Source organism: Pantoea sp. Fr-CA_6 (assembly GCF_024520895.1).
Taxonomy (GTDB): Bacteria; Pseudomonadota; Gammaproteobacteria; order Enterobacterales; family Enterobacteriaceae; genus Pantoea; species Pantoea agglomerans.
This window is the reverse complement of record NZ_JALNPO010000004.1, coordinates 57,672-115,342: the sequence shown is the minus strand read 5'-3', so window position 1 is coordinate 115,342 and position 57,671 is coordinate 57,672. Positions and strand designations below refer to the sequence as shown.

Annotated in this window: 52 protein-coding genes and 1 other annotated feature (2 of these 53 cut by a window edge); of the genes, 22 read left to right on the top strand and 30 right to left on the bottom strand. The window is 51.6% G+C overall.

Going from position 1 to position 57,671, the window contains the following annotated elements; all coding sequences use genetic code 11:
• The 3 genes in view from puuD to NR201_RS09105 are tightly spaced (at most 19 nt apart) and all read left to right on the top strand, a layout consistent with a single transcriptional unit that may run on beyond the window.
• Positions 1–607: the 3' portion of a gamma-glutamyl-gamma-aminobutyrate hydrolase gene (puuD, locus tag NR201_RS09115; RefSeq protein ID WP_172608008.1), read on the top strand. The gene continues 161 nt to the left of window position 1, outside the view; only the last 607 of its 768 coding nucleotides appear in the window; the start codon falls outside the window, past its left edge; it ends in the stop codon at positions 605–607.
• Positions 600–1,157, top strand: a complete 558-nt coding sequence (puuR, locus tag NR201_RS09110; protein WP_010670955.1) for an HTH-type transcriptional regulator PuuR — start codon at positions 600–602, stop codon at positions 1,155–1,157. Before puuD ends, puuR begins: the two co-directional genes overlap by 8 nt.
• A 19-nt stretch (positions 1,158–1,176) precedes the next feature.
• A complete protein-coding gene (locus NR201_RS09105) occupies positions 1,177–2,454 on the top strand; it encodes an FAD-binding oxidoreductase (protein ID WP_111534022.1) in 1,278 nt (425 codons plus the stop codon).
• A 168-nt stretch (positions 2,455–2,622) separates the two neighbouring features.
• On the opposite strand, the gene NR201_RS09100 is transcribed toward NR201_RS09105, so the two are convergent.
• Entirely contained in the window at positions 2,623–3,450 is an 828-nt protein-coding gene (locus NR201_RS09100) for an SDR family oxidoreductase (protein WP_033788300.1), read from the bottom strand.
• Between the two features lie 179 nt (positions 3,451–3,629).
• Between NR201_RS09100 and hisL the strand changes: the two genes are divergently transcribed.
• The 12 genes from hisL (at position 3,630) to NR201_RS09040 (ending at position 13,710) form a co-directional block, all read left to right on the top strand.
• Positions 3,630–3,677, top strand: a complete 48-nt coding sequence (hisL, locus tag NR201_RS09095; protein WP_100396937.1) for a his operon leader peptide — start codon at positions 3,630–3,632, stop codon at positions 3,675–3,677.
• Positions 3,653–3,773: a sequence feature (His leader region), on the top strand. Its footprint overlaps the gene before it by 25 nt.
• 48 nt (positions 3,774–3,821) lie before the next feature.
• Positions 3,822–4,721: an ATP phosphoribosyltransferase gene (gene hisG, locus NR201_RS09090; protein ID WP_004571317.1), complete on the top strand. Its 900-nt coding sequence runs from the start codon at positions 3,822–3,824 to the stop codon at positions 4,719–4,721.
• A 3-nt stretch (positions 4,722–4,724) separates the two neighbouring features.
• The gene (gene hisD, locus NR201_RS09085) at positions 4,725–6,029 is read left to right on the top strand and encodes a histidinol dehydrogenase (RefSeq protein ID WP_172608007.1); all 1,305 of its coding nucleotides are present in this window, start codon (positions 4,725–4,727) and stop codon (positions 6,027–6,029) included.
• Positions 6,026–7,102, top strand: a complete 1,077-nt coding sequence (gene hisC, locus NR201_RS09080) for a histidinol-phosphate transaminase (RefSeq protein ID WP_010248060.1) — start codon at positions 6,026–6,028, stop codon at positions 7,100–7,102. Before hisD ends, hisC begins: the two co-directional genes overlap by 4 nt.
• Positions 7,099–8,166 carry a bifunctional histidinol-phosphatase/imidazoleglycerol-phosphate dehydratase HisB gene (gene hisB / locus NR201_RS09075; RefSeq protein ID WP_010670960.1) on the top strand — a complete coding sequence of 356 codons (1,068 nt, stop codon included), beginning with the start codon at positions 7,099–7,101 and terminating at the stop codon, positions 8,164–8,166. The genes hisC and hisB overlap by 4 nt, the downstream gene beginning before the upstream one ends.
• Positions 8,166–8,756 carry an imidazole glycerol phosphate synthase subunit HisH gene (hisH, locus tag NR201_RS09070; RefSeq protein WP_157352565.1) on the top strand — a complete coding sequence of 197 codons (591 nt, stop codon included), beginning with the start codon at positions 8,166–8,168 and terminating at the stop codon, positions 8,754–8,756. The genes hisB and hisH overlap by 1 nt, the downstream gene beginning before the upstream one ends.
• A complete protein-coding gene (gene hisA, locus NR201_RS09065; protein ID WP_010248066.1) occupies positions 8,756–9,493 on the top strand; it encodes a 1-(5-phosphoribosyl)-5-[(5-phosphoribosylamino)methylideneamino]imidazole-4-carboxamide isomerase in 738 nt (245 codons plus the stop codon). The genes hisH and hisA overlap by 1 nt, the downstream gene beginning before the upstream one ends.
• Entirely contained in the window at positions 9,475–10,251 is a 777-nt protein-coding gene (gene hisF, locus NR201_RS09060) for an imidazole glycerol phosphate synthase subunit HisF (RefSeq protein WP_061703780.1), read from the top strand. The genes hisA and hisF overlap by 19 nt, the downstream gene beginning before the upstream one ends.
• Positions 10,245–10,856 carry a bifunctional phosphoribosyl-AMP cyclohydrolase/phosphoribosyl-ATP diphosphatase HisIE gene (gene hisIE / locus NR201_RS09055; RefSeq protein ID WP_010670963.1) on the top strand — a complete coding sequence of 204 codons (612 nt, stop codon included), beginning with the start codon at positions 10,245–10,247 and terminating at the stop codon, positions 10,854–10,856. Before hisF ends, hisIE begins: the two co-directional genes overlap by 7 nt.
• A 114-nt stretch (positions 10,857–10,970) precedes the next feature.
• Entirely contained in the window at positions 10,971–11,447 is a 477-nt protein-coding gene (locus NR201_RS09050) for a YbaK/prolyl-tRNA synthetase associated domain-containing protein (RefSeq protein WP_089414013.1), read from the top strand.
• A 66-nt stretch (positions 11,448–11,513) separates the two neighbouring features.
• Complete coding sequence (locus NR201_RS09045; RefSeq protein ID WP_172608005.1) at positions 11,514–12,305, top strand: ABC transporter substrate-binding protein; 792 nt, start codon at positions 11,514–11,516, stop codon at positions 12,303–12,305.
• Between the two features lie 106 nt (positions 12,306–12,411).
• Positions 12,412–13,710 carry a succinylglutamate desuccinylase/aspartoacylase family protein gene (locus NR201_RS09040; protein WP_033758378.1) on the top strand — a complete coding sequence of 433 codons (1,299 nt, stop codon included), beginning with the start codon at positions 12,412–12,414 and terminating at the stop codon, positions 13,708–13,710.
• 35 nt (positions 13,711–13,745) lie between these two features.
• Here NR201_RS09040 and gndA read toward each other — a convergent pair whose 3' ends face one another.
• From gndA to NR201_RS08980, 12 genes are all read right to left on the bottom strand, one after another.
• A complete protein-coding gene (gene gndA / locus NR201_RS09035; RefSeq protein ID WP_256849683.1) occupies positions 13,746–15,155 on the bottom strand; it encodes an NADP-dependent phosphogluconate dehydrogenase in 1,410 nt (469 codons plus the stop codon).
• A 154-nt stretch (positions 15,156–15,309) separates the two neighbouring features.
• Positions 15,310–16,371, bottom strand: a complete 1,062-nt coding sequence (locus NR201_RS09030) for a nuclear transport factor 2 family protein (RefSeq protein ID WP_033788289.1) — start codon at positions 16,369–16,371, stop codon at positions 15,310–15,312.
• 4 nt (positions 16,372–16,375) lie between these two features.
• Positions 16,376–17,011, bottom strand: a complete 636-nt coding sequence (locus NR201_RS09025) for an HAD family phosphatase (protein ID WP_033758382.1) — start codon at positions 17,009–17,011, stop codon at positions 16,376–16,378.
• Complete coding sequence (locus NR201_RS09020) at positions 17,001–17,642, bottom strand: hypothetical protein (RefSeq protein ID WP_033758384.1); 642 nt, start codon at positions 17,640–17,642, stop codon at positions 17,001–17,003. The genes NR201_RS09025 and NR201_RS09020 overlap by 11 nt, the downstream gene beginning before the upstream one ends.
• 12 nt (positions 17,643–17,654) lie before the next feature.
• Positions 17,655–18,380, bottom strand: a complete 726-nt coding sequence (locus NR201_RS09015) for an ABC transporter ATP-binding protein (protein WP_187510649.1) — start codon at positions 18,378–18,380, stop codon at positions 17,655–17,657.
• Positions 18,377–19,195 carry an ABC transporter permease gene (locus NR201_RS09010; RefSeq protein ID WP_256849682.1) on the bottom strand — a complete coding sequence of 273 codons (819 nt, stop codon included), beginning with the start codon at positions 19,193–19,195 and terminating at the stop codon, positions 18,377–18,379. The genes NR201_RS09015 and NR201_RS09010 overlap by 4 nt, the downstream gene beginning before the upstream one ends.
• A complete protein-coding gene (locus tag NR201_RS09005; RefSeq protein WP_256849681.1) occupies positions 19,195–20,250 on the bottom strand; it encodes a WavE lipopolysaccharide synthesis family protein in 1,056 nt (351 codons plus the stop codon). The genes NR201_RS09010 and NR201_RS09005 overlap by 1 nt, the downstream gene beginning before the upstream one ends.
• Positions 20,251–20,281: 31 nt before the next feature.
• Entirely contained in the window at positions 20,282–21,214 is a 933-nt protein-coding gene (locus tag NR201_RS09000) for an NAD-dependent epimerase/dehydratase family protein (RefSeq protein WP_071998048.1), read from the bottom strand.
• Entirely contained in the window at positions 21,201–22,229 is a 1,029-nt protein-coding gene (locus NR201_RS08995; protein ID WP_256849680.1) for a hypothetical protein, read from the bottom strand. Before NR201_RS08995 ends, NR201_RS09000 begins: the two co-directional genes overlap by 14 nt.
• The gene (locus NR201_RS08990) at positions 22,222–23,865 is read right to left on the bottom strand and encodes a glycosyltransferase family 4 protein (protein WP_256849679.1); all 1,644 of its coding nucleotides are present in this window, start codon (positions 23,863–23,865) and stop codon (positions 22,222–22,224) included. The genes NR201_RS08995 and NR201_RS08990 overlap by 8 nt, the downstream gene beginning before the upstream one ends.
• Before the next feature lie 2 nt (positions 23,866–23,867).
• On the bottom strand, positions 23,868–24,623 hold the full coding sequence (locus tag NR201_RS08985) for a glycosyltransferase family 2 protein (protein WP_256849678.1): 756 nt from the start codon (positions 24,621–24,623) through the stop codon (positions 23,868–23,870).
• Between the two features lies 1 nt (position 24,624).
• On the bottom strand, positions 24,625–24,951 hold the full coding sequence (locus NR201_RS08980; RefSeq protein WP_256849677.1) for a hypothetical protein: 327 nt from the start codon (positions 24,949–24,951) through the stop codon (positions 24,625–24,627).
• Positions 24,952–25,497: 546 nt separating this feature from the next.
• Between NR201_RS08980 and rfbB the strand changes: the two genes are divergently transcribed.
• From rfbB to NR201_RS08965, 3 genes are read left to right on the top strand one after another with little or no spacing between them, the layout of a single operon-like run.
• Positions 25,498–26,580 (top strand): dTDP-glucose 4,6-dehydratase, encoded by a 1,083-nt coding sequence (gene rfbB, locus NR201_RS08975; RefSeq protein ID WP_256849676.1) that lies wholly within the window; start codon positions 25,498–25,500, stop codon positions 26,578–26,580.
• A complete protein-coding gene (gene rfbA / locus NR201_RS08970) occupies positions 26,580–27,443 on the top strand; it encodes a glucose-1-phosphate thymidylyltransferase RfbA (protein WP_033758398.1) in 864 nt (287 codons plus the stop codon). Before rfbB ends, rfbA begins: the two co-directional genes overlap by 1 nt.
• A gap of 42 nt (positions 27,444–27,485) precedes the next feature.
• The gene (locus tag NR201_RS08965) at positions 27,486–28,640 is read left to right on the top strand and encodes an acyltransferase (RefSeq protein ID WP_256849675.1); all 1,155 of its coding nucleotides are present in this window, start codon (positions 27,486–27,488) and stop codon (positions 28,638–28,640) included.
• A gap of 90 nt (positions 28,641–28,730) precedes the next feature.
• Here the strand turns inward: NR201_RS08965 and galE are convergent, their stop codons facing one another.
• From galE to wbaP, 14 genes are all read right to left on the bottom strand, one after another.
• Positions 28,731–29,744, bottom strand: a complete 1,014-nt coding sequence (gene galE, locus NR201_RS08960; protein ID WP_033758400.1) for a UDP-glucose 4-epimerase GalE — start codon at positions 29,742–29,744, stop codon at positions 28,731–28,733.
• Positions 29,745–29,786: 42 nt separating this feature from the next.
• On the bottom strand, positions 29,787–30,689 hold the full coding sequence (galF, locus tag NR201_RS08955) for a UTP--glucose-1-phosphate uridylyltransferase GalF (protein ID WP_256849674.1): 903 nt from the start codon (positions 30,687–30,689) through the stop codon (positions 29,787–29,789).
• 278 nt (positions 30,690–30,967) lie between these two features.
• Positions 30,968–32,308: a lipopolysaccharide biosynthesis protein gene (locus NR201_RS08950; protein WP_010248120.1), complete on the bottom strand. Its 1,341-nt coding sequence runs from the start codon at positions 32,306–32,308 to the stop codon at positions 30,968–30,970.
• Positions 32,305–33,528 carry a glycosyltransferase gene (locus tag NR201_RS08945; RefSeq protein WP_010248122.1) on the bottom strand — a complete coding sequence of 408 codons (1,224 nt, stop codon included), beginning with the start codon at positions 33,526–33,528 and terminating at the stop codon, positions 32,305–32,307. Before NR201_RS08945 ends, NR201_RS08950 begins: the two co-directional genes overlap by 4 nt.
• A 4-nt stretch (positions 33,529–33,532) precedes the next feature.
• Positions 33,533–34,795, bottom strand: coding sequence for a colanic acid biosynthesis pyruvyl transferase WcaK (wcaK, locus tag NR201_RS08940; RefSeq protein WP_010248124.1), 1,263 nt, complete (start codon positions 34,793–34,795; stop codon positions 33,533–33,535).
• 159 nt (positions 34,796–34,954) lie between these two features.
• Entirely contained in the window at positions 34,955–37,171 is a 2,217-nt protein-coding gene (locus NR201_RS08935; RefSeq protein ID WP_010248126.1) for a phage tailspike protein, read from the bottom strand.
• A gap of 82 nt (positions 37,172–37,253) precedes the next feature.
• Positions 37,254–38,288 carry a glycosyltransferase gene (locus NR201_RS08930; protein ID WP_060680588.1) on the bottom strand — a complete coding sequence of 345 codons (1,035 nt, stop codon included), beginning with the start codon at positions 38,286–38,288 and terminating at the stop codon, positions 37,254–37,256.
• 46 nt (positions 38,289–38,334) lie between these two features.
• Positions 38,335–39,087 carry a glycosyltransferase family 2 protein gene (locus NR201_RS08925; RefSeq protein WP_256849673.1) on the bottom strand — a complete coding sequence of 251 codons (753 nt, stop codon included), beginning with the start codon at positions 39,085–39,087 and terminating at the stop codon, positions 38,335–38,337.
• Positions 39,088–39,156: 69 nt separating this feature from the next.
• A complete protein-coding gene (locus NR201_RS08920; protein ID WP_256849672.1) occupies positions 39,157–40,074 on the bottom strand; it encodes a glycosyltransferase family 2 protein in 918 nt (305 codons plus the stop codon).
• 128 nt (positions 40,075–40,202) lie between these two features.
• A complete protein-coding gene (locus NR201_RS08915; RefSeq protein ID WP_010248137.1) occupies positions 40,203–41,339 on the bottom strand; it encodes an EpsG family protein in 1,137 nt (378 codons plus the stop codon).
• A gap of 277 nt (positions 41,340–41,616) precedes the next feature.
• Positions 41,617–43,794 carry a tyrosine-protein kinase Wzc gene (gene wzc, locus NR201_RS08910; protein ID WP_010248139.1) on the bottom strand — a complete coding sequence of 726 codons (2,178 nt, stop codon included), beginning with the start codon at positions 43,792–43,794 and terminating at the stop codon, positions 41,617–41,619.
• A gap of 12 nt (positions 43,795–43,806) precedes the next feature.
• Positions 43,807–44,241, bottom strand: coding sequence for a protein-tyrosine-phosphatase (locus NR201_RS08905; protein ID WP_010248142.1), 435 nt, complete (start codon positions 44,239–44,241; stop codon positions 43,807–43,809).
• A 9-nt stretch (positions 44,242–44,250) separates the two neighbouring features.
• Positions 44,251–45,390 carry a polysaccharide export protein gene (locus NR201_RS08900; protein WP_010248145.1) on the bottom strand — a complete coding sequence of 380 codons (1,140 nt, stop codon included), beginning with the start codon at positions 45,388–45,390 and terminating at the stop codon, positions 44,251–44,253.
• Positions 45,391–45,677: 287 nt separating this feature from the next.
• A complete protein-coding gene (wbaP, locus tag NR201_RS08895; RefSeq protein ID WP_010248148.1) occupies positions 45,678–47,111 on the bottom strand; it encodes an undecaprenyl-phosphate galactose phosphotransferase WbaP in 1,434 nt (477 codons plus the stop codon).
• A 795-nt stretch (positions 47,112–47,906) separates the two neighbouring features.
• Between wbaP and NR201_RS08890 the strand changes: the two genes are divergently transcribed.
• Positions 47,907–49,478 carry a TerC family protein gene (locus tag NR201_RS08890; RefSeq protein ID WP_010248151.1) on the top strand — a complete coding sequence of 524 codons (1,572 nt, stop codon included), beginning with the start codon at positions 47,907–47,909 and terminating at the stop codon, positions 49,476–49,478.
• Between the two features lie 30 nt (positions 49,479–49,508).
• Here the strand turns inward: NR201_RS08890 and asmA are convergent, their stop codons facing one another.
• The 3 genes from asmA to udk all read right to left on the bottom strand — a co-directional run bounded on the left by asmA (position 49,509) and on the right by udk (position 52,649).
• Positions 49,509–51,332 (bottom strand): outer membrane assembly protein AsmA, encoded by a 1,824-nt coding sequence (gene asmA / locus NR201_RS08885; RefSeq protein ID WP_187510646.1) that lies wholly within the window; start codon positions 51,330–51,332, stop codon positions 49,509–49,511.
• A 12-nt stretch (positions 51,333–51,344) separates the two neighbouring features.
• Positions 51,345–51,926: a dCTP deaminase gene (dcd, locus tag NR201_RS08880; protein WP_004571280.1), complete on the bottom strand. Its 582-nt coding sequence runs from the start codon at positions 51,924–51,926 to the stop codon at positions 51,345–51,347.
• 81 nt (positions 51,927–52,007) lie between these two features.
• Positions 52,008–52,649 (bottom strand): uridine kinase, encoded by a 642-nt coding sequence (udk, locus tag NR201_RS08875; protein WP_010670982.1) that lies wholly within the window; start codon positions 52,647–52,649, stop codon positions 52,008–52,010.
• Between the two features lie 283 nt (positions 52,650–52,932).
• Here udk and NR201_RS08870 point away from each other — a divergent pair, with 283 nt between their 5' ends.
• From NR201_RS08870 to yegD, 3 genes are all read left to right on the top strand, one after another.
• On the top strand, positions 52,933–53,547 hold the full coding sequence (locus NR201_RS08870; RefSeq protein WP_010248160.1) for a phosphatase PAP2 family protein: 615 nt from the start codon (positions 52,933–52,935) through the stop codon (positions 53,545–53,547).
• Positions 53,548–53,710: 163 nt separating this feature from the next.
• Positions 53,711–57,046 (top strand): diguanylate cyclase, encoded by a 3,336-nt coding sequence (locus NR201_RS08865; RefSeq protein ID WP_256849671.1) that lies wholly within the window; start codon positions 53,711–53,713, stop codon positions 57,044–57,046.
• 75 nt (positions 57,047–57,121) lie between these two features.
• Positions 57,122–57,671: the 5' portion of a molecular chaperone gene (gene yegD / locus NR201_RS08860; protein WP_010248167.1), read on the top strand. Its footprint extends 803 nt past the window's final position; the window shows 550 of its 1,353 coding nt (coding positions 1–550); its start codon is at positions 57,122–57,124; its stop codon lies beyond the right edge, outside the window.

The window sequence follows — 57,671 nt, the reverse complement described above, 5'->3', positions numbered from 1 at the left end:
TCTATTAGAAAACGCTATGGCTGTTCTGGATGGCCTGCTGCTGACCGGCAGCCCCAGCAATATCGAACCCTGGCATTATGGCGAGGCGGGCGAAGAGCCGCATGCCGATCCGGGCCGTGACCATCTCGCCTTTCAGCTGATCACCTGGGCCACCAGCCACAAGATGCCGATGTTCGGGATCTGCCGTGGGCTGCAGGAGCTGGTGGTGGCGAATGGTGGCGCGCTGTGGCGGGAGCTCAGCGGGCAGCCGTCGTTTCAGCGTCACCATGAAGATGAGACTCTGCCGCTGGACCAGCAGTATGCTCAGGCGCATCCCATCACTATCGAACCCGACGGCCTGCTGGCGACGCTGCTGGACAGCAACAGTCCGCTGGCGGTCAATTCACTGCATCATCAGGGGGTACGCGAACCGGGCCCGCAGTTGCGCGTTGAAGCGCGCGCGCCGGATGGCCTGATTGAGGCGGTGAGTCTGCGCCATCATCCCTTCGCCCTGGCGGTGCAGTGGCATCCCGAGTGGCAGCCGGAACACACAGCGGGATCGCAGGCGCTCTTCAGCGGCTTTATTCAGGCCGCCATTCGTTATCACAAGGAAAAAGAAAATGAGTGATGCCACGCTGGCGCCGGGACGACGGCTGGCGCAGATCCGGCAGACACTGGGGCTGTCGCAACGCCGTGTCGCCGAACTGGCCGGACTGACCCACAGCGCCATCAGCACCATTGAGCAGGATAAGGTCAGCCCGGCGGTCAGCACCCTGCAGAAGCTGCTGAAAGTCTATGGGCTCTCGCTGTCAGAGTTCTTCTCGGAACCCAAACCGGACGCGGAACCTAAGGTCATTGTCCGCGCCAGCGACCTGCTGGAGATTGGCAGTCAGGGGGTTTCGCTGAAGCTTATCGACAATGGCCGTGCACAGCGCACGCTGGGCATGCTGCTGGAAACTTATCAACCCGGTGCCAGCACCGGCGAGAAGCTGCGTCATCCGGGCGAAGAGACCGGCACGCTGCTGGAAGGCGAGATTACGCTGGTCATCAACGGAGAGCACTATCATCTCTCCGCCGGAGAGAGCTACGTCATTGATACGGGCTTACCACACAGTTTCACCAACCGTGCTGAAATCCCCTGCCGCATTGTCAGTGCCCATACGCCAGCCAACTTTTAGGCGCATTCCGGAGATTGTTATGAATTACGTGGAGAGTTATTACGCAGCGACCGCCAATCCGCATGTGCCCTGGCCGACATTACAGGAGAGCATTCAGTGTGATGTCTGCATTATTGGCGGCGGTTTCACCGGTCTTTCGGCGGCGCTGCATCTGACCGAGGTGGGCTATGACGTTGTCGTGCTGGAAGCGGCGCGGGTCGGCTTTGGGGCCAGCGGGCGTAACGGCGGTCAGGTGGTGAACTCCTACAGCCGCGACGTGGATGTGATTGAACAGCGCTACGGTAAAGAGAGCGCCCGTATGCTGGGCAGCATGATGTTTGAAGGCGCTGAAATCATCCGCGATCGCATTAAGCGGTACGCGATCGACTGCGATTACCGGCCTGGCGGCGTTTTTGCGGCCCTGAATGCACGTCAGATGGCGCATCTGCGAAAACAGAAAGCGTTATGGCAGCAGTATGGGAATCATGATCTGGAACTACTGGATGAGCGAGCCATCCGCCGTGAAGTCGCCACCGAACGCTACGTTGGCGGGCTGCTGGATCGGCGCGGCGGCCATCTGCATCCGCTGAACCTGGCGCTGGGGGAAGCGGAGGCGATCCGTCGACATGGCGGACGCATCTATGAACAGTCCGCGGCGACCAGTGTGGTTTATGGCACACCAAACCGGGTAAAAACCGCCCAGGGCGAGGTCAGCGCGACCTTTGTGATCTTCGCCGGGAATGCCTATCTGGCCCCGCAGCTGGAACCGCGACTGAGCAGGAAAAGCATGCCGTGCGGATCGCAGATTGTGGCAACCGAACCGCTGTCAACCGACCAGGCGTTGTCGCTGATGCCGAACAACTACTGTGTGGAAGATTGTAACTATCTGCTGGATTACTTCCGTCTGACCGCGGATAACCGGCTGCTCTATGGCGGCGGCGTGGTTTATGGCGCACGGGAACCGGCCGATATTGAAGCGTTGATCCGGCCCAAGCTGCGCCGCACTTTCCCGCAGTTGCAGAACGTGAAGCTGGACTTCAGCTGGAGCGGCAATTTCCTCCTGACGCTGTCGCGCATGCCGCAGTTTGGCCGACTGGAGAAGAATGTCTATTTTATGCAGGGTGACAGCGGTCATGGCGTAACCAGTACGCATCTTTCCGGCAAGCTGATCAGCGAAGTGTTACGCGGCGACGCCGAGCGTTTTGATGCCTTCGCCCGCCTGCCTCACCTGCCGTTTCCCGGTGGGCGACGATTTAAGGTGCCGCTGACGGCGATGGGCGCAGTGTGGTATGCGTTGAGGGATCGGTTAGGGGTGTGAGGCTGAGGTCCAGACCTGGCTGTCTGGCCTGATGAAAACAGGTCTTTCAGCGGGGCACATTCTGCCCTGTTGTTTAAACTGTTATAGTATGTTGTAACTACAGGAAGAGCAGAACTTTCACCTATCAGAGCGGGAGCACTCAGCCCCCGCAACAGCGCCATCTGCGTATCACTCCAGCGGCATTTTAATCGGGTCGTCATAGCGGTACTCAAAACCGAGTTCGCTACAGATGCGGGAACCATCAATCAGCTTGCCGCTATTCTTTTCCGGCTCGGGTGCGAACTGCGGCGGCTGCAGCCCAAGCTGGTGCGTGACCGCAGGATAGAAGGTGTCACGCGAGGGATGTTTCGAGGCACACAGATTGTAGACCCGTCCCCCTTTGGGCGACTGCAATAGCAGCGTGATCGCCTCCACCACATCATCCAGATGCACCAGATTCACGCCCTGCGAGCCATTGGCCACATCCTGCTTGCCGGCGAGGAAGCGTCCCGGATGGCGCTTTGGCCCGACCAGACCGGCCAGCCGCACAATATCTACGCTGGTGCCTGGCAGATCGTGCAGCCAGTTCTCCAGTTTAACCAGCGTCTTTCCGGCCACCGTTTCTGCGTCCAGCGGGCTGTTTTCCCGCTTAGCGCCGGCGCTGCTGCCATAGACTGAGGTGGAACTGGTAAAGATAATGCGCGGTACCTTATAAACCAGCGCCGTATCGACCACATTCTGCACCGCCTGCAGATAGGCTTCGCCCCCTTCCGCAGTGCGGCTGGCGGGCAGTGTAACGATCAGCGCATCGACGTTGAATAGCGGCTCAATATCGGCGGCATCACAGAGCAGTTCCGGCGTCAGTTCCAGCTGGAACGCCTCAATGCCGCAGCGGCGTGCCGCGTCTATACCGTCTGGCGTGGTTTTGCTGCCGGTGACCTGCCAGCCTCGCGCCGTTAACGCCGTGGCCAGCGGCATACCCAACCAGCCCAGTCCCACAATCGCGACCTTCTTCATTTTGACTCCTGACGTGAAACATCAACCCTGACTTCACCGTAGTTTGCCCCCTGATTGCAAACCAGAACAACCTGTTTCAGCGCTTTCCGAACCGCCCGTTTAAAAAAGTGTTGCCAAGCGCAGCCATCTTCGCTAGGTTAAACCCCACAAATGAATACTCATTCATCGACGAGATTATTATGACACGCGTTCAGTTCAACCATCATCACCACCATCATCCTGACTAGTCTTTCAGGCGATTGGTGCTGGAAGACTTTCAAGATCTTCCAGTGGTGTGAACGCAAGAGAACCCCCGGAAGATCGTCTTCCGGGGGTTTTTTTATGGGCTGACGTAACCACACATTCAGGACCTAATTAAGAGGACAGGAACCATGTTAGATAACACCCGTTTACGCATAGCTATGCAGAAATCTGGCCGTTTAAGTGATGATTCACGCGAACTGCTGGCGCGCTGCGGCGTTAAAATCAACCTTCAGCAACAGCGCCTGATTGCGTTTGCGGAGAACATGCCGATCGACATCCTGCGTGTGCGCGATGACGATATTCCTGGCCTGGTGATGGATGGTGTGGTCGATTTAGGCATCATCGGCGAGAACGTACTGGAAGAAGAGCTGCTGTCGCGCCGTGCCCAGGGTGAAGATCCGCGCTACTTTACGCTGCGCCGCCTGGACTTCGGCGGTTGCCGTCTGTCACTGGCGATGGCGACAGATGCCGAGTACACCGGCCCGGAATGCCTGGATAAATCCCGTATCGCCACCTCCTATCCGCACCTGTTAAAACAATACCTCGACAAAAAAGGCGTCAGCTTTAAGACCTGTTTACTGAACGGTTCCGTAGAAGTGGCGACCCGTGCCGGTCTGGCTGATGCCATCTGCGACCTGGTCTCTACCGGTGCTACGCTGGAAGCCAATGGCCTGCGCGAAGTTGAAGTAATCTATCGTTCAAAAGCGGTGCTGATCCAGCGTGACGGCGAGATGCCTGCCGCCAAGCAGGAGCTGATCGACAAAATGATGACCCGTATTCAGGGCGTGATTAAAGCGCGTGAATCGAAGTACATCATGCTGCACGCGCCAAGTGAGCGCCTGGAAGAAGTGATCAGCCTGCTGCCTGGCGCAGAGCGCCCGACCGTGCTGCCGCTGGCAGGCGATGTCAGCCGCGTGGCGATGCACATGGTCAGCAGCGAAACCCTGTTCTGGGAAACCATGGAAAAACTGAAAGCGCTGGGTGCCAGTTCGATTCTGGTGCTGCCTATTGAGAAGATGATGGAGTAAGCCATGGCCTTTTCTACCCCGATTGAATGGCAGCAGTGCACCCCCGAACAGCAGCAGGCGCTGCTGTTACGTCCTGCTATCGCCGCCTCTGAAAACGTGACGCTGACGGTGCGCGATGTGCTGGAGCAGGTAAAGCTGAACGGTGATGACGCCCTGCGCCAGTTCAGCGCCCGCTTCGACAAAGCGCAGGTGGATAACCTGCGTGTTACCGCGCAACAAATCGCAGAGGCCAGCTTACGTCTGAGTGACGAGCTGAAGCAGGCGATGGCTGTCGCGGTGGGCAATATCGAAACCTTCCACAACGCGCAGATCCTGCCGCCAGTGGATGTGGAAACCCAGCCAGGCGTACGCTGCCAGCAGATTACCCGTCCGGTAAAATCGGTCGGACTCTATATTCCTGGTGGTTCCGCCCCGCTCTTCTCCACCGTGCTGATGCTGGCGACCCCGGCCCGTATCGCTGGCTGTGGCCGCGTGGTGCTCTGTTCGCCGCCGCCGATTGCCGATGAGATCCTGTATGCCGCCCAGCTGTGCGGAGTAGAAGAGGTGTTCCAGGTGGGCGGCGCGCAGGCCATCGCCGCGATGGCCTTCGGCACCGAAACCGTGCCACGCGTGGATAAGATTTTTGGCCCGGGCAACGCCTGGGTGACAGAAGCGAAACGTCAGGTAAGTCAGCGACTCGATGGCGCGGCGATTGATATGCCAGCGGGTCCTTCTGAAGTGCTGGTGATTGCGGATGAAGGCGCCACGCCCGCGTTTGTCGCGTCTGATTTACTCTCACAGGCAGAGCATGGGCCCGACTCGCAGGTCATTCTGCTGACGCCTTCATTTAAGCTGGCCGAGGCGGTCGCGGTCGCGGTTGAGCAGCAGCTGGCGCAGTTGCCGCGGGCTGCCACAGCGCGTCAGGCGCTGGAAAGCAGCCGCCTGATCGTGGCGCGTGACCTTGAGCAGTGTGTCGCGATCTCTAATCTCTACGGCCCGGAGCACCTGATTCTGCAGACGCGTCAGCCGCGCGATCTGGTGGAGTCGATCACCAGCGCCGGTTCGGTATTTTTAGGCGACTGGTCGCCGGAGTCCGCGGGCGATTACGCCTCTGGCACCAATCACGTGTTACCGACCTACGGTTACACTTCGACCTGTTCCAGCCTGGGCCTGGCCGATTTCCAGAAACGCATGACGGTGCAGGAGCTGACGCCGCAGGGCTTCCTGAACCTGGCCGCCACCATTGAAACCCTGGCCGCCGCCGAGCAGCTGGATGCCCATAAGAATGCCGTCACCCTGCGCGTTGCCGCACTGAAGGAGCAAGCATGAGTCAGGATATTGAGCAGCTGGCGCGCGCCAATGTGCGCGCCCTGACGCCCTATATGTCGGCGCGTCGTCTGGGTGGCAACGGAGATGTCTGGCTCAATGCCAACGAGTTTCCGCTGCCGGTGCCGTTTGAGCTGTCGCAGCAGACGCTGAACCGCTATCCGGAATGTCAGCCTAAACTGGTGATTGAGCGCTACGCTGCTTATGCAGGCTTAACGCCGGAGCAGGTGCTGGTGAGCCGTGGCGCGGATGAAGCCATCGAACTGATCATGCGTGCCTTCTGTGAGCCGGGTCAGGATGCGATTCTGTTCTGTCCACCGACCTATGGCATGTACAGCGTCAGCGCCGAAACCATCGGCATTGAATACCGCACCGTCCCGGCCCTGACCGACTGGCAGCTGAACCTGCCTGCTATTGCAGAGCAGCTGGATGGCGTCAAAGTGGTTTACCTCTGCAGCCCGAACAACCCGACCGGCAACCTGATCAATCAGGACGACATCCGTCAGCTGCTGGCAATGACCGCCGGTAAAGCGCTGGTAGTCGCAGATGAAGCCTACATTGAGTTCTGCCCGCAGGCGACCCTGACCGGCTGGCTGAAGGATTATCCGCATCTGGTGATCCTGCGTACGCTTTCTAAAGCTTTTGCGCTGGCTGGCCTGCGTTGCGGCTTTGCGCTGGCGAATAAGCCGGTCATCGACCTGCTGATGAAGGTCATCGCGCCCTACCCGCTGGCCACACCGGTGGCCGATGTCGCCGGTCAGGCGCTGAGCGACCAGGGGATTGCGCTGATGCGTGAGCATGTGGCACAGCTGAATGAGAACCGTAGCTGGCTGCAGGCTGAACTGGCTCAGCTGGCCTGCGTTGAGCAGGTTTTCTCCAGTGAAACCAACTATGTGCTGGCGCGCTTTACCGATTCACCAAAAGTCTTCAAAACCTTATGGGATCAGGGCATTATCCTGCGTGATCAGAACAAAAATCCGGGCCTGTCGGGATGCCTGCGCATCTCCATCGGCACGCGTGAAGAGTGCGAACGAGTGATCGCCGCGCTGCAAGCCTTTTCTGTGGAGCAAGCATGAGCCAGAAGACCCTTTTTATTGACCGCGACGGTACGTTAATCTCTGAGCCGCCTGAAGATTATCAGGTGGACCGCATGGATAAGCTGGCGTTTGAGCCAGACGTTATCCCGGCGCTGCTGGCGCTGCAGGCCGCCGGTTATCGCCTGGTCATGATCACTAACCAGGATGGTCTTGGCACCCCGGGTTTCCCGCAGGCCGATTTCGATGGCCCGCACAATCTGATGATGCAGATCCTGACCTCGCAGGGCATTGCGTTTGACGATGTGCTGATCTGCCCGCACATGCCGGACGATCACTGCGACTGTCGCAAGCCGAAAACCCGAATGGTGGAAGCCTGGCTGGCCGAAGGCGCGCTGGATACCGCCAACAGCTACGTGATTGGCGATCGCCTGACCGATGTTCAGCTGGCGGAGAACATGGGCATCCAGCCTATCCGCTACGGTGCTGACGGCCAGAACTGGCAGACTATCCAGCAGCGTCTGACCCAGCGTGACCGCCATGCGCTGGTGCAGCGCAACACCAAAGAGACACAGGTGCGGGTAGAACTGTGGCTGGATCGCGAAGGCGGCAGCAAGATTAATACCGGCGTGGGTTTCTTCGACCACATGCTGGACCAGATCGCCGTGCACGGCGGGTTCCGCATGAATATCGAAGTGAAAGGCGATCTCTATATTGACGATCACCACACGGTGGAAGATACCGGTCTGGCACTGGGCGAAGCGCTGCTGAAGGCGCTGGGCGACAAGCGTGGCATTGGCCGTTTCGGTTTTGTGCTGCCGATGGATGAATGTCTGGCGCGCTGCGCGCTGGATATCTCCGGCCGTCCGCACATCGAGTTCAAAGCGGAGTTCAACTATCAGCGCGTGGGCGACCTCAGCACCGAGATGGTCGAGCACTTCTTCAGCTCACTCTCCTACGCCATGATGAGCACCCTGCATCTTAAAACCAAAGGCAAGAATGACCATCACCGCGTCGAGAGCCTGTTTAAAGCCTTTGGCCGTACGCTGCGTCAGGCGATCCGCGTTGAGGGCAATACGCTGCCAAGCTCGAAGGGAGTGCTGTGATGAACGTGGTGATCATGGATACCGGTTGCGCCAACCTGTCGTCGGTGAAATGGGCGATTGAACGTCTGGGTTACTCCCCGGAAGTGAGCCGCGACCCCGATGTGGTGCTGCGTGCCGATAAACTGTTTCTGCCCGGCGTAGGCACCGCGCAGGCGGCAATGAATCAGCTGGAAGAGCGTGACCTGATCGATCTGGTCAAAGCCTGTACCCAGCCGGTGCTGGGGATCTGCCTGGGTATGCAGCTGCTGGGTCGAGGCAGCGATGAAAACGGCGGCGTGCCGACGCTGGGGATTATCGATGAGCCGGTGTCGTTAATGGACACGCACGGCCTGCCGCTGCCACACATGGGCTGGAACCAGATTACCGCGCAGGCGGGCAATCATCTGTTCCGTGGCATCGACGAAGGCTGCTATTTCTACTTCGTCCACAGCTATGCCATGCCGGTCAACGCCAGCACCATCGCACAGTGTCACTACGGTGAAGCTTTCACCGCCGCGGTGCAGAAAGATAACTTCTTTGGCGTCCAGTTCCACCCGGAACGCTCGGGCAAAGCGGGCGCGCAGCTGCTGAAAAACTTCCTGGAGATGTAATGATTATCCCCGCGTTAGATTTAATTGACGGCAAAGTGGTTCGTCTGCATCAGGGCGATTATGGACAGCAGCGCGATTACGGCAGCGATCCGCTGCCACGTCTGCAGGATTACGTTCGCCAGGGCGCGACCGTGCTGCATCTGGTGGATTTAACCGGCGCGAAAGATCCGGCGAAACGCCAGATCGCGCTATTGAAAACCCTGCTGGATGGCGTTGATGTGACGGTGCAGGTCGGTGGCGGCATTCGCAGCCGTGACGATGTTCATGCGCTGCTTGAAGCCGGAGCGAGTCGTGTGGTGGTTGGTTCCACGGCGGTGAAACAGCCTGAAGAGGTAAAACGGTGGTTTGCGGAATTTGGCGCAGAGGCGATTGTGCTTGCGTTAGATGTGCGCATTGATGCCAGTAACCGTAAAGAAGTGGCAATCAGTGGCTGGCAGGAAGCGGCGGGTGTCACGCTGGAAGAGGTGATTACCGACTTTCAGCAGGTGGGCCTGAAGCACGTGCTGTGCACCGACATTTCTCGCGACGGCACCCTGAGCGGCTCCAATGTTGCGCTCTATCAGGAAGTGGCGGCGCGCTTTCCGACGATTGCTTTCCAGTCCTCGGGTGGCATTGGCGACCTCAATGATATCGCCGCCCTGCGCGGCAGCGGCGTTCAGGGCGTGATTGTCGGACGTGCGCTGCTGGAAGATAAATTCACTGTTTCGGAGGCGATCGCATGCTGGCAAAACGGATAATTCCCTGCCTGGACGTACGTGACGGCCAGGTGGTCAAAGGCGTACAGTTTCGCAATCACGAAATCATCGGCGACATCGTGCCGCTGGCGCAGCGCTATGCCGCCGAAGGTGCCGACGAGCTGGTGTTCTATGATATCACCGCCTCATCCGATGGCCGGGTCGTCGACAAAAGCTGGGTCTCGCGGGTTGCGGAAGTAATCGATATCCCGTTCTGCGTCGCGGGCGGCATTAAAACCCCGGAAGACGCAGCGCGCATTCTGGAGTTTGGCGCAGATAAGATTTCGATTAACTCGCCGGCGCTGGCCGACCCCACGCTGATCACCCGCCTCGCGGACCGTTTTGGCGTGCAGTGTATTGTGGTCGGAATCGATACCTGGTTTGATGAAGCCAGCGGTAAATATCAGGTGAATCAGTATACCGGCGACGAAGCGCGCACCCGCGTGACGCAGTGGGAAACGCTGGAGTGGGTGCAGGAAGTGCAGAGGCTGGGCGCAGGCGAGATCGTGCTGAACATGATGAATCAGGATGGCGTGCGTAACGGCTATGACCTGGTGCAGCTGAAGAAAATGCGTGAAGTCTGCAACGTCCCCCTGATCGCCTCTGGCGGTGCAGGCACCATGCAGCACTTCCTGGATGCGTTTACTGAAGCTAACGTGGATGGTGCTTTAGCCGCCTCGGTATTCCATAAGCAGATTATTAATATTGGTGAGCTGAAGAGCTTTCTGATCGACAACGGAGTGGAGATTCGCGCGTGCTAACTGAACAACAACAGGCCCTTCTCGACTGGGATAAAACACAGGGCATGATGCCGGTCATTGTCCAGCACTTCGTCTCAGGCGAAGTACTGATGCATGGCTACATGAACCCGGCCGCGCTGGAGAAAACGCTGGCAGAAAGCAAGGTCACCTTTTTCTCCCGCACCAAAAATCGCTTGTGGACCAAAGGCGAAACCTCCGGCAACTTTTTGCAGGTCGTGAGCATCACGCCTGACTGCGACAATGACACCCTGTTAGTGCTGGCGGATCCTATTGGCCCGACCTGCCATCTGGGCACCACCAGTTGCTTCTCACCGGCGGTCCCTGAGTGGACGTTTCTCTATCAGCTTGAGCAGTTGCTGGCTTCGCGCAAAACCGCCGATCCTGAAAGCTCCTACACCGCACGACTCTACGCCAGCGGCACCAAACGCATCGCGCAGAAAGTGGGTGAAGAAGGCGTTGAAACCGCACTGGCCGCCACGGTCAACGATCGGGATGAACTCACCAACGAAGCTTCTGACCTGGTCTATCACCTGATGGTGCTGTTGCAGGATCAGGATCTCGACTTCCGCGCCGTGATCAACAACCTGCGTGACCGCCATAAGTAACTGTGCAATATGCTGCTCAGAATTTCGTTTTTATGCGAATTCTGAGCAGTCTTCAGCTCATTCCTCTCGTCCATCCGGCACAATGACGGCAACTCAAACCTCAGGGAGAGAACCGTGACCACCCATGAGAAATTAATCGCCCTGCTCGACCAGCACCAGGCACGCTATCGCCTGATGGAGCATGAGGCGACCGGTAAATGTGAAGCGGTCGCGGCGATACGCGGCACCGAAATCGGCCAGGGTGCTAAAGCGCTGGTCTGTCATGTGAAAGGCAACGGCGTTAAACAGCATGTACTGGCGGTTTTACCTGCCGATCATCAGGCCGATCTGGGCAAAGTCGCGGCAGCAGTCGGAGGAAGACGCGCCTCACTCGCCAGTCCGGCGGAAACCGATCTGCTGACCGGCTGCGTATTCGGGGCGATTCCGCCGTTCAGCTTTCATCCCGACCTCAGACTGATTGTTGACCCCGCGCTGTTTGAACGTTATCCGGAGATCGCCTTTAACGCTGGTCTGCTGGAACGTTCAGTGATCCTGAATACCAAAGATTATCGCGCGTTATGCGCGGCTGACGTGGTGAAGATTACGCAGTAATTGCCATCCCGGCAGCCCGGCGATACTCTGCATAATCACTCATCACGACAGAATAAGAGCAAAATCATGAACATTTTCACTCAACGCCTGCGTCAGACGCTGGCTGTGGCGGTTATGGCAGGCTGCGCTTTTGGCGCGCAGGCAAAAATCGAACAGGTGCGTTTCGCGGTCGATCCGACCTATCCACCCTTCGAATCGAAAACGCCACAGGGCAAGCTGGTCGGCTTTGATATTGATCTGGGCAATGCGCTTTGTACTCAGATGCAGGCAAAATGTGTCTGGGTTGAAAGCCAGTTTGACGGCATGATCCCGGCCCTTAAAGCGCGTAAATTTGATGCCATTCTCTCCGACATGGGCATTACCGAAGAGCGCCTGAAGCAGATTGATTTCACCGCGCCGCTCTATGACACCCACACTCAGCTGATTGCCCGTAAAGGTGCTGGCATATTGCCCACCGCTGAATCCCTGAAAGGAAAAACGGTCGGCGTAGAACAGGGAACGGTTCAGGAGCGCTATGCGCTGGCGAAATGGCAGCCTCACGGTGTGACCGTGGTGCCTTATGGCGATCAGGCACAGGTTGAAAGCGATCTGGTTTCAGGCCGACTGGATGCGGTATTCACCGATGCGGCACAGGCTGCCATCGGCTTCCTGAAGCATCCGCAGGGCAAAGATTTTGAACTGGCTGGCCCGATTATACAGGATCCGATCATCGGCCCCGGCACGGCGATTGGCCTGCGTAAAGGCGATACCGAGCTGAAAACCGCACTGGATAACGCCTTCATCGAAATCAAAAAGAATGGCACCTTTGACCAGATTCAGAAGCGCTACTTCGCCACGGATATCTCTATCCAGCCTTAACCTCGCGGTCGCCCTTTTTCATCCTCACCGCGATCCGGCACTATACTCTAACTATTTCGGGACGGCGCGCTGTCGTCCTTTGCCGATTAAAGGACATTAACACGGTATGCATCAACAACATCATCCACTGTTAAGCGCCTCTTTAGGCACCCAGCGTGAAATCATCAGTTTCCATTTCGCGGAAGACAACGAGCGTCAGGTCTACATTCAGGCTGCGCTGCATGGCGACGAACTGCCCGGTATGGCAGTGGCGTGGTTTTTAAAGCAGCGACTACAGGCGCTGGAGTCCGCCGGTCAACTTAAAGCCGCCTTTACCCTGGTGCCGGTTGCTAATCCCCTTGCGCTGGGACAGCACTGGCATGGCACCCATCTAGGCCGATTCCATACACTCTCTGGCCAGGACTTCAACCGCCGTTTCCCGTCACTGGGCGCAACCCTGGCGGCCGGGCTGGCTGAGAGTCTGACCCAGAGTGAAACGCAGAATAAAAGCCTGATCCGCGAGGCGATTGATCGCCACTATCGTGATACCGTGCCAAAAACCGAGCTGGATGCGCAACGCCACACGCTGATGCGGATGGCCAGTCAGGCCGATCTGATGATTGACCTGCACTGTGACTGGGAAGCCGTGCCGCACCTGTACACCACGCCGCACGCCTGGCCGGACATTGAACCGCTGGCGCGCTGGTTAGGCAGCGAGGTGCAGCTGCTGGCGCAGATCTCTGGCGGTGAGCCGTTTGATGAAGCCTGTTGCGAACCCTGGCTGACGCTGGCGGAACGGTTTGGCAAAGATTATCCGATGCCACGGGGATTGCTGCCTGTGACGCTGGAGTTGCGTGGCGTGCGTGATGTGTCGCCTGAACAGGCGGAGAAAGACGCGGAGGCGATTATTTCAGCGCTACAGGAAGGCGGTTATATCGGCTACAGCGAGCCTGCGATTTCCGTGGAGGTGGCGGCACCCGTGATTGGCGGCGATGAGCTGGTTCCGGCGAGCGCGGGCGGTGACGATATCGTGGCAATCAATGACGGGCCGATTGGTTTAAACGTGCCAGATATCGCTGAAGCACCTGGAGAAGCTGGCGTCATCAAAGAGCGTCACAGCGAAGGATCGGCGGCGGCCTCCCCTGCCCTGAAAAATCCACCCACGCCGTTAGCGGGCTGTGAATATATTCATTCGCCGGTATCCGGACTGATCCTGCATCGTAAGCCGCTGGGCGCAAAGATTCGGCCGGGAGAAGTGGTGGCGGAGATTGTTGACCCGATAACCGACCAGATTACCCCGCTGGTAACGGAACATGGCGGTATTCTCTATGCAAGACACTGGGCTAAGTTTGCGACGGCAGGCATGCTGGTTGTGAGGCTGGCAGGTGAGCGAGAGATTCGTAGCGGGGATTTACTGGTAGGATAAAAAAAGGGCTTCCCGAGGGAAGCCCTTTTTAGTGATTAATCTAACCACTCGGTGTGGAACACACCGTCTTTATCAATGCGCTTATAGGTATGCGCACCGAAGTAGTCACGCTGCGCCTGAATCAGGTTAGCAGGGAGCACTTCTGAACGGTAGCTGTCGTAGTAAGCGATCGCCGCAGAGAAGGTTGGCGTCGGGATACCGTTCTGAATCGCGTAGGAAACCACATCACGCAGCGCCTGCTGATACTGATCGGCGATATCTTTGAAGTACGGCGCCAGCAACAGGTTAGCGATGCCTGCATCTTCTGCGTAAGCATCAGTAATCTTCTGCAGGAACTGGGCACGGATGATGCAGCCGGCGCGGAAGATTTTCGCGATTTCACCGTAATGCAGATCCCAGTTGTTCTCTTCAGATGCGGCACGCAGCTGTGAGAAGCCCTGAGCATAAGAGACGATTTTACCCAGATACAGAGCGCGACGAACTTTCTCAATGAACTCCGCTTTGTCACCGGTGAAGGCCTTCGCCTGTGGACCGCTCAGTACTTTAGAGGCTGCCACACGCTGGGTTTTCAGCGAGGAGAGGTAACGAGCGAACACAGACTCAGTGATCAGTGACAGAGGTTCGCCGAGATCCAGTGAGCTCTGGCTGGTCCATTTACCGGTGCCTTTGTTCGCTGCTTCATCCAGAATCACATCAACCAGGTATTTACCTTCTTCGTCTTTCTTGGTGAAGATATCTTTGGTGATGTCGATCAGGTAGCTGCTCAGTTCGCCGTTGTTCCACTCAGTGAAGGTCTCAGCCAGCTCTTCGTTGTTCAGACCCAGCGCGCCTTTCAGCAGAGCATAGGCTTCAGCGATCAGCTGCATGTCGCCATACTCGATGCCGTTGTGAACCATCTTCACGTAGTGGCCCGCGCCGTCCGTACCGATGTAAGCCACACAGGCTTCGCCATCTTCTGCACGTGCAGCAATTTTATCCAGAATCGGTGCAACCAGCTCGTAGGCTTCTTTCTGACCGCCTGGCATGATAGATGGGCCTTTCAGTGCGCCCTCTTCACCACCGGAAACACCGGTACCGATGAAGTTGAAGCCCTGGTCAGAAAGCTCTTTGTTACGACGGATGGTGTCTTTATAGAAGGTGTTACCGCCATCGATCAGGATGTCGCCTTTATCCAGGTGTGGAGTCAGGGAGGCGATTGTCTTATCGGTCGCTTCACCCGCCTGAACCATCAGCAGGATGCGACGAGGTTTTTCCAGCGATTCGACAAACTCTTCAACGGTGTAAAAAGGAGCAAGTTTCTTGCCCTGGTTCTCGGCGATGACTTCATCAGTCTTTTCGCGTGAACGGTTAAAGATAGAAACAGTGTAACCGCGGCTCTCAATGTTAAGAGCCAAGTTGCGGCCCATCACTGCCATACCTACAACGCCGATCTGTTGCTTGGACATTACATACTCCTGTCTGTGGTCACTTCACAAACACACAGGTTTGTGAACAAAAGTGGCAAACATGTTAACCCAGGTAAGCATCAAGCAGTTAGAGAATGATGCTATTAAGTATCACTAATAATTACAGGGACATGGATGCATGCCAACTGACAAACTAATACAAATAAGCATTGAGTTTTACAATGTGGCCTTTATTGTTCCAGTCGATAATATCGACACCCTTCAGCAATTTATCATCAAGCTTGAGTTCAAACTCAATGACTGATCTATTTTGCTCGGCCAGAACAGACAAAGCTTTGAACTCTAGCAGTTTAGTTTCACTAAAGAGTTGGACTAACATACTACGAATATTCTCCTGTCCAATTTTATGATTACCGGGATCAATAAGCGTAGCATTGCGGTCAAACATGTCTACAACATCATGTAATGACTTAGCATTGAATGCAGCAATATATTTCTCAGTCAGTTTTTTCACCGGCGGCAAAGGATTAACATGAGACATTTCAAATGCTTTAACTGCATGTGCATCATAGAAATTATGATAAACCGAATCAGCAAGAGGGCGCATTACAATCTTTTTGCCCTTAAGTACCATTTCATTTAAAGATGAAGAGAGATAAAAATTATTATCAATGGAATTATCTTTACGGATAAGTTCTTTAGCCGCTTCGATAAAATCTGAGCCTTTTTTGAAGTAATAAAGGCCAGCAATCGCATTACGACTTATCGCATTTTTTTCAGCAGTCTGAACAACAAATCCTTCATCGTTGGCTTTAGCAAAAGACCACTTAGGATGTACTGATTCAAAAGTAAGCACACCCGCATCAGCTTCAAGACTGCGGAAGTAATCCAGAACCTGTTGCAGGTCATCGTTAATGTAGTGATCGGCTGAGGAAATAATCAGTTCTTCGTCAAGGTTGATTTCATCAATCGCCATCATGCTGCTGCAAACCGCACCTTTGGTCATCCCCTGCAAAGGAATGATCACCGCGCTAGGCGAAATCAGTTCAATGATGTTGCCAAGAGCAAGCTTAGTTAGTTTATCAGCAGGAACGATGAAAAGACTTTTATGCTCTTCAGTCAGGGTGGCGAAAATATCCTGAGAATATTCAAGTAAGGTACGATTATTAATTTCAGTCAGAATCTTAGGGTAAATGAAGTCAGCACTCGTTTCGTAAAGACTGGCGCCACTCATTGGGATTATAATATTCAGCATGCCATTAACCCTCGTTCTCAACTAAGGAGATAAACCGTTTTATATTTGCATAATTAACATCATAAACGGTTTCAACTTCTAATACATGTGCACCGCTTGCTTTAGCTGCCTTGATTCCATTTTCATTATCTTCAACAATGACACAGTCAGCAGGCTTTAAACCCAGCATAGAGATGGCTTTATTATACATTTCAGGATCAGGTTTACCTTTAACAACATCCTGATTTGAAACGTAAAATTCAAGATATTGAGAAAGATGTGCTCGTTCCATCATAACTTCAATCGAGTTCTTGATTGAATTTGAAGCAACAGCCATTTTGTAGCCATCTTTTTTTAGCATAGAAAGCGCATATTCGTGATGGAACATTGGCTTACATTTGTTATTAACGATTTCCATTGTGTATTGCTGTTTCATTTCATTAATGAAACCATGGAGATTGGTTGATAAACCCTTATCTTTGCTCAACATGATAAGCTTATCTTTAGTAGGCAAGCCATCGTAAGTCGTCAAATGCTCTTGTCTTGAAATCGTCAGCCCAAACAGGTCCAGTGCCGCATTCAATGCCTCGTAGTGCCAATCTTTGGCATCAATAAGAACACCGTCCATATCGAAAATAACAGCTTTAATATTAGTAGCCATTAAAAAACTCCATGCATTCTTCAGGGTAATCGGTGCAAATGATTAAATCAGATGAGGACAATAAATCATCACTAAATTTCTTGTATTTCGCCCAGCTTTCGAGATGATTTCTTTTATGCAGTTCGGGAGAAACAATGCAGACTTTCTTACCATCAGAAAGGATTTTTTTTACTAAATCCTCATCTACCAGATCTTTTGCAAAGCCGTCTAGCCAGACACCCTCTGCATTATCATAAAGTGCGTTGAGACTCTCAAACTCGCTATACCTGACAAAGGCTTTCAAACCAGATTTGAAATAACCCAGTGAATCTGGCAGAGCCATATCAAAAAAGAAGTAGTTACTGATTTGCATTGATTCAAGCGTCTGTTTAACTTTCTCTTGTAAGCCATCAGCTTTAACATTTAACGCCAGCGGCGGAGCAGATTTAGTATGCGTCTTGTATAACTCAAGCATCTGTTGAAAGGTTAAGCAGGATGCATCAGGAATATCATGACTGATTACGATTTCACCCATGTAGTCACGCAAGTCAGTTTCAGTACCAAGATCAAGCTGAAACGACCTGATGAAAGCTGATTCAGTGTTTTTTTCCTGTAAAGATTTCCAGTAGCCTCGATGTGAGATAACTATCATTTTTAACCTTCTTTACTTAATTAACTGGTTGTATATTTCTACAGCTTCACTGGTATCGCCTTGATAAATGAGCTGGCCTTTTTCCATAACAAGGCAGGCATCACAAATGCTTTCAACCTGATTAACATTATGGCTTACAAAGAAAATTGTTTTACCGCTCTCTTTGACTTGATTTATCTTATTAAGACATTTCGCCTGGAAATTCGCATCGCCAACGGCCAATGCTTCGTCAATTACCAGTATTTCTGAATCCAGATGTACGCCTATTGAGAAGGCAAGTCTGACATACATACCGGATGAATAATACTTCACCGGTTCGTAAATAAAATCTCTGACTTCAGCAAACTCAATGATACTTTCAATTTTAGTTTCAATTTCTTTGCGGCTCATGCCAAGGATTGAACCGCTTAAAAATATATTCTCGTACCCTGACAGCTCATGATGAAACCCTGCACCAACTTCAAGAAGGCAAGAAATTGATCCATCGACCGTTATTTTCCCAGAGCTTGGTGCAATAATTCTTGTCAGGAGTTTAAGAAGAGTAGACTTCCCTGCACCGTTTCTTCCCAGCACACCGACTGCCTGTCCTGGTGTAATAGAAAATGAAACATCGTCTACAGCACGATATATTTTTCCCGGTTGAGTTCGTTTCTTCTGAAACGAAAATAGCTCTTTTAAAGTACTATGTTGGTAATTACCAACACTAAATTCGCGTGTAACAGATTCAAAGGTAATCATTCGTAATCCGCAATTAATCTATCATTTTTGATAAAGTAGTACACACCAAAGATGACTAAAACAATGGCAGTAATAAAACTGTATAATAAGGTTGTGACATCAATGCTATTACCACCCAGCAAAGCCCAGCGAGAAAGAGCCACAATACCGGTCATAGGATTAAAAGAATAATATTGATGAAATTCCTTTGGCACTATTGTAAGAGTATAGACTACAGGAGAAGCAAAGAATAATGCCTGAGTAGCCAAAGGTAGTACATGACGTAGGTCACGGAATCGTAGTTTTAAAATTGCCATAAAACAACCAACGCCACAGCCAAGCATGAGTGTGATAACTATGCATGGAATTAAAAAGAAGATGCGGGAAAAATCGAAATGCACCCCATAAAAAATAGCTAAAGGAATAAATACAACGAAAGCAATCACGAAATCGATAAAAGCAACAAAGACGCTTGCTATACAAAGTGAAATTCTTGGAAAATACACCTTAGTTAAAAGATGCATATTGTTTATTATTGCATCACTTGCAGCCATCATACTTGTCGCAAATAAATTCCAGAAAAGAATTCCAGAAATCAAAACAGCCGCATAAGGAGCATTATATTCTGGTGTTGGTACTTTTACCAAAAGTCCGAACACAAAGAGATACAAAAGAATATTCACACCGGGATTAATAATTGCCCATAAAATCCCTAAACTAGTTTGTTTATAGCGAACATTGAAATCTCGTCTAATAAACTCTTTGATTAGGTTTTTTGAGTCTAATACTTCCGCTAAAGTCGTCCTGCTTTGCGGAGTAGATACAAAACCTTTCATTAACTTCCTCTCTTGACAAATAAACGATAAGCAACTTTACGAACATACGGTAGTTTAAGCAGCTGAGTTCTGAAAAAGAAATAAATCTTCATGACCGTTATTTGCAGCGCTCTAACATACCATATTAATGGACGTGAGCATTTTTCTTTGCTTATGTACTTTGAATAAAGATCTATCCAATCAAAAGATTGATAAAGGCTAGACCAGCCTTTATTGAAATAGACTTCTTTATGTTTACGCCAAACGAATCCCAGGCTAGCTGAGTCCAATGGCAAGAAGTTATTTATATAAAACCGCTCAGAACGCTCAACTTCACCCTTACCCCTTGAAAAATTGCCTGAGAATGTGAAGTTTTTAATTGAACGTTCTAAATTTTTGACCCATACGTACTGTTCTGGTACGAACTTCATATAGCATGCGTTCATCATACTTTTACAATGCTGAAAGATATTCTCATCCGCCAGGGGAATATCAAAAAAACGTTCAACATCTTTCGTTAAACCTGCTACTAAAATATCGCCAGGATGATACAAGAACGGTAGCTGGCTATAAGGGTTTCGGGCAAACAAATTACAATTAATTAAGTGACGACTAAAAACCGAATAATCATTCTGACGAATAACAGAATCTATATTAAGAAATTTATTATTCAAAAAGTAATCGTTGAGATACAAGAGGATGTTATCATTGTATAAATACGAATCTGTCCTTATTTTTACCGAGTACTTTTTGGAAGAATGTCGAAGACCGCTAAGGCTTGATACAAGCATTCTGTTTACATTACTTACGACGTTCACACCATCAACATTTTTAGATATTGACCCGACATCTTCATTAAATATGAATTTAATGCCTGGATACGTGCTTCTCAGATTGTCTTCAATGACACCATCTGTCTTCCATGTTGATACGATGATCTCAGATTCTGGAAAACTTTTTAAAGTCAGTTTTAGATTAAAAAGAAAGTCACTATCTAATTCACGTGAGGAATTTAAAATCCCCCCCTGAATGATGATGGAAATTTCACTCTGTGAGATCAGGTTATCAGGATGCATTGTCCACGTTACTTTGATTTCATGTCTTGATTTACTGTAGGGTTAATTCATACCATTCAATGTATTTTTTTAAACCATCTTCAAGACTTGTTTGAGGTGACCAGTTAAACTCTCGTTTAGCACGTGTAATATCCAGGGATATAGAATTAACAACTGATACAGCGCTTTTCACTTTAACAGTATCAACAACAATACCATGCCGATTGAAGTTATCGATAATATCAAGAATAGAATATTTCGAATCTGAACCGACATTGAAGATTCTCACATCGCCTTTATAGACTGCGGACTTTATAAAGCAGTCATGAAGATCATCGATATAAATATAATCACGTGAGGCTGAACCATCGCCATAAATTTTGACTGGAGTCTTCTTTTTATAAGAATCCATGATTGCGGGAATAAGCCCCTGCCCACCTTTGAATACCTGTCCAGGTCCGTAGGGGTTCGCAATTCGTAATACCCGATAATTCAACCCATAGTTACAATGATAAACCTGAAGATAAGATTCCTGAGCTAGTTTATTTGCCGCATAAATAGTTTTCGGCGAAAGAGCATGATCCTCACGACATTTTTCTCCACCGGTGTCTCCATAAATAGTTCCACCGGATGAAGCAAAAATAAAAGTAACCTTACTCGCTATGGATTTTATATCTTCAAGAAAACGGATAAAAGGCAGGAGATTAGTATTAACGCTTTCAATAGCACGACTCTGCGATTCTGCTGGAGAGATGCTATTGGCCAGATAATAGACAACAGGATCATTATCCTGAGCAATTTTGCTAACAAAATCATCGTGCTGACACAGCGTAGCATCAATAAAGTCAGGAGTAATACTCTCTACCTCATTGTTACGACTATAAAGAAACACTCGCTTAGTAAAACCAGTTCTGCCCAAATAATTCAACAGAGACTGGCCAATATAACCGCGCCAGCCAACGATATATAGATTACTTGATAGCATAATAAAATTTTCGACCTATTGTTACGAGGGTATGATGAAAAATAGGCGGAATGAACTTTAAAGAAATATCGAACACTTTACGTCCAACTCTTAGCAGGAAATTACGATAGCTAAAGAAGAGTGGATTGAAGTGATACATTCCTGTTTTGAAATAAATTTTTGAGAGCCTTATAAAAACACTCTCTTTTGTTTTGGAGGGAACGGCATTAAGATCACTTGCTTTGAAATTATAAGCATCTTCTTCTGGACCGTCTCTGAAAGGAGCCATTTTAAAAGTATAAGGCAGGACAGGAATCCATCCTTTTAAAAATTTCTTCCATTTCAGAGAAACATCCCAACTATTAATAACGAAAACGTGGGTTTTAAGCTTTTCAAGACTGTCTTCAGCAGACTCTTTTATAACACCCCCTCTCTTTTTTACAAAATTTGTAAAAAGGCGAGACTCCGGCCAGTAGTTATAAAAATCTTTCACATGGTTGTTTTTAACTAATTCTCTTATCAGAAGAATGTTATCCATATGTGTTTCTCTAAAGAAGTCCACAGGGTAGTAATCTCTTAATACCTTGTAGTCACCTGCAAGTAACATATCTGATGGATGATACCAGCGGTCTGCGCGGGTGTAACAGTTAGTCGTAATCAACTTACCATTAACATCCGATGAAAAGGTCTTTACCATTCTCATCAAAGAAGAAAAGTTTACTGTCTGGTCCATCCTGACTTTGATGACAAAAGAGTCTTTGTCAATAACATTTAATGCCGCATTAACCAGGTTTATCTGACGATTTATATTAAAAAAACCAGGGTTAAAAACATCATCACAGCCCAATACCTTAATGTTATCCTGAATATACAGATTTTTATTATTTAGAAGGTTTTGAACTTTCTCTGCATCTTTTTTATATGTCGATATGAAAACTTTCACATCACTCAGTTGTTTTTGAAGTGCATTTAAGTTTTTTTCTAAAAAATCCTCTTCAAGAGGACCATGAATAATCACAGAAATCTTATTAACCATTATATTTATATCTCAACAGGTCAAGTTCATACATTAAGTCAATGCCAATACCCTTTTCAACTCTGGATGAGTCTTCCCTGAAGAAAACGACATCTTTGCAAGAGAAAAGTATTTCTGCAATCAGTCTGGACGTTTTGACATGCTTACTGATAGAGATATCAGCGACATTGATGGTCATTTGTGAGAAAGCTTTTCTGGATTTATTGATATCCAGAACGGTTCCATAAGGATGATGGTAAGAAAAAGCAGAAATAATATTTTTTTCTGGGAAATAATTCTGTTCTACGATCGCATCGTCAAAATTGTCAGAAGGCAGAATAATCATATATTCTGCTGCATTCATCAATTGATAAGCCTCATTACTATCAATATGAATCTTCTTATCACCCAACAACAGATATTCAAGACGTGCATCATCTCTCATAGTAACGAAAAGACATTTTTCACGGAGAGGACGGACAAGAGTAGATTTCATTTCAATACTTTCGTACTGATTCACTCTGTTAACAATAGCACTCTCAAAGCTGACCAGCGTTTTGAGTGATTCACGCTGAACTTTTCTGATCTCTTCTTTTTCGTCACGACTCATACTGCTAAAACCCGTCAACACCTTCTTGATAGAATCAACGGAGTTTTTCTCGAAACAGAGTTTTTCGGCTGCGGATCCGCTCATATCAGCTATCCCACTGGTTTTACTGCCGGCCACAATCAGGCCATAGTTGATGGCTTCTAACGCAGTATTAGGGAAGTTCTCATAAGGAGATGGAATGACGAACAGATCATAGTTTTTATATTGCTTTTGTAATTCCTTATAGGGAATAAAGTCATAAAAACTAAATTTATTTTTTAGCTCCAGCGGAATAAGCCCATAGCATGTATCCATATAATCACGGCGATCATAAAAATCATCTCCGCTGTTTCCAATTAATGTTACATGCAGGTCATAACCTTCGACCATTAATTCGCAGGCAGCCAGTATCAGCAGTTCCTGTTTTTTTCTGAGTTCAAACCGACCCAGCGAAAGAATCTCAATAGTTCCGCTGTTATCTCTGACTGGCGGGATAGCTTGTTCAGCAAGAGGATAATAAGATGGACAGGTATGAACTTTAGTATCGTGTAAAGTGCTGAGGTAATTTGCAAGAAAGTTGGAAGTCGAGAAATTAGCATCGCTCAGAATTGATTGTGCTCTCTCATACTGATACATCTCGATCATCCACGGCGGAGCACACTCCATAAAATCAAGTGCTGTTCCCCACTCCCACACCTCACGAATGCCCGTATGATTGTTAGTGATAAAACGACAGGAATAATCCAGCCCCTCGAGCGCACGCTTTGCAAGCGTATAACTCGCAAGACCGATAAAGTCGGTAACTTCAACAAAGTCTGGTTTTATTTGCGACAGTACTTCGTCAATAGCTTTTGAATTTTTGAAAATGCTGTAGTTATCTTTTATTTTCCAGCATGTTATTTCTGGATCATCCAGATCGCTGCCGTGCAAAAAAATCGTATGGACTTCATATCCTAACTTACTAAATCCTTTTGCTGTATGTTCTATATAGGTGGCAATACCACCTTGTCCTTTATAATAGCCGCACTCATGACCAATGAGGCATATTTTTTTCTTGGCATTTGTCATACTTAAAAGTCCAGTGCCTTCTTTGCAACGTCGAGTGATAAAAATAATTTCAAATCAGAAGGGATGCCTAAACCATACATTCCGTTGGCTTCAGCACCAATGTTATAAACACCAATGTTTGCGTGATCATCTCGGTACATCCATGTATAAACAGGTGCCACATAAAACTCGCCATTGGTGCGTTCGTCAAGATCAATCATTTTTTGAGCGTTGCGACAAAAATCAGCTCCATGTTTAAAATTATAGATACCTACAGTTGCTTCTTCCGATACAACTTCTTTTTCTACAACACGAATAACTTTTCCATCTTCATTTAATTCAGCATATGACCATTTGGGATCATTTGCAGACATAGTCATTATTAAGCCTGAAAGTTTTTCATGATCCATATAATTTAAATAATCGTTTATATCAATATCAATCCACTGATCAGAATTTGCTATCATTAATGGCTGATCGTTATCTATTAAATGCTGTGCGCACAAGACAGTGCAAGCGGCGCCATCTGTGACGCCATTAATACCAACAATTTCGCACCCTGGCGCCCATTCATTGAGCTTTGTTGATAAATCATATTTTTCAATATGTTCTTGCTGGCAAATAAAGATAAACTTATGCGGCTGATTAGGTTTTAAATTATTTATTACAACTTCAATCATGCGTTTATCATTAATTGGAATTAAAGGTTTTGGATCAGTGTAACCTTCTTTCGCGAACCGACTGCCTCGACCTGCCATAGGGACAACGATATTTAACATTTTACTCTGCCTTAAGATATTTATCATTTAATGCGCCGGGAACTTTTACCACTGTTGTTACAGTGTCTTCGATTGCTTCAAAATCTGTGTACTCACCGGGAGAGATTTTGACTACCTCTCCTGCGTTGATGAGTTTACCGTTCATTAATGCTTTACCACTGACGATTACAGTGATTTCTGTAGCGATTTTGTGGCAATGGCTGGCCTCTTTATCACCTGCTTTGAAGTGCTGTACAGCGACTTCCACATCGGTTGTTTTATAAAGAGTAGGCTCAAAACCGCCAACAAACCAACCACGCACGAACTGGCCTACCTTGTTAATTTCCATAAGATTAACCCTAAAAATACCTATCCACATAGCAGTTATTTCTTAACGAGGATAAGTCGAGTACACAGGAAAATATGATGAAAATGACCACGCTACCGCCCTTAGCTGTAGCGACTAAAATGCTCATTAACTCTTCATCAATGTAGATCAAAAAACTTAAGTTTCTGATATGTTTACTTTTTCCAACTTTTCCCGGTGAAAAAAAGACGATCCAGGCGCTGTCAGTCCTTGGAAAAAACCTCTCAATTCTAACACGGTAGCACCTTTCTTCGAAATATGGCGGAGGGATTGTGAAGTGATCTTCTGCATAAATAATTGATGAATGGTATAGATCTCTTAATTAAATAAGCCAAGTTATTATATGCAAACTACTAATAACTAATGCAGCAGTCACCTTGATAACAATGACTGAATTTAGCCATGACGTGGTGTGCTGAACTGGTCAAGGCTGGATTAACTCGTCATAATGATGAGTTATTGACATCAGTTTCGTACGGCATGAGATAATCCAGCCGTGCAAGAAAAATGCTAATCTTCGGGAAAAGTATGAAAATTTTAGTTACTGGCGGTGCGGGTTTTATCGGGTCAGCTGTAGTGAGACTTCTCGTTACTGACCAGGATAATGAAGTATTGGTTGTCGATGCTTTAACTTACGCGGGTAATCTTGACTCACTAAAAACGATTGAAAATTCACCCGGATTTTCTTTTGTTGAAGCTGACATCTGCGATTATGATGCAATGAAATCAGTTATCAACTCTTTCAAACCTAATGCAATCATGCACTTAGCAGCTGAAAGTCATGTTGATCGCTCTATTGATGGACCCGGAGCTTTTATCCAGACAAACATCATTGGCACCTATAATCTGCTGGAAGCTTCACGCCTGTTTTATAACCAGTTGAGTGATACCGATAAAGCGGGCTTTCGTTTTCACCACATCTCAACTGATGAAGTGTACGGTGATTTGCACAACACTTCTGATTTGTTCACAGAGACTACGCCCTACTCGCCAAGCAGCCCCTATTCTGCGTCAAAAGCGAGCAGCGACCATCTTGTACGAGCATGGCATCGGACCTATAACCTGCCCGTTCTGGTGACAAATTGCTCTAATAATTATGGTCCTTATCATTTCCCAGAAAAATTGATACCACTGACCATTCTTAATGCTCTCCATGGTAAACCTCTACCGGTCTACGGCAATGGGAGCCAGATTCGTGACTGGTTATATGTTGAAGATCACGCCAGAGCACTTCAGGAAGTCGTTAAAAAAGGTGTGATTGGCCAGACTTACAATATTGGTGGTCACAATGAGCAGACGAACCTTACGGTTGTCCAGACTATCTGTGACATTCTTGATGAACTTTCTCCGTCAAACATACCCAACCTCAGCAGCTACCGAGAGCTGATTACTTTCGTCAAGGATCGGCCAGGGCATGACCTTCGTTACGCTATTGATGCTTCAAAGATTGAACGTGAATTAGGCTGGGTCCCACAGGAGTCTTTCGCAACCGGTTTGCGCAAGACTGTTGAGTGGTATCTGGAAAACGAATGGTGGTGGAAACGCGTTCAGGACGGTTCTTATCAGGGTCAGCGACTGGGTTTGGAAAATAATTTAGGTGAGGAATTATAATGAAAGGTATCGTTCTTGCCGGTGGTTCTGGCACTCGGTTATACCCAATCACGAAAGGTGTTTCTAAGCAGCTGCTGCCTGTATATGACAAACCTATGATTTACTATCCGGTTTCTGTGCTCATGCTGGCGGGGATAAGGGATATCCTGATCATTACAACACCTGATGATCATGCTTCCTTTGTCAGGCTGATGGGCGACGGTAGCCAGTTCGGTATTAACCTGAGTTATGCTATTCAGGCGAGTCCGGATGGCCTTGCTCAGGCTTTTATTATTGGTGAAAAATTCATCAACAATGAAAGTTGTGCGTTAGTCCTTGGAGATAATATCTTCTTTGGTCAAGGCTTTGCCCCGGTTCTGGCACGCACGTCTGCGAATACCGCCGGCGCTACAGTGTTCGGTTATCAGGTTAAAGATCCTGAGCGTTTTGGCGTTGTCGAGTTTGATGAAAACTTTAAGGCCTTATCGCTGGAAGAAAAGCCTTCCCAACCAAAATCCAACTGGGCTATTACAGGTTTATATTTTTACGATAACAATGTCACAGATTATGCGCGTACATTAAAACCATCTCACCGTGGTGAGCTTGAAATCACCGATCTCAACCGTCTCTACTTAGAGCAGAATACGCTGAATGTAGAACTTTTAGGTCGTGGTTTTGCATGGCTTGATACTGGAACGCATGACAGTTTGATCGAAGCTTCTCAGTTCATTCATACGATTGAAAAAAGGCAGGGATTCAAAGTGGCCTGCCTTGAAGAAATCGCCTTCAAAAATGGCTGGCTTTCAAGTCAGGATGTTTATAACGAAGGTCAGAAATTGTCTAAGACAGAATACGGTCAGTACCTTATGGGATTGGTAAAATAATCTTCAGGCGGGGCTTCCCGCCATAATCCCTTGGAAGTGGTGATGAGTATGGTAAAAAAAGGCAAACTCAATATCGAAATTGAGTACCTGAGATTTTTTGCAATAGTTGCTGTTCTTCTTGAACATTTGCCCACCCTCTATATCTGGAGCAAGCATCAATTACTTCAAAATATCAACAAGTACGTTGAGTTCTGGCCGGGGGTAGATCTTTTCTTTGCTATTTCGGGCTACCTGATTGCAACAAATCTCCTCACTCATCTGGATAGTAAACAATCTACTACACAAATATTCAGACACACTATTATTCCTTTTTTTGTTAAAAGAATATACAGGTTGCTTCCAGCGTCGTGGTTCTGGATGTTTGTCGTCTTATTTTTTTCAGCTTTTTATAATGTTACTAACGCATTTGGGGAATTCAGACACAACGTTATTTATTGCTTTACCATTATTACTTTTTCATTCAATATTTTTTCCGGCTATCTTCTTGAGCAAGGTTATCTGCCAACTTACGGCCCCTACTGGTCTTTATCGCTAGAAGAGCAGTTTTATTTTGTAGCGCCTTTCATTCTTCTCTTCATGAGAACGGGCTGGAAAGTGACCACGCTCTCGCTACTGGCTGTTTTCCTGCTCTACATTGTACAGCAAGGTGACTGGAGTCCTAACTTCCGCTATCACGGCCTTATTTTTGGTGTTCTCTTAGCCATGTTAAAGCTGTCGCTAGGTAGTAAAATTAAACCCCGTATACTAGAACGATGGTACATCCGCTATCTGGTGAATATTTTTCTACTGTTTTCGCTTTTCGCCATCCCGGCAGCATTAAAAGGTTCTGTTTATCTCTTTGGCTCTTTAGCAATGATTTCAACATTGCTGGTCTATATAGCTTCATGGGACAGTGGCTTTTTTATGTCGCCCGGAAGTGAAGGGATCGTTTCTCGATCAATGAGCTGGATTGCATCCCGATCATATAGTATCTATCTGGCACACATGCCTGTGATTTATTTCGTTCAGGAATCAACAGTGCGCATTATGGTACATTACGGTTTTGCTGCTGGAGACTCGTACATGAGATCACTGTGGATGACAATAGCTGCATTAGGGCTGATTTTTGTTTCATCTGAATTGAGCTATCGCTACCTGGAAGTGCCTTTACGAAATAAAGGTCGGAATGTAGCCCGTAAATATGAAGTCACGGCCTGATGATTCCTGAGCAGTGCAATCCGTTGCAGTAGTCCTACCGAATTTATGGCGCAAAAAGAAAGGCGAACCGTAGTTCGCCTTTCTTTTCAACTACCTGAACCCATCCGGGTTCTTGCTCTGCCAGTTCCACGTATCGCGCATCATCTCATCTATGCCGCGCGTCACGCGCCAGTCGAGCGTGGTGTTTGCCAGTGACGCATCGGCCCAGAACGCAGGCAGGTCGCCATCGCGACGTGGCTTGATCTCAAACGGGATTGCCTTGCCGGATGCCTTCTCAAACGCTTTGATCATCTCCAGCACCGAGACGCCTTTGCCGCCGCCCAGGTTAAAGGCGGTGTAGCCCTCGACTTTGCTCAGATAATCCAGCGCTTTCAGGTGCCCTTCCGCCAGGTCAACGACATGGATGTAGTCACGCAGACAGGTGCCGTCTGGCGTATCGTAATCACCGCCAAACACGCCCAGCTTATCCAGACGGCCAATTGCGACCTGTGCAATGTACGGCAGCAGGTTGTTTGGGATGCCCGCCGGATCTTCACCGATTTCGCCTGACTCATGCGCGCCCACCGGATTGAAGTAACGCAGCGCAATCGCCTTGAACTTCGGCTCCGCTTTGGCGAAGTCGCGCATCACGAATTCGGTCATCAGCTTAGAGGTGCCGTATGGACTGGTGGTGCCGCCAATCGGCGTGGTCTCAACGTAAGGAACCGGGGCATCTGCGCCATAAACTGTTGCTGATGAACTGAAGATAAAGTTCCAGACGCCGGCATCACGCATCTCTTCCAGCAGCACCACGGTGCCCGCGACGTTGTTCTCGTAGTACTCCAGCGGCATACGCGTGGATTCACCGACTGCTTTAAGCGCAGCAAAGTGGATTACGGCTGAAATGCTGTTGGATGCAAACAGGTCACGCAGACAGGCGCGATCACGGATATCGCCTTCAACGAAGGTCGCTTTTTTGCCTGCCAGTTTCTCAACGCGGTTAATCGCTTCGCGTGAGGCATTGCAGAGGTTATCCAGAACCACAACATCATCACCGCGCTGCAACAGCGCCAGTACCGTATGGGAGCCGATATACCCTGCTCCGCCCGTGACTAAAATTGCCATGTGAGCTCCTTTCAATCTGCCGCGCAGGACGCGGCAAATAAATTACTGTTGTTTTGCGAGGATGGTCTGGATAGCTTCGCGGAAATCGCGACCCTGCACGTTGCTGCGCAGGCCGTAAGAGACAAACGCCTGCATGTAACCGAGCTTACGACCGCAGTCAAAACTGTGACCGGTCAGCAGCGAAACATCAACGGTTTTATGTTTGCTCAGGCTGGCGATGGCATCGGTCAGCTGGATACGGCCCCACGCGCCTGGCTCAGTGCGCTCCAGTTCGGCCCAGATATCAGCAGAAAGGACATAGCGGCCTACCGCAGCCAGGTCAGAGTTCAGTCCGGCGGTATCTTCAGGCTTCTCAACGAAATCGGTAATGGTGCTGATGTCGCCAGGGTGATCAATCGGCTCTGCAGTGGTGATTACCGAGTACTCAGTGAGATTGGACGCGGGCATATGCTGCGCCAGGACCTGGCTGTGGCCGGTCTCTTCAAAACGGGCAACCATTGCTGCGAGATTGTAACGCATGTGGTCAGCGGTGGAGTCATCCAGCAGGACGTCTGGCAGCACGACCACAAACGGATTGTCACCTATCATAGGACGGGCACAGAGAATCGAGTGGCCCAGGCCCAGCGGTTGTGCCTGACGCACGTTCATGATGGTTACGCCTGGCGGGCAGATAGACTGCACTTCGCTCAGCAGTTGACGCTTCACGCGCGCTTCAAGCAGCGCTTCGAGCTCATAGGTGGTGTCGAAATGGTTTTCTACGGCATTTTTCGATGCATGCGTGACCAGCACAATCTCTTTAATACCCGCGGCAACACACTCGTCAATGATGTACTGGATCATCGGTTTGTCGACGACAGGCAGCATCTCTTTCGGAATGGCTTTAGTCGCAGGGAGCATATGCATACCGAGGCCCGCAACCGGGATTACTGCTTTAAGCTTGGTCATATTTATTCCGTTTAATAAAATGAAGATGTGGGTCGATTATGCAGGATCGGCCGGAAGAGCAAGTATAATCTTTATCTGAAAATCGGACAGTAACTCTCTGTCATAACTTGGAAATTCGGCATTTTGCCCATTGCCAGCAACGGCATAAACTGAATAAAGACAATCAGTAATCGAATATCGCCTCTGTTATTTCCACCCCTGGTCGCCGCGCGGCTGAGACCAGCCATAAATGAAAACGGGCGACCCTGAGGCCGCCCGTTGATATAACGCAATTGTGATTACAACCAGCCTTCAAACCACTCTGGCATCACAAACAGATTAAAGTGATTGACCAGCAGCATTATGCCGACAAATACCACCGACACCGCCACCCACTGCCGGGCATAAGGGATAAACCGAATGCCAATCACCGGCTTGATAAAGAACGGATGAGCCAGTGCCGAGATCAGAATCTGCGAGATGGAAAGCGTCAGCGCCACATAGAGCACGTTCGGCCAGATAAAGGTGGTTGCCAGCACCGCCAGAACCACAATACTCGCCACGATGTTCCAGTAGAACTCAACGTTGGTCCGTCCGTTGGCCTGGGAAATTGCCCCGGTCAGTCCGCCCATCGGCCGCAGCATACCAAACAGCAGCATCAGCGGAATCAGATGATAGACCTGCTCGTGGGATGCGCCGTAGAGCACACGAACGATAACCGGCGAGAAGATGCCAATCACCAGGTACATCGCGCTGCTGAACAGCATGATCCCCAGCGTGCCTTTGAGGAACAGCTTCTTCAGCTGCTCGGCATCGTGCTGCTTCTCTGCAAAGCGCGGCAGTGCCAGACGGTTAATCACCGGCGTCACCAGCTTCAGCGGTTGCAGCACCAGCTCTTTCGCCAGCGAGTAAACACCCAGCATCTCGGCACCCATCACTTTACCCACTACCAGTGCATCGGCCTGGGTTCGCAGCTGGTTAATGGTCTGCGAGCCGAGCTGATAACTGCCGTAGCGAATCGCTCCGATAAAGGTCGCTTTATCGAACTCCCAGGTCGGACGCCACGACTTCTCACCCAGCGCAATCATGCAGAGGATGCGGGTAAAGGCGTTGATAAACAGACCGAGAATCGCCGCTGCTACGGTGAGCGAGGTAAACTCCAGCATCGCCACCACACAGAGGAAGGCAAACAGCTTGGTGCCCATCTCAATCTTTGCCAGCGAAACCATCCGCTTGGTTTTGATGTAGTGCGCCTGATACTGCGACAGATGCCCCAGCACCAGGAAGTTGAGGCTGGTCAGCATGATCAGACCCACCAGCTCCGGCAGATGATAGAACCAGGAGACCGGGAAGGCGATCAGCAGCATGATCAGGCCAGTACACAAGCTGAGTGAGACGTTCACCCAGTAGATGGTGCTCTGCTCACGACGGGTAATGTTCTGGCGATGCACCAGATAACTGCTCATCCCCATATCCTGCAGCACACCCGCCACCGCCAGGATGGCGTTGATGATGGCTAACAGACCCAGCTCGTGGGTTTCCAGTTTGCGGGCGAGAAAGCTTAGCTGTGCAACCTGCAGCACTGCCGAGAAGCAGGTGCTGCCGAACAGCCAAATCGCCTGTGACTTAAATCCACTCACACCAGTCGCTCCAGAATCTGTGCCAGTTCGCCGTAGGCGATATGCTGATTAAATTCAGTCTCAACTTTGTGACGGGCGGCCGCGACCACGGGCGCCACATCCACTTCCCCCTGAGAGAGCTTCAGCAGCGTCTCCGCCAGCGCCTCAGGATCGTCCTCTTCCACCAGCCAGCCAGATACGTTGTTTTCGATCAGCTCCGGAATGCCGCTGTGGAAGGTTGAGACCACCGGCAGGCCGACCGCCATCGCCTCCATCAGTGCAACCGGAATACCTTCCATATCGCCATCTGCGGCGGTTTTGGAGGGCAGCAGGAAGATGTCAGCCTCACTCAGCGCGCGACGGATCTCCTCCTGCGGTTTAAAGCCCGGCATGCTGACGCAATCTTCCATCCCCTCGCGGGCGATGAAATCACGCATCATCTCATCCTGATCGCCGTTACCGATAATGGTGTACTGAAACTGACCGCCACGCTGCTTCAGGATGGCGCTGGCTTTGACCGCCACATCCAGCCCTTTCTTCTCGGTCAGACGAGCCACCGAAACGATACGCAGCGGCGTCTGAAACGCCTGGCGCGGCTGGAAGTTAAACTTCTCCGGCTCAATGCCCATACGCGTAACGTGAATTTTTTCCGGCGGGCAGCCCATCTCAATCAGCTTATTCTTCCACAGATTGCTGATAGGCAGCATCAGCTCACTCTGGCGGAACAGATTCACATAGTCGAGTTTGTGCTCTTCCAGAATGTGACGACGGGAAATATCGGCGCCGTGAAACACGGTCGCCTGTTTACCCTTGAGCACGCCCAGCTCACGCAGCTTGTTCGCCAGCGCACCGGCATAGCCGAAATGCACCAGGAACACATCTGCGGTGAAGGTCTGTTTAGCATTCGCCACAATCGACGGCAGCAGCAGTTTGCTGGACTGTGCGCCATAACGGCGCACATTCAGCGAACGCAGCAGCGACGGCTTCGTCACTTTTGGCAGCACCAGCTTGATGCGCTGGTTCAGCTTATCGACAATCGAGATCTTCTCTTCCGGCAGCAGATAATGCGTCTTCGCCGCCAGACCATACTCATCAAAAGCGGCATGCCGGTTCACTAAATCGCCGGGAAAGACTGAAATAATCTCCACCTCGTAACCGGCATCAATAAAGTGGGTTACCTGATTTAATACGAATGTCTCAGAGGCAACCGGGAAACGCATGGTGAAAAAAGTCAGTTTCATCACATTACCCTAATACTTTGAGAATCTCTTCAGTGATCCGGTTGCCAATTTCCCTTTCATTCGCAACGGCCGTGTCGACCTTAAGCTTGATGTTATCGTAATCGGCAAGCACAGTTTTCACCTTGTCGATTAGCGAGCCATCCATCAGGCTTTTCACATCGGTTGCCATCTGCGGCAGACCAAGCTGGTTCATCACACCCATCGACTTGTGCTCGTAGTTGATCGCCACAGCCGGGGTGCCAAAGTTCATGGAGATAATCGCCGAGTGCAGGCGGGTACCAATGGTCAGATGACAATGATTCAGCAGGATGCCCAGTTCCAGGTCATTAAACTCATCCATAATGACATGGTAATGTTCAGGCTGCGTCACGTGGTCACGCAGGGTCAGTGCAACCATGCGGTCATCTTTGGCATAGCTGTCGATGCCGGTACAGGTTGAGAACGCCACAACCTGATAGCCTTCAGCAATCATGGCATTGATCACCCGGCCAAATGCCGCTTCATACTCTTTCTGCGTCACACCCAGACGTTTATCAAACGGTGCCAGTTCACGCACGGTGATCGCGATGGTTTTACGGCCATCGATAATGCCCTGCCAGTAGAGCAGGTTATGGCTCGGATTTTCGACTTCGCGTGCGCGCACCAGGAAAGCGGTATCAACGCCAGACGCGACTTTAGAACTGGTCACGCCATCGCGCTTCATCAGGTCAAGACTGACCGATTCACGCAGCACCAGGCTGTCGACCCGATCAAAGACAAAGTTTGCCAGCGCATTGACGCGCGGGTTCTGGAACGGCCCCACCGAGTGACCGATCAGGTAGATCGGCTTTTTCGCCATCAGTGCACAGAGGGCATGGTCAAACTGGGTCACACCATAGAGGTCAACGAAGAACGATCCGCCAACCTGAATAATCGCATCATATTTTGCCAGACTGTCAGTAAACGCCTTCAGGTGCGGGGGTACAGCGAACGACTTAAAGATCCCGCCCTTGCCCAGATGCGCCATCATGATATCAGGCATCAGGCGGTTCGCGACTTTACGCTTGAACGAACCGACCAGACCTTTGCCTGATTTGCTGTTGTGCAGATACAGCGCATCCTGCTTAATATCCTGCTGAAGCAGATAACCGGAGCTGGTTGGATAACGGCTTATAACATCAATTTCTAAATCACTGCGTGCAGACTTCATTGAATCAATCAGTCCACGAAGAATCGCGCCATCCCCGCGATTTCCACACGTATGGTTACCCACCAATAAAATTTTCATAACAACTCCGAATGAATTTTTTTAATTCTGTAAGCCGCCCAGATCCGCAATGGGCAAAATGAACTCTGTTTAAAGTAATGCTTTACGGGATAACGCACCCAAAGGTAGTGCTCCTGTTAAAACCGGCCGCCTCCATTGTGGCGGCCGTGATGCAAGGTGTTACGACTTGATTGCGAAGTAAGGCAGTGCGACCTGTTTGCCGTTGATCACGACGGAAACAAAACCTTCTGGCTTGCTGGTATCGACCTGATCGGCGGAGAGCGGACGGGAAGCCATCAGCAGGTCGCCCTGCTCGTTGGCACCCACGCCCGCTTTGCCGTTGTGCAGGCTGAAGCGCTGCGGCGCGCGTTTAGTCGCGTCGCCCGCCGGAGGATTGCCCTTCTCCATCTTCGCGTTAACGCGCGCACAGCGACCGGTGACAAAGCGATCTTTACCGGTGGTTTTCACCAGCACGGCCACCGACGGCGTCCAGCCCGCCAGTTTGACGAAGATGCGGACATCGGTGTCATGCTCAGCCACATAGCGCACATCGACAATCGGGCTGCTGCCTTCGGCCGACCAGCTCGCTTCAGAGCGATCTTTTTTGCGCTGTACGTGGATCATCGCGCGGCCACCGGTGGTCTTGTCACCGATCAGGTCCATCAGCGGCTTATCGCCACTGCCGTTACTGAACTGCGACTGACCAAAAATTTCGATCTCCCACGAATCACCCACGGTCGGGGAGTAGAGACTGCCGAGATCAAACCAGGTTTCCTGATTCGTGTTGTTCTCTAAACGCCAGCGCGAGGTGATGTAGTTGTACTTCAGACTGCCATCGAGCGCGACGCCATAGGACTCCACGCGGGTCGATCCCATCTCCCAGATGCTGAGCAGACGGTCGCCCTGCATGGAGTTGTCGATCCAGCTGCCCGACTGCAGGCTGGTCTGGCGCATATTCAGGCGCGTGTTATGCGCGATCAGCGGATTCTTACAATCCTCCAGGCTCAGCGCATCGACAATCCACTGACCGTTGGAGAGATCGCCCGGGTTATCACAGTGCTCAATCCAGCCATTATGGATAATCGACTGGCCGCAGCGCGGCAGGTTGAGGACTTTGCCACCACGACAGTACTGCGCATTGAAGTTCGACAGCTCAATCGCAGTGCTGTGGTCCCATTTGCCCTGCTTCTGACCTGACCAGCCCGATTTGATCACATCGCCGCTGCAGCGTGAGGCGTACCACTGGTCGATTTTACAATCCAGAGTATCCTGCAGGCTGATGGCGGTGCCGCCGACTGCGTTAAAGCGCAGGCAGGCACCACGGAAATATTGTCCGCCAGGGCAGTTGTTATGGAAAAAGCCCTGCTTGTTGGGGCTTTTATCGCTGTTGCCGTTAAAGTTCAGGTTGGAAAGCTCAACCCGACGGGCATTCATCTCAAAGACGAACTCTGACTTACCATCCGAGACAATCGTGGTCGCCGGGAAGTAGCCGAAGTTTACCATCGCACCGGACATGCGGAAGAAGTTGAGATACTTATCGCCAAGGTTACAGGCTGAGACCATAAAGGTCCCGGCCGGGAACTGGACGCAGATCTGCTGGTTAGCCTGCTGTGACCACTGGAACATCGCCATAATGGCGGGCGCCGTATCGGTTTTGCCATCGGCAATCGCACCGAAATCAAACAGGGTCAGGCGGTTAAAATCGTCTACCACGCGACGCCAGGAAAAGCCCTCACCGGCAAAGTTTACGCCGCCATCATTCTGCGCGGGCTGGAAGCTGCCGACAAACTCGCCGCCGCCGACTTCCCGTCCTTCATGCCAGCTTTTCAGCTTAACCTTGGCCCCTTCAAACAGCGGACGGGTTTTGCGTAACTCCGCTACGGACGGGATCTCACCAATCAGCTGATAACCCGCGGGCTGCGCCAGACGCTGGCTGAAATCTGCAGCGCCCGGACGGCTGACATCCGCGATGTTGAACAGCGTCTGACCGCTGCTGTCCTCGACTGCCATCGAATGCGACGGATTGGCAATCAGCGCAGCATTGTCCTGAATAAACTGGGCAAAGTTACCTTTGTTCAGCGCGATAGGCTGAGCAATCTCCGACACTTTGCCGCTGGCATCACGCAGGAAGACCGGGATCTGGTTGCCCGGTTTGCTGGCATCTGCACCTGCTTTACCAATCCAGAGTTTGCCTTCAAAGCCCTGCCAGAACTGCGGCGGCATGGCGTAGACATTTTCCGGGGTCAGAATTGGCACGTCGCCTTTAGGCACGTCAGTGGCATCGACCGGCTTCAGGGCGATACCGTTACTTTTTGCAGCGTAGCTGGAAAAGGTGCTCACGGAGAGAGCCCCCACCAGAGCGGAGGCGGCGGTCTGTAAAACTTCTCTTCTTTTCATGCATCAATTCCCGTAGTCAATAAGGCCATTGGCCATGGCGGTGTCCCTGAGGCACGTCGCAAGTGAGCTTTTCCAGCTCCGGTTAAACCAATGACAGCCAGCTTTGCTTAATCTGATTACCGTCGAATTTCAGCGCGGTCTGTTTCGTTTTTTCGCTCATGGCATAGAACAGCGCGTCATCGCTGGCGAGCTGCTCCATTCGGGCCAGAAACGTGGCTTTGTCGTTCATCGGAACCAGGAAACCATCTTCCCCGTGATTGATGATCTCCTGTGGACCGGTCGGGCAGTCATATGCCACTACCGGCAGTGACCAGGATTTTGCTTCCAGCAGTACCAGTGGCAATCCTTCATAGCGCGAGGTCATCAGCGCCATATCGCTGTCGCGATAGTAGTCGTTGATATTGCTGACCTTACCGACAAACTTCACGCTGTCGGTGATGCCCAGCACCGCCGCCTGGTCATGCAGTTGCTGACGCAGTTCACCGTCACCGGCAATCACCAGCGTCCAGTCAGGATGGCTGCGGGCGAAGTCGCGCCAGATATCCAGCATCAGGTCAAAGCCCTTCTGGTTATCCAGACGGCCTACGGCCAGCGCCTGGCGATGACGGGTCTGGCGCTGATAGTCTTTGTAAACCACCGGGTTGGGGATTTGCTTGCTGGGAATGCGCCAGCGGCTGAACACCTGATGATCTTTGTCGGTCAGAACAATCACGCGGTCGTAGTAGCGCAGCAGCAGAAACTTGAGGAACTTAATCGGTTTGCTGAAGGAGTTAATGGCGATGTGTTCGCAGGCGTAGGCTTTGCCCCCCTTCTTCTTCATCGCCAGCAGATTCCAGAACGCGAACATCACGCTCAGGCGACCCATGCTGATCAGGAAGACGGTATCAAAGCCCTCTTCGTGAATCCGGGCAACCGCGCTTTTGATCGGATTGCTCTGCCCTTCAAAGCTGACGATCTGTTTGACGTGCTCAAACGGGTAAAAGGTTTTTCCACTGCCTTCCAGCGAGTAGATGGTGACTTCATGGGTCTCGCCAAGACACTCTGACATGAAGTTACAGATGTTCTCGGTGCCCGCATACGAATAAGCATCTTTGATCACCAGGACAATTTTTTTCATGAAACGCTATCCACCTCAAATTTTAAAGACAATCCTGCCGACAGGCTTAACGATGCTTAAGGGTAAACAGCACACCATTCACCATATACCAGGCGTAATAGTAATAGATTTTTAAAGGATTGTTTTTATAGATAATTCTTAATAATTCAAGGTGCCACTGGGCCGCTTTGTTCTTATTACGGGAAAGGGAATCGCCTAATTCGTAATAGTTGACCAGAATCGTCTGAATTACGCGTGCCTGCTTATAGCGGGTGAATAATTCATACAAAAACAGGAAATCTTCGTGGCCTTTGCGCTGGAAGAAAAGCCCCTGCGGCGGGCGGCGGAAACAGACGGAGGAGAAGCAGACGCGATACTGCTTCTTCACAAAGTTTTCCTGCTGCAGGTAAGGTTTGCCGTAGGTAATGTCGTGCTCAGCCTTGCGGGTTTTATAGTGATATTCGGTAATCACAAAATCATCACCGGCCGCGATGGCAGCGACCTGCTGGGTCAGTTTTTCCGCATGCCACTCATCGTCGCTGTCGAGAAAGGCAATAATCTCTTCAGTGGCCGCGCGCAGCCCGACGTTTCGGGTCTCTGCTGCGCCCATGTTGACCGCGTTATCCAGAATGGTAATGCGCGGATCCTGACAATGCTCACGCACAAATTCCAGCGAGTCATCGGTCGATTTATCGTTGACCAGATAGAGATGCCAGTCGGTATAGTGCTGATTGATAACCGATTGCACCGCGCGTAACACCGTCTGACGTGCATTATACATAGGCATGACGATGCCAACGGTTCCAACAGAAGTATTCATCTTCAACCCTGAATTAATCGTAAAAAGAGTCGCTCCTGGCATCAGGAGCAGAGCGAGGCGCGGCGCGCGTCAGGAGATCGCTTTCTCACCGCCGAAACGTGCTTTGACCTTGTCTTTAACCCGGTTCATAAAATAAGCACGGTTGTCTTTGTTGGTGAGGAAGAAGTAGCGCGCAAAGCTCAGGCTTGCCATCAGCGACTTACCATCCATCTTGTAGCGCAGCGGCAGCTTAAAAGCTTTGTAGGTGTGGATGTCACGCGGGGTCAGATGCGGCTTCATGGTATCGAGCCAGAACATCGAGTACTTCACCGACTCGCCTTTGTGTTTCGAGCCAAACTTAGTGACCAGATGGTAGTTCGCCAGCGGTGCGGCGATCATCACAAAGTCATAGCCCATGCGGTCGGCACGTATGCAGAAATCATAGTCCTGATGACGGATGTAGCGGGTATCGAACTGAATTTTCGCCGCGTCTTCCCGCTTCAGCACAATGGTGCTGGTCTGGATAAAGCCGTAGCAGCCGAACAGATACTCCGCGACCGTTTCATTTTTGCCTGGCGGCTGCATCGGCATCACTTTCAGGAACGTGCCATCCTGATAGATATTCACCTGGCTGAAAATGACGAAATTCTTTTTGCCCTGCGCGTCCAGCTGAGCAATTTTTTCGCTCACCTGCTGCAGTTTGTCCGCCGCCCACTCATCATCGGCGTCAAGGAAGCTGACATAGTCACCGGTCGCCAGCTCAATGCCTTTGTTACGCGCACCGGCTCCGTTGAGTTTGACCTCGGAGAGCACCAGATTGATATCGAGATCCCGGTAGCGTTCGCTGCGCACCACATCCGCCAGCGCGGCGGCATCCGCAGATTTATCATCAACGATGATGACTTCGAAATTGCGATACGTTTGTGCTTTAACGCAATCCAGCGTCGTGACAATCGATTCTGACGCGTTATAAGCCGGAATTACGATGGAGAAACGAATGTCCTTCATTGCCAGCACCTCATTAAAGTAGTTCAAAAATAAACAGTTCATTCGACAACGGTCGATGAAAAACCTGTGTTCTGACCGACGACCGCCCCTGGGTGAAACTCGTCATCCAGAGGCGGTCGTCAGATTGATTAGTGGATCAGCCAAAACTCCCGCGCCACTTCATAACCGGTAACGGCCTGTTTGGTTGAAATGGTGTTGTAGTAGAGGTAATAGAGCAGGAAGAACACCAGCATGGCATACAGCGCTGGCTTCCAGGATCGCCTTGCCTGATAAATCAGCGAGGTCAGGATGATCGGCTCAACCTGCTGCAGATAGTTGGACAGGCGCGAACCTGACGGGAAGTTGTACAGGAAGATCCTGATCGCCCCGCCGATGGCAAAACTTAAAATCAGCAGATAGTTAAGGCGATACTGGGCGTAATTCTCGCGCTTCAGCTTATCGGTCAGCATGAAATAGAAGAAGACAAACACCAGCATGATGTTTTTCAGGTTCGATACGGCCAGGATGCTGCCACCCATTGCATAGGAGGGGTCATTGTTATAGCCCGATGCCCTCTCTCCCAGCGATCCCAGATGACCGGCAATCAGGGCAATAAAGCCCGAGCCACCCACAACCGATAGCGGCAGACTGGCAACGATGATAATGACCGGCCACCAGCGCCAGTCCCGGATAAACAGGAACGGCACAAGCGTCACCACCATGACACCGGTGTTATGGCTCGTGAACGACAGAATAAAGAAGGCAAATGCCCACCAGTAGCGCTTGAGATAGATCGACCAGAGAACGCCAAGGAACAGCGCAGAACTCAGGCCAAAGCGAATCTGGTTAATGTCTTTGTTGATAAAGATGTGCGCCGAATAGAGCACCAGCGCCAGCACCGGATACGGAGACATCTTCCTGAAAAACCAGGTATTGATGGAAACGGCAATGGCGCAGAAGACAAACAGGAAGATGCTGGCATTGTGCGAAAACAGGCTGGTGAGCCAGGCCATCGCAAAAATCAGCGGTTCGTAACGGAAAAACGCAACGGTATTAAAGAAGCCATTAATCTCAATACGTCTTACAAAGTCTTCGAAGAAGCTCCGGTACTGAAAGTCATCCATGCCGGTACCAAGACCGCGTATTCCCCCGAAAATAATCAAAGTCACGGCGGCAAAACAGAGTAGCCAGGTCAGAATATAATTTGTGCGTTCGTCTTTTTTTAGCGCTATTTCAAACAGCGAAAGCAGCAGTAAAAAGCCTGATACATACCAATATGGAGCCATGGTGTGATTCCTTAATTCCACAAGTTCTCATGCCAGCAATAATCACGCTTCGCCTTCCCGACTGGCTTTACAGCGAGTCTGATTGCACGGTCACAAATTGCGTGCGGGCGATGCCTGCTGGTGATGAATTCTGTTGAGTGACGCTCGCCATGCGATTTATAGATGTATCGCTTTTGTGGGTTTGGACAGAATAACCTGTGTAAATTGATGCGTGTCGTCATTCAAAGGGACGATAAAAAGGGGCGGTCAGACCGCCCCCTGTTTTATTGCTCAATAATCAGCTTTTGTTCGTCTTGCCGTAGTCATAGGCGTAGTAGTCATACCCATAGCCATACGCATTAGCGGCTTTACGCACCACGGCGTTGAGGATCACACCTTTAATCTCAATACCGTTCTGGGCAAAGCGTTTGAAGCTGACGTCCACTTCTTTGGTGGTGTTGGCTTCGAAACGCGCCACCATCAGTGAGGTGCCGGCCAGCTTACCGATGATGGAGGCATCGGTGACGGCCAGGATTGGCGGCGTATCGATTAACACCAGGTCGTAGTTCTTGCTCGCCCACTCCAGCAGCTCACCCATGCGACGATGCATCAGCAGCTCAGACGGGTTCGGCGGAACCTGACCACGTGGCAGGAAGTCGAAACCGTACACGCCCTGCTGAATCAGCGCCGGGCTGAACTCAGTTTTACCGGACAGCACGTTGGACAGACCTGATTTGTTATCTGCGCCCAGCAGTTCGTGGGTATAACCACGACGCATGTCGCCATCGATAAACAGAACACGCTGACCCGCTTTCGCGACCAGGGTCGCCAGGTTGGCACAGATAAAGGTTTTACCAATACCCGGGCTGGCACCGGTGATCATCAGGATGTTGTTTTTCGCTTCCATCATCGCGAAGTGCAGGCTGGTACGCAGGCTACGAATCGCTTCGATGGAGAGGTCAGTCGGGTTACCCAGCGCCAGCAGCGTTTCGTGCGGATCGGTTTTCACCTTGCTGCCACGACGCGCCAGGGCTTCGGTATCCTTCTTACGCTGCCAGTCTGACAGTGGAACGCTGGCATAGACATTCATGCCCAGCTCTTCCAGCTGATCCGGGTTCTCGATGCCGTGATGCAGCAGCGCTTTCAGCAGAACCAGACCCACTGACACGAACAGACCGAAAATCAGGCTCGCGGCGATGATCAGCAGCTTCTTCGGTGCAACAGGCGAGTTAGCGGTCTGCGCGCCATCGATGATGCGGACATCACCCACGGTGCTCGCTTTACTGATACCCAGCTCCTGCTGACGGTTCAGCAGCTGCATGTAGATCTCCTGACCAGACTGAACGTCACGGGTCAGACGCAGGATTTCCTGCTGAGTCTGTGGCATGCCAGCAATTTTCTTATTCAGCTGAGCCTGCTCACCTTCCAGCGTTTTGCGTTTTTCAAGCAGCGCGCGATACGTCGGGTGATCTTTGGTAAACAGCTGAGAGACTTCAGCTTCACGGAAGGTCAGTTCGTTCAGCTGACTCTGCACGCTGACAGAGGAGTCCAGAGCGGATTTCGCTTCCAGTGACAGGTCAACAGATTCGTTCTGACGACGGAAGGTGTTCAGCTTGTCTTCCGCTTCATCCAGCTTGCTGCGCACGGCAGGCAGCTGAGTGCGTAAGAACTCCAGGCTTTTCTCTGCCTGCGCTGACTTGCGCTCAACGTTCTGTAACAGATAGTTATTCACAATCTGGTTCAGCACTTTGCTGATCTGCTCTGGATCTTCACCCAGATACTCCAGACCCAGCACGCCGGTATCTTTACCTTTGTCTGCCACGGTCAGGTTAGAGAGCACTGAACGGATCGCCTGCAGGTTATTCAGCTTGGTCACGGTGAAGCTGGTGCCTTCATCAGCGTGGATCTCGCTGACCAGCATGCTGATGTCGCCGTGCGACTCCAGCTGGCCGACTTTACCTTTGAACAGCTCATCGCCATCTTTTGAGACGGTGTAGCTATCCGGACCGGTCACTTCCAGTTCAACGTTACGTTTGTCGATAGTGCGTGGGATTTCCAGGCGCGAAATCGCGATACTGGCGGGTTTGTTGCCCATCAGGCGCGACAGACCTTTACCGATAACCGGGAAATAGTTCTGCTCAACGACGGTATCCAGACCCAGATCGTCAACGGTTTTGCCGATGACCATACGGGATTCCAGAATCTCGATTTCCGTATCAGAGGCTGGTGTCGGTGGCAGAATGCTGTCAATTTCGTTCAGAACGGTGCTGGCATTCTTCTGCTCAACCTGAACTAACGCATCTGCGCTATAAATGGGTGTTGCAAACAGTGTGTAGAGTGTTCCCGCCAGCATGAAAAAAGCGGTAACGGCAACAATGATCCAGCGATGATCAATTAGCTGTCCCACAAGATGCGCCAGATCCCATCCATTCGAATCCTCTCCCGGCGCGGTTCTGACCTTATTTTTTATATTCATGGATAATCCCAACTATCGGCTTAATACGTTCACCCACTTCTGGGTAGCGTTTTCCAGTAATCCGTAAATCTCTTCAAAGGCCTCACGGCTTTTTCTGTACGGATCCGCAATTTCTTTCTGATTGAGCCAGTGACCAAGCAGCATGGTTTTGCCACGCGCGGCCGGGTCGATGCGATTCACCTGTTCAATATGTCGCTTTTCCATCACCAGAATCAGGTCAACGTTGCGGCACATCTCTGCCGTCAACTGTTGCGCCTCATGTCCTTCCAGCGACAGACCCTGCGCAGCAGCGACTTCAGACGCCGTCTTGTCGGCCGGGTGGCCGACCAGCGCCCCCAGGCCGGCAGAGCGAACGTCTAAATCAGGCAGCGCACGTTTAAACAGGCGCTCTCCGGTAGGAGAGCGGCAGATGTTGCCAACGCAAACGACTAACACGGACTTAATCATGATGGGACCTTAATTACCCCAGGTACGGATACGCGATGCGGCCTGTGTTGCATCGTTGATACCTGCGATGGTCGGTATCAACTGCCCAATCACACGGTTCCAGCGCGTCAGCGGCGTAGAGGTGACATAAACGATGTCGTAAGGCTGGAGCTGGAAATCGGTTCCCATCACCATGGATGCCGCATCTTTGGTGTTCAACTGATAGATGTTGGCAATCTTGTTGCGATCGGTGCCGTGCAGTGGACGGATAACGAATACACCGGTGGCGTCAGAGGTGGTTTGATCCATCCCGGCCGCATTGCCCAGTGCTTCCGCCAGCGTCATGCCGCTACGGTCCATTTTCAGGGTAGTCTGCTGCTTCACTTCACCCATCACGAAGATTTTCAGATCATCGTTACGCGGAACGTAAAGAATATCGCCTGGATAGAGGAGGTGGTTCTGGCTCAGGTCACCATTCTGCATCAGTGCCTGCAGAGAGATGCGCTGTTCACGACCGTTGTGCGTCAGCACCACGTTGCGCCAGTCAGCATCAGCGGCCAGGCCGCCAGCGGCGTTGATCGCATCCAGCACCGTCAACGGAACGTTGGTGATGGGCTGCTGACCAGAAGTGGTCACTGAACCCGTCACATAGGTTTTCTGTGATTTGAACGAGGCGATGCTGACATCAACCTGTGGGCTTTCAATGTACTGAGCCAGACGACGTGACACTTCGTCACGCACTTCGCCGACGGTACGGCCCGCTACACGCACACGACCGATGTAGGGATAGAAAATGGTGCCGTCAGAATGCACCCAGTTACCGGTATCGCTGGCGCTACGGTACTGACCCGCTGGGGTGGTCAGTTCCGGGTGGTCCCAGACCGTTACGGTCAGGACATCGCCCACACCGATACGGTATTCGTAGTTCTGAATTTCGTTCTGCAGGGCAGGATTCGTCTGAGCCACCAGTGGCTTCGGACGCATCCTTTCAACCAGTGAAGGCGTTAACGGGAAGACGTTGACATATTTATCGATGTCAAAGTTGCTATCCTGCTGTTCAACAACATCTTTTCCTGATGTAGAAAGGTGAGAACCTGGTTCGATCGTACACCCGCTAAGGAATGTGGCGGATACCAGCAAGGGTATCAATTTCATTTTGATTGTAATCATTTAGATCTTCGCTATCAGTTATTTATTGATAGAGGCGAAACCGCCGCTGTGTAAGCGTCCAACAAAAAGTAAATCCTACCTGACTTAAGCACTGAACCTGTCGTTCATTATCCTTGCTCCACTTGTTATAAGTAGCGGCCATCTACCAGGGTGTACCCTGAACGCCACGCATCATAGCGGACTATGGATGCACAGCGATATCCCTGATGATGGCCACTATCAACGACACGCCTGACAACGGCAAAACACCTCTGAGCGCGCATTAACGCGCTCATTCCGACTCACGATTAATAGGCACCATCGCGTTTCAACACCACGCCCACTGTTTTAAACAGAATCGCGATGTCGTTCCACAGTGACCAGTTTTTCACGTACCACGAGTCGAAATAGACGCGGGTTTCATAGTCAACATCATTACGACCGCTGACCTGCCACAATCCCGTCATGCCTGGCTTTGCCATCAGGTAATAATCAACATCACCGGCATAACGACAGAGTTCATCTTCAATGACCGGACGCGGTCCGACCAGACTCATATCACCGCGCACCACGTTCCAGAGCTGAGGGAGCTCATCGAGGCTTGTTTTACGGATGAAGTGGCCCACTTTAGTAATACGTGGATCATTTTTGAGTTTGAAATCTTTATCCCATTCCGCACGGGCAATCGGATCAGTGCGCAGCACCTCTTCCAGCACTTCTTTTGAATTAATGACCATCGAGCGGAATTTCAGGCATTTGAATTTACGGCCATTCATTCCCACACGCTCGTGACCATAAATCGGCGGTCCACCGTCACGACCCACCAGGAAGCCCAGTACCAGCAGCGCTGGCATCAGCATCAGGATAATCGAGAGCGCACCCACGATATCGAATGCCCGCTTCAGGAAGCGCGACGTGCGTTTAGCCAGGTTGTTCTGAACCCGCAGGATCATCACTTCATGGCTGAAGATATAGGCCATGTCAGTACCGTAGAGCGGTACACCACGCAGGGTTGGGATCACTGACACTGAACGGCAGTTGTGCATCGCCAGCGATTTAAGCCAGACATCACGGTACTGACTCTGCTCATACTCAACCGCAACGATAAACTGCGTTTCGCTGTTGGTGAGGCTCCAGAGCTCCTGCTCGTCGCGCAGCACCGGCACGCCGTTCATGATCTCCTGCGGACAGGTTCCATCAACGTCATAGAAGGCGATAACGTCAAAACCCATGACCTCTTCGCTTTGCAGTGCCTGCCAGGCTTCGTGCGCATTTTTGCTGCTGCCGATAATAATGGTCTGTTTTTTCCACAAGCCATTTTTATTCAGCAGACGTTTAGAAAGCGCGCGGCAGGTCGGAATTAAAATCAGCGCCAGGATCCAGGTCAGTAACCAGACGAAACGCGACATCTGCCACTGCGACAGGGCGGTAATCGACAGGTCGATAACAGAAAATATAAGAATGGTACGAAAAACTTCTTTTAATTCGAACCAGAAAGGTTTGCGGTAAGTGTAGTGACGCAGCCTTACCCAGAACCAGCCAATACAAATTACCGACAGACAAATGTGTGTGGCAATTTTTAAATTCATTTCTTTTTCAGAAATATCTGCCAGCGGCGAATCTGACTGCAAATTAATTAGCATCATCGCCAAAAAGAACGCTGCGTTGAAACAAATTAAGTCTGAACATGCCAGCATTAATTTGGTAATAAGACTTTTAAACGTAAATTCTGTATCGCGCATATTTAACTCTTTATTTTATTTCCTTAAACCCGCAACGGCTATCGCCTGTTTAATCATTAAGCGACGAAACCTCTCCAGAGTGAGCCGTTTCTAAGGGGAGCTCCTGCGGCGTTTACGCCAATGATCTTAACCATGAAACCAATAATATCGTGATGAATACCAACAGATTACTCTGACTTAACCACCGCCAGCGCTGCTCACTTTATCAACAAAAACGCGATTCGGGCACGCTACCGCCCTTGGCTGTCGCTGCCAATATCGCTGTCATCATTCATAATGCTCCCCGTAATGTGTTAGCGTTACCGCAACGCATCATACAGACGTTCACAGGCGAATTACTCATTCGTGACATTGCGATTAATGTCGAATAGGTACGCAGATTACGACTCTGGGGCAGAGTTTGCTAACTTGTTGCTATACTAGTTATTACTGGCTTGTTTACAAGCAGGTCCCGCCATCCCTGGACTATTTTAGGAAAAAGACTACCAGCAATTAGTATTGAGGCCTGACGGGCAGTGCAATCCTTTCTTCACAATTCGGATTAATGCCATACTCCCGATGAGATAAATCGCATAAGCCCGACAGGTGAATATCTCTTTCCTGTCAGCCAATGACTAAGAATTATCTCTACTGAGCCCTGTGAAGTTAATCAAAGCGTCACACTATTATGTTCATATTTTGCACGATATAGCGCGGTTATCTGAGAACATGCCCCCTGCCCTGCCATTTGTACGTGGCTTCGCACTCCACTATCATCAGAGAAAACTCAATTTAAGACATTCAGGTGAACAACGCATGCTGGAGGTAATTGCAGATCCATCGCTATGGGCGGGATTAGTAACGCTAATCGTTCTGGAACTGGTTTTAGGCATCGACAATCTGATCTTCATCGCCATCCTGGTGGAGAAGCTTCCAGGGCCGCTTCGCGACCGCGCGCGCGTGATTGGACTGCTGCTGGCGTTATTGTGCCGATTATTGCTGCTGGCATCGCTTTCCTGGCTGGTTACGCTGAAAGAACCCTGGATTACGCTTATGGGCCATCCCTTCAGTGCGCGCGATTTACTGCTGCTGACAGGGGGGATTTTCCTGCTATTTAAAGCCACCACAGAGTTGAATGAGCGTCTTGAAGGGGATGATGAGGCGTCCGGTCAACAAAAAGGCGGCGCTAAATTCTGGCCGGTGGTGGCGCAAATCGTGGTGCTGGATGCCATCTTCTCGCTGGATGCGGTGATTACTGCCGTCGGCATGGTTAATGACTTACCGGTCATGATGATTGCGGTCACCATCGCCATTCTGCTGATGCTGCTCGCCAGCAAGCCGTTAACCCGCTTCGTGAACAACCATCCGACGATTGTGATCCTCTGCTTAAGCTTTCTGCTGATGATCGGCTTCAGCCTGGTGGCAGAAGGCTTTGGCTTTGTGATCCCCAAAGGCTACCTCTATGCGGCAATCGGCTTCTCGGTGGTCATTGAGGCACTGAACCAGCTGGCGCACTTTAATCGTCGTCGGGTGCTGTCGGCCGGTCGTCCGCTACGCCAGCGCACGGCGGAAGCGGTGTTACGCCTGCTGCGCGGCGCGGCAGAACCGGCGGAACTGGATGCGAAAACTTCGTCACTGATTGCTGACAGCGATGACAGCATGCTGTTTAACCGGCAGGAACGGGTGATGATTGCCCGCGTACTGGGCATGGGTCAGCGCCACATTAACAGCATCATGACCTCGCGCCACGACGTCGAACATATCGATCTCAGTGATGATCCGGCAGAGATTATGTCACGCCTCGACCGCAATCAGCACACACGAATACTGATCACGGATCACTCCAGCGAACCGCTGGGCGTGGTTCATGTTATCGATCTGCTGCACCAGTCACTGCACCACAATTCCCTCGATTTACGCGCCCTGATTCGACAGCCGCTGGTCTTTCCTGAGCGGCTGACGGTGCTGCAGGCGCTGGAACAGTTTCGTCAGGCCCATACTCACTTTGCCTTTGTGGTTGATGAGTTTGGTTCGGTGGAAGGCGTGGTGACGCTGAGCGATGTGATGGAGACCATCGCCGGCAATCTGCCGAATGAGGCGGGTGAAATCGATGCTCGCTACGATATACAGATTCAGGATGAAGGTCACTGGATTGCTAACGGTCATATGCCGCTGGAAGATCTGGCGCTCTATGTGAAATTGCCGCTCGATGAGCAGGGTGACTATCATACGCTGGCGGGATTACTGATGGATAAGCTGCAACACATCCCTCAGGAAGGCGAAGTGTTGCAACTGGGTGACTATCTGCTGCGAACGCTGCAGGTCGAAAATCATCGGGTGCAGAAAGTCGAGATCCTGCTGCAGCCCGATATCAGTTACGAGGTCTGAGTGGTTAGCTGGCAGAAGGGAATGCGCCCGCTACGGGCGCATGATTTTCTTCAGGTTCTCTTTGTTCTCGCCCTCTTTCTGGCGATCGATCCACTGATTCAGCCGTGATTTCGCCTCACTCTGCAGCCGGTTACGCAGAACGTCATCCACCGGCAGAGAGTATTGCAGGCTGTCCCAGCTACCATACATGCGCAGCGGAACCGGCTGACTGGAGAGCGCCTTCACCAGCGCATCATCGCCACGCCAGCCGCTGATTTTCAGCCCCAGGGTCATATCCAGCTGTTGCTGCACCATGTCAACTTTGCCCGCACCCTGCAGGCCCAGATTCTGTCCGTTGCCATTGATATCGCTGAAGCTGAGTACGCCCTTATTCAGCGCCACCTGTGCGCTAATCGACTCAATCCCCTCATCCACCGCCTGATCGCTGCTGACCTTATCGCTGACCCGCGCCACGGCACGCTGCACCATCTGCTGCAGATTCAGCTGTGCCAGCTTCAGGTTGCTGGCGCTGATGGTCGCCCTGCCCTGCCAGCGACGTTTGGCTGCTTCGACCGTCAGCGTATCACCCGACAGGTCGCCATCCAGACTCAGGTTCCCCTGCACACTTTCCGGCAGTTCAAACGCTTTAAGCAGCGGCTGAATCGCAATTAAACGGAGTTGGGGTTTAAGGCTGACCCGCGTCTCTGGCTGACGGATATCGATACTGCCGGGAATGGAGAAGCTGCCATTGCCCAGCTTGCCGCTGAGCGTCTTCAGCGTCATCACTCCCTGCTGATTGCTGGCGTTCACCGAAAGACTGGTCAGAGAGAGTCCGCGCCATACCGCATTGTCAGCCTGTAACTTCAGCGCCAGATCCAGATCATTCAGCGGAGAGTCGGCGTTGCTGCGTTCCCGCGGCGCAGCAATCACCGGCGAACGGGCCACGGTGGCGTGCTGCACGCCAGGTACGTCAGAGACGGACGCACTGGTGAGTAAATTATCGACGTTAAGGTTGCTGGCTTTCAGATCCAGCGCCAGCTGCTGCGGTGGCGCAATATGGCCACTGCCCTGCCCGGTCAGGGTGCTGTCATTGGCGGTGAGCTGCAGATTACTGAAGGAGAGCTGCTGGCGGTCACCATCCCACTCGCCCTGCAGGCTCAGAGAGCCTTTGATCCCCTGTGCCGGAATATCGGCGCCGGACAACGTGTAATCAAGCTGCTGCAACTGGCCGCTGAGGCGATGGGGATATTGCGCGGCATCCAGCTGGCCTTTGAGATTCAGTGTGGCGTTGCGCTGGTTGCGCATCAGCGTGGTGCTCAGCGACAGCGTCGCCAGCTTGTTCGCGTCCTGTTCCATATTAATGTTGAGGTCGCGGAAATTATATTCGTCGCCGCCTGGCTGCTGCCAGATCAACAGACTGTCTGCTACCCGCAGTTTAGCGATATCAAATGACCAGCCGCTGGAAGGCGAAGCCGGCTCCGCATCACGCGGACCCTGAGGCGCATTTCTGGCACGCTGCGCGCGGCTATCTGGCGTCACCCGCACTATCGCATTTTTCAGCATCACCTGGCTGACGCTGAGCTGATGGGATAACAGTGGCCAGAGATCAACATCCAGCCGCATGTTTTCCGCCGAGACCATCGGCTGGCTGGCACCCGGCGCGGTCAGGCTCATCCGGCCGGCCAGAATGCTGAGCTGAGGCCAGACGTGCCAGCGCAGATCGCTGCTGACCTCAAGGCGATAACCACTGCGTTGTTCGACCTGCTGCACCATATAGGCACGAAAGTCGTTGGGATTGACCAGCAGCACCAGCGCGCTCATTCCCGTTACGACCACCACTAACAGGATGGCCAGCGTGGTTATCACTCTTTTCATTACATCCTCAGATCAGTCTTTGTCGATACGGCTGGCATCAGCGCCCTGCTGACCGCGATATTTCGCATCTTCACGCCGGTTGTAGGGACGCGCAGCCGGGCCTGAAAGCGGTTCAAAACTCAGCGCGCCGATCAACATGCCGGGACGCAGAGCCAGCGGCAGTTTACCTGAATTGTAGAACTCCAGCACGATACGGCCCTGCCAGCCAGGATCGATGCGGTGAGCCGTAACGTGTACCATCAACCCAAGTCGCGCCAGCGATGAACGGCCATCCAGCCAGCCGACCAGATCGTCAGGCAGCGTCACGGACTCCAGCGTCACCGCCAGCGCAAGCTCTCCCGGATGGAGGAAAAAGGCTTCGCCATCAGGCAACACGATCTCATCGCTCATGACCCGATCCAGTGCCGCGCTCACTTCCTGTTTCGGGCCGCTCAGATCGATAAAGGCCGCGGTATGACCGCTGAAGGTGCGGAACTGATTACCCAGACGCACATCGACGGTGGCTCCGTTAATGCGCTCGACCGGCGGGCGTGGCTCAATGGCCAGTTTGCCATTGTCCAGCCAGGCTTCAATATCGCGATCGCATAATCTCATTGCGGTAACTCCATGGCATAAGTGTAGCAAACCGGCATGCGTGCCTGCCGCCGGTCTGCACCACGTCCGGACGGACGTGCGTTATTCAAAAAACTGGTTGATTTTCGCCTTGAGGATATCGATGGCGATACGGTTTTTTCCGCCGCGTGGCACAATGATATCGGCGTACTGTTTTGATGGCTCGATAAACTGCAGGAACATCGGACGCACGGTCTTCTGATACTGACTCATTACCGAATCCATTGAGCGGCCACGCTCATTGACGTCACGTTTCATACGACGCATCAGACAGATGTCGAGCGGCGTGTCCACGAAGATAGAGAAGTTGAGTTCCTGGCGCAGACGGGCATCGGTTAACAGCAGAATGCCTTCAAGGATGATGACCTTTTTTGCGCTCAGATGATGCGTTTGCTGGGTGCGGGTGTGCTCAACGTAGCTGTAGACCGGCAGCTCAATATCCTGACCGGCTTTGACCGCCTGCAGATGCTGCAACAGCAAATCATGATCCATCGCGCTCGGATGGTCATAATTGGTTTTAACCCTCTCTTCCATGGTGAGGTGACTTTGATCTTTGTAATAAGCATCTTCCGGGATGACCCCGATGTGCTCGCCACCTACCTGATCACGGATTTCACGATAGAGCGTGCTGGCAATTAAACTTTTACCGGATGCGGAAGCGCCGGCAATGCCTACAATCACGCACTGATGAGACTTGTCAGTCATACTTTTTTAAGACCTGATAACTGGAGCCTGCCACTGGTCACACATTACGCGGGCAGCGGACGGGCCGAAATGGAGAGGGTGTGTTCGCGCTAAGTATAGGGATTTCGGCCTTTTGATGCCAGAGAAATGGCGTCGGCGACTTTTCAGACTTTCTCCTTTGGACGCCACTCATTTCACCGATAAACTAACGGCACACCATACTATAAAAAAAATGGCCTGCGCGGCGCGCTGTTCAGACAACGCGTGTCGCTAACGTGACGACCGAAGATGCATCAGGAGTGGTATGCACTGGAAGACTTTGACCTATTTTGGCGACAGCATGCTGTTGATTCCAACAGCCGTGATTATTGCGCTGATTTTGCCGTGGAAGAGTGATAATCGTCATACGGTCTTTTACTGGATTGTGGCATTTGGCCTGGCTGGCCTGACCGTCAGCATCTCTAAAATTCTGTTTCTGGGGTTTGGCATCGGCAGCGCCCGCTTTAATTTTACCGGTTTCAGCGGCCATAGTGCCATGTCCGCCACGCTGTGGCCGGTCATGCTGTGGCTGATTTCCGGGCGCTGGTCCGCGATGTGGCGCATTGCGGCGATTGGGGTTGGTTATCTGATTCCCCTGATGGTCGGTTTCTCCCGCCTGGTCATCCACGCACACTCAAAAAGTGAGGTGGTCACCGGGCTGCTGCTGGGCTTCACGCTGAGCACGGCGTTTCTGATCTCCCAGCGTCGCACCTCGCTCAAAGGCTTCAGCTGGCCGCAGGTCGGTGCTGCGCTTTTAGTGCCGTTTGTATTGATGAGTCACGGTCGTGTCGCCACCACGCAGCAGTTCCTGGAGCGTTTCGCCGCCAGCCTTGCGGGCATGGAGAAACCCTATACCCGCGCCGATCTTTTCCGCCAGTAATCAACGTGCTGGCAATCAATCTTAGCGTGCCCGTCAATTCGCCGAATAACGGGCAATATTGATTTCACCCCTTTTTTCTTTGCCGGATGTGCTAGCATGCAGTGAGAGAATGACTGGTGCCTGATACGCCATTGTGGAGCGCTGCACCCTGCCGGAAGTCCGCATGACGATAGAGATCCTGTCCCCGCAAAATAGCACGCCAAACCGCTGGCTCTCGGCGCTGCTCCTTGGCTGCGTGGTGTTTGTCCTGACACTCTTCTGTCTGGAACTGATCGTCGTCAGCGGCAAAATCTCCCCGCTCTGGTTTCCGACTACGTTAATGACCGTCGTGGTTTTCCGCTGCCCGTCACGCCAGCTCCCGCTGCTGCTGACAGCCTGCGTGCTTGGCACCGCCGGGGCTAACGCCATCATCATCGGGCCTGCCCTCTCGAACATTAAATTCGCCCTGCTCAATCTTATCCAGGCCGGTGTGGGTGGCATGCTGCTGCGCGCCCTGCTGGATCGGCGCGCGCCGCTGGATTCACTGCATGACTGGGCACGGATGGTACTGTCGGTGGGCATCGTGACGCCGGTGCTCGGCGGCCTGCTGGCACTCTGGACGCTACAGGTCAGCGGCCACGCCTCGTTTCCCTTCTTTTATACCTGGGTGATCTCCGAAATCATCGGCATGCTGGTGTTAGGCCCGATGCTGTTACTTCTGCCGTGGCCGCTGCGTCGCACGGGGTTCAGCAATCTGCGCCTGGCCGAAGCTCTGCTGACGCTTCTTCTCACCCTCGGGGCCAGTTATCTGGCGCTGCGCTTTTTGCCGTGGCCCTTTACCTTTATCGTGGTGATCCTCTTCTGGTGCGCGGTCCGTCTGCCCAAGCTGCAGGCGTTCGTGCTGTTCTTCCTGAACGCCAGTTTTATCTCGATACTGCTCGCCTTTGATCTGGTCAGCGTGGTGAACAACAACAGCGCGCTGGGCCCGGTCTCCAGCTGGCTGCCGTTCCTGCTGGTGCTAATCCCCAGTCACATTATGTCGCTGGTGATGGATGCGTTCCGGCGCGAAAAGCTCCATATCACTGACAGTGAAACCCGCTTCCGTCACGCAATGGAGTACTCCGCCATTGGGATGGCGCTGGTGGCGCCCCACGGCATCTGGTTGCAGGTCAACCGCTCGCTGTGCCAGATCCTGGGCTACCCGGCTGAGGAGCTGAAGCGGCTGACTTTTCAGCAGATCACCCATCCCGACGATCTCAGCCTCGATTTGCAACATGCGAACCGACTGCTGGCGGGTGAGATTGATACCTACACCTTTGAGAAGCGCTATTTCCGCAAAGATGGCGAGATTGTCTGGGCGCGGCTGACGGTATCGCTGGTGCGCGACAGCAGCTATGCCCCGCTCTACTTTATTGCGCAGATTATCGATATCTCTGAGCTGAAGCAGAGCGAGCAGGTGAATCGCCGGCTGATGGAGCGTATTACGCTGGCCAACGAAGCGGGTGGCATTGGCGTATGGGAGTGGAACCTGCTGACCGGCGAGATGTTATGGGACAAGCGCATGTACGCGCTGTTTGGTCTTGCCCCGCATGAGTCACCCAGCTATGACCTCTGGATCCATCTGCTGCATCCCGCCGATCGCGAGTATGCCGCACTGACGGTGCAACAGGCGATTGAGCTTCGCAGCGCGTTTCACATGGAGTACCGCGTGGTCGATGACCAGGGACATCGCTGGGTGCGCACTCAGGCCAACCGGCTGCTAAGCAAAGAGGGGCGCATTGAGCGCATGCTGGGCATCTGTCAGGACATCACGCCGCTACGCAATCTTAACGAGGCGCTGTTTCAGGAGAAAGAGCGCATGGCGATCACCCTGGATTCGATCGGCGAAGCGGTCATCAGCACCGATAAAGAGATGCGCGTTGCCTTTATGAACCCGGTGGCGGAAAAAATGAGTGGCTGGTCGCAGGAGCAGGCCGCCGGTCAGCCGCTGAGTGAGCTGCTGCATATCACGCAGGGACGTAACGGCCCTGAGGTAGAGAGTTTGCTGTTATGCCAGCTGCCGCCGGAAAAAGTCACCCCCGGTCTCGCTGAAGATCTGGTGCTGCATACCCCGGACGGCGGCCATATCGATATTCACTACAGCATCACGCCGCTGCGTTCGGAAGCGGGTCTGGAACAGGGGGCGGTGATGGTCATTCAGGATGTGAGTGAGTCACGCAAACTGATGAAGCGCCTGAGCTACAGCGCGCTGCATGACACCCTGACCCGTCTGCCTAACCGCGCCAGCTTCGAACTTCAGCTTAAGCGTCTGCTGTTTGATGCCGCTGAACATCAGCATCAGCATGTGCTGGTGTTTATCGACCTTGATAAGTTTAAAGCGGTCAATGACAGCGCCGGGCATGCTGCAGGCGATGCGTTACTGCGCGAACTCTCCGATCTGATGCAGCACCCTCTGCGCAGCAGCGATTTCCTTGCGCGACTGGGCGGTGATGAGTTTGCACTACTGATGCCCGATTGCGATATCGCACAGGCACATAATGTGGTGCAGCGCATTGTCGCCGCGGTAAATGATTACCGGTTCCAGTGGCTGGGACGCCTCTATCAGGTCGGTGCCAGCGCGGGCGTGACGCAGATTTCAGCAGAAAACTGTCAGAGCAGCGACGTGCTTTCGCAGGCGGACATCGCCTGTTACAACGCCAAACGCAGCGGGCGCGGACGGCTGGTGGTCTACGAACAGCATCGCTTACCGCTGTCGGGCAACCATCAGGGCATGGATGCGGCGATGATTGATGCGCTGCAGATCGAACTGCCCGCCTGGGCCGTTGCCCCGCCAAAAACGCCGCAGGCAGCCTTTATCTGGCTGCTTGAGGTGCAGCTGTTAACCGCTGACGGATTGCTGCTGGATGAGACACTGCTGCGCAATAACCTGCCTGATGAAACGCTGCGTCGCCGGCTGGATAACAATATTGTTGAGGCTTTTTTCCGCCACGACGTGCAGCGGCTCAATAACAAAGGCATTCCGGTGATTCTGCCGCTTAATGCCCAGGTGCTGAGTGATGCCGCCTTTGTGCAGCAACTCTGCCAGCGCTTTGTTGCCGCCGGTCTCTCCAGCAGCGGCTGTGGTTTTGCTTTCCCTGCCGCCAGCGTGCTGAGCCAGGGCGATCAGCTCTATGCCGCGCTGCTGCAACTGCGCCAGTGCGGCTGCCGTATCGTATTGCAGCATTTTGGCCGTAATCTGGATGCCTTCAATCTGCTGAGTGACGAGGTGGTCGATTATCTGGTGCTGGCGCCTGAACTGGTTGCCAACGTTCACAATAATCTGATGGATGAGATGCTGCTGACCATCATTCAGGGCCAGGCAACACAGCGCAATATCTCGGTGCTGGCCGGTCCGGTTTCGGTACCGGCCCTGCTCAGCACCCTGGCTAACCTTGATGTTAATGGCGTCTGGGGCAGTGCCGTGGCTGAGCGCCAGCCGTTGCGTTCACTGGCTGAAGATCACATCTTCGCTATTCGTTAATTCCGGCGCTGCCCGCTTGCCACCCTGCTGAAGCTGCGCTAAAGTCGCCCCCTTTTTTCCGGCATGGGGGCGAAAATGTTCATAGGATTCGATTACGGCACGGCTAACTGCTCTATTGCAGTCAGCGAAAATGGCACGCCACGTCTGTTAACGCTGGAAAATGATCAGCGCCTGCTGCCGTCGATGATCTGTGCGCCGACCCGCGAGTCGATCAGCGAATGGCTCTATCGTCATCATCAGGTCGCGACACCTGACAGCGAAACCACGGCGCTGCTGCAGCGCGCGCTGCGATATAACCGCGAAGAAGATATCGACGTCCAGCCCAATAGCGTGCAGTTTGGCCTCACCGCGCTGCAGCACTATATGGTCGATCCCGAAGATGTCTGGTTCGTTAAATCCCCCAAATCGTTCCTCGGTGCTACTGGCCTGAAGCCACAGCAGATTGCCCTGTTTGAAGATCTGGTCTGCGCCATGATGCTGCACATCCGCAAGCAGGGTGAAAGCCAGCTTGATCAGGCTATCGATCAGGCGGTAATCGGCCGACCGGTCAACTTCCAGGGTTTAGGCAGTGAAGAGTCTAACCAGCAGGCTGAAGGTATTCTGCTGCGCGCCGCTCACCGCGCCG

Coding starts and splice junctions, on each gene's coding strand:
- puuR (WP_010670955.1), top strand. CDS start 600: ATGAGTGATGCCACGCTGGCGCCGGGACGACGGCTGGCGCAGATCCGG.
- NR201_RS09105 (WP_111534022.1), top strand. CDS start 1,177: ATGAATTACGTGGAGAGTTATTACGCAGCGACCGCCAATCCGCATGTG.
- NR201_RS09100 (WP_033788300.1), bottom strand. CDS start 3,450: ATGAAGAAGGTCGCGATTGTGGGACTGGGCTGGTTGGGTATGCCGCTG.
- hisG (WP_004571317.1), top strand. CDS start 3,822: ATGTTAGATAACACCCGTTTACGCATAGCTATGCAGAAATCTGGCCGT.
- hisD (WP_172608007.1), top strand. CDS start 4,725: ATGGCCTTTTCTACCCCGATTGAATGGCAGCAGTGCACCCCCGAACAG.
- hisC (WP_010248060.1), top strand. CDS start 6,026: ATGAGTCAGGATATTGAGCAGCTGGCGCGCGCCAATGTGCGCGCCCTG.
- hisB (WP_010670960.1), top strand. CDS start 7,099: ATGAGCCAGAAGACCCTTTTTATTGACCGCGACGGTACGTTAATCTCT.
- hisH (WP_157352565.1), top strand. CDS start 8,166: ATGAACGTGGTGATCATGGATACCGGTTGCGCCAACCTGTCGTCGGTG.
- hisA (WP_010248066.1), top strand. CDS start 8,756: ATGATTATCCCCGCGTTAGATTTAATTGACGGCAAAGTGGTTCGTCTG.
- hisF (WP_061703780.1), top strand. CDS start 9,475: ATGCTGGCAAAACGGATAATTCCCTGCCTGGACGTACGTGACGGCCAG.
- NR201_RS09045 (WP_172608005.1), top strand. CDS start 11,514: ATGAACATTTTCACTCAACGCCTGCGTCAGACGCTGGCTGTGGCGGTT.
- NR201_RS09040 (WP_033758378.1), top strand. CDS start 12,412: ATGCATCAACAACATCATCCACTGTTAAGCGCCTCTTTAGGCACCCAG.
- gndA (WP_256849683.1), bottom strand. CDS start 15,155: ATGTCCAAGCAACAGATCGGCGTTGTAGGTATGGCAGTGATGGGCCGC.
- NR201_RS09030 (WP_033788289.1), bottom strand. CDS start 16,371: ATGCTGAATATTATAATCCCAATGAGTGGCGCCAGTCTTTACGAAACG.
- NR201_RS09025 (WP_033758382.1), bottom strand. CDS start 17,011: ATGGCTACTAATATTAAAGCTGTTATTTTCGATATGGACGGTGTTCTT.
- NR201_RS09020 (WP_033758384.1), bottom strand. CDS start 17,642: ATGATAGTTATCTCACATCGAGGCTACTGGAAATCTTTACAGGAAAAA.
- NR201_RS09015 (WP_187510649.1), bottom strand. CDS start 18,380: ATGATTACCTTTGAATCTGTTACACGCGAATTTAGTGTTGGTAATTAC.
- NR201_RS09010 (WP_256849682.1), bottom strand. CDS start 19,195: ATGAAAGGTTTTGTATCTACTCCGCAAAGCAGGACGACTTTAGCGGAA.
- NR201_RS09005 (WP_256849681.1), bottom strand. CDS start 20,250: ATGCATCCTGATAACCTGATCTCACAGAGTGAAATTTCCATCATCATT.
- NR201_RS09000 (WP_071998048.1), bottom strand. CDS start 21,214: ATGCTATCAAGTAATCTATATATCGTTGGCTGGCGCGGTTATATTGGC.
- NR201_RS08995 (WP_256849680.1), bottom strand. CDS start 22,229: ATGGTTAATAAGATTTCTGTGATTATTCATGGTCCTCTTGAAGAGGAT.
- NR201_RS08990 (WP_256849679.1), bottom strand. CDS start 23,865: ATGACAAATGCCAAGAAAAAAATATGCCTCATTGGTCATGAGTGCGGC.
- NR201_RS08985 (WP_256849678.1), bottom strand. CDS start 24,623: ATGTTAAATATCGTTGTCCCTATGGCAGGTCGAGGCAGTCGGTTCGCG.
- NR201_RS08980 (WP_256849677.1), bottom strand. CDS start 24,951: ATGGAAATTAACAAGGTAGGCCAGTTCGTGCGTGGTTGGTTTGTTGGC.
- rfbB (WP_256849676.1), top strand. CDS start 25,498: ATGAAAATTTTAGTTACTGGCGGTGCGGGTTTTATCGGGTCAGCTGTA.
- rfbA (WP_033758398.1), top strand. CDS start 26,580: ATGAAAGGTATCGTTCTTGCCGGTGGTTCTGGCACTCGGTTATACCCA.
- NR201_RS08965 (WP_256849675.1), top strand. CDS start 27,486: ATGAGTATGGTAAAAAAAGGCAAACTCAATATCGAAATTGAGTACCTG.
- galE (WP_033758400.1), bottom strand. CDS start 29,744: ATGGCAATTTTAGTCACGGGCGGAGCAGGGTATATCGGCTCCCATACG.
- galF (WP_256849674.1), bottom strand. CDS start 30,689: ATGACCAAGCTTAAAGCAGTAATCCCGGTTGCGGGCCTCGGTATGCAT.
- NR201_RS08945 (WP_010248122.1), bottom strand. CDS start 33,528: ATGAAACTGACTTTTTTCACCATGCGTTTCCCGGTTGCCTCTGAGACA.
- wcaK (WP_010248124.1), bottom strand. CDS start 34,795: ATGAAAATTTTATTGGTGGGTAACCATACGTGTGGAAATCGCGGGGAT.
- NR201_RS08935 (WP_010248126.1), bottom strand. CDS start 37,171: ATGAAAAGAAGAGAAGTTTTACAGACCGCCGCCTCCGCTCTGGTGGGG.
- NR201_RS08930 (WP_060680588.1), bottom strand. CDS start 38,288: ATGAAAAAAATTGTCCTGGTGATCAAAGATGCTTATTCGTATGCGGGC.
- NR201_RS08925 (WP_256849673.1), bottom strand. CDS start 39,087: ATGAATACTTCTGTTGGAACCGTTGGCATCGTCATGCCTATGTATAAT.
- NR201_RS08920 (WP_256849672.1), bottom strand. CDS start 40,074: ATGAAGGACATTCGTTTCTCCATCGTAATTCCGGCTTATAACGCGTCA.
- NR201_RS08915 (WP_010248137.1), bottom strand. CDS start 41,339: ATGGCTCCATATTGGTATGTATCAGGCTTTTTACTGCTGCTTTCGCTG.
- wzc (WP_010248139.1), bottom strand. CDS start 43,794: ATGAATATAAAAAATAAGGTCAGAACCGCGCCGGGAGAGGATTCGAAT.
- NR201_RS08905 (WP_010248142.1), bottom strand. CDS start 44,241: ATGATTAAGTCCGTGTTAGTCGTTTGCGTTGGCAACATCTGCCGCTCT.
- NR201_RS08900 (WP_010248145.1), bottom strand. CDS start 45,390: ATGATTACAATCAAAATGAAATTGATACCCTTGCTGGTATCCGCCACA.
- wbaP (WP_010248148.1), bottom strand. CDS start 47,111: ATGCGCGATACAGAATTTACGTTTAAAAGTCTTATTACCAAATTAATG.
- NR201_RS08890 (WP_010248151.1), top strand. CDS start 47,907: ATGCTGGAGGTAATTGCAGATCCATCGCTATGGGCGGGATTAGTAACG.
- asmA (WP_187510646.1), bottom strand. CDS start 51,332: ATGAAAAGAGTGATAACCACGCTGGCCATCCTGTTAGTGGTGGTCGTA.
- dcd (WP_004571280.1), bottom strand. CDS start 51,926: ATGAGATTATGCGATCGCGATATTGAAGCCTGGCTGGACAATGGCAAA.
- udk (WP_010670982.1), bottom strand. CDS start 52,649: ATGACTGACAAGTCTCATCAGTGCGTGATTGTAGGCATTGCCGGCGCT.
- NR201_RS08870 (WP_010248160.1), top strand. CDS start 52,933: ATGCACTGGAAGACTTTGACCTATTTTGGCGACAGCATGCTGTTGATT.
- NR201_RS08865 (WP_256849671.1), top strand. CDS start 53,711: ATGACGATAGAGATCCTGTCCCCGCAAAATAGCACGCCAAACCGCTGG.